The sequence below is a fragment of the Pseudomonas sp. Pseusp3 genome (genome assembly GCF_047304225.1).
Lineage (GTDB): Bacteria > Pseudomonadota > Gammaproteobacteria > Pseudomonadales > Pseudomonadaceae > Aquipseudomonas > Aquipseudomonas fluorescens_CD.
In genome coordinates this window covers 57,672-114,992 of record NZ_JBGLYV010000003.1, presented here as the reverse complement: position 1 = coordinate 114,992, position 57,321 = coordinate 57,672, and the positions used below count along the sequence as shown (strand labels likewise).

Sequence of the window (57,321 nt, the reverse complement as noted above, 5' to 3'; positions counted from 1 at the left end):
ACCGCGACTACGTGGTGATGCTCAGCGACTGGACCGACGAAGACCCGGTCGGCCTGATGAAGACCCTGAAAAAACAGTCCGATTACTACAACTTCAACAAACGCACCGTGGGCGACTTCATCCACGACGTCAGCGAAAAAGGCTGGGGGCCGACCGTCGCCGATCGCAAAATGTGGGCCGGGATGAAGATGAACCCCACTGACCTGGCGGACGTCGGCGGCGCCACTTACACCTACCTGTTGAACGGCCAGGCACCGGACACGAACTGGACCGGAGTGTTCCGCCCGGGGGAAAAGCTGCGGCTGCGCTTCATCAACGGCTCGGCCATGACCTACTTCGACGTGCGCATCCCCGGCCTGAAAATGACCGTGGTCGCCGCCGATGGCCTGCACGTCAAACCGGTGAGCGTCGACGAGTTTCGCATTGCCGTGGCGGAAACCTTCGACGTCATCGTCGAACCGACCGAAGCGGCCTACACCCTGTTCGCCCAGGCGATGGATCGCACCGGCTACGCACGGGGCACCCTGGCGGTGAAGACCGGACAGGTTGCGCCGCTGCCACCACTGGACCCGCGCCCCCTGGTGACCATGGATGACATGGGCATGGGCGGCATGGACCACGGCAGCATGGCGGGCATGGATCACAGCACCATGGCCATGGGCGACATGCCCGGCATGCAGGCCCACCCTGCCTCGGAAAGCGACAACCCGCTGGTGGACATGCAAGCCATGTCCACCTCGCCGAAACTCGACGACCCCGGCATGGGCCTGCACAACAACGGTCGTCGCGTCCTCACCTATTCCGACCTGCGCAGCACCTTCGACGACCCCGACGGCCGCGAGCCCGGCCGCACCCTGGAACTGCACCTGACCGGGCACATGGAAAAATTCGCCTGGTCGTTCAACGGCGTGAAGTTCTCCGATGCACAGCCGCTGCGCCTCAAGTACGGCGAGCGACTGCGGATCGTGCTGGTCAACGACACGATGATGATGCACCCCATCCACCTGCATGGAATGTGGAGCGACCTCGAGGACGAGAACGGCCAGTTCATGGTGCGCAAACACACCATCGACATGCCACCGGGTTCCCGGCGCAGCTATCGGGTCACTGCCGATGCGCTCGGCCGCTGGGCCTATCACTGCCATCTCCTGTACCACATGGAAATGGGCATGTTCCGTGAAGTTCGCGTGGAAGAATGAGGCGCACCCCATGATTCGATTCACCCCGTTTTTTTTCGCCCTCGCGACCTCGACGGCGATGGCCGCCAGCGATGACATGCCAGGCATGGATCACAGCCAGATGGACCACGGCCAGATGCAAGGCATGGATCACAGCCAGATGGACCACGGCCAGATGCAAGGCATGGATCACAGCCAGATGCAAAGCATGGACGAAGGCCAGATGCAGCCCGCCGCGCCCAGTGAAAGTCGCACGCCGATTCCGCGGCTGACCGATGCCGATCGCGCTGCGGTGTATGCCGATCCCGCCGGTCACCACGTACATGACAACACGCTCAATTCGTTTTTCCTCGCCGACAAACTGGAATGGCAGGACGCCGACGATGGCAGCACCCTGGCCTGGGATTTGTCCGGTTGGGTCGGCGGTGACATTGATCGCCTGTGGCTGCGCTCCGAAGGCGAACGCAGCAACGGCGTGACCGAAGACGCGGAAATCCAGGCCCTGTGGGGCCACGCCATTTCCCCCTGGTGGGACGTCGTCAGCGGCGTGCGCCAGGACTTCAAGCCCGGCGCCCCGCAAACCTGGGCCGCGCTCGGCGTGCAAGGCATGGCGCTGTACAACTTCGAAGCCGAAGCCACAGCCTTCATTGGCGAAGGCGGCCAGAGCGCCGTGCGGCTGGAAGGCGACTACGACATCCTGCTGACCAATCGGCTGATCCTGCAGCCGACCGTCGAACTCAACGCCTACGGTAAAAACGATCCGCAACGAGGCATCGGCGCGGGGCTGTCCAACACAGAAGCCGGCCTGCGCCTGCGCTACGAAATCCGCCGGGAAATCGCACCCTACCTCGGCGTCACCTGGAACCGCACCTACGGCAACACCGCCGACTTTGCCAACGACGAAGGCGAGGACCGCAGCGAAGCACGCCTGGTGCTCGGCATTCGGCTGTGGTTCTGAACAGATTCACCTCAAACCAACAACAACCGCTTCAAGCGGTAAAGGACCTTGCATGCGCCTCATCAAACCCACCACCGTCGCCATCGCGCTGATCACTGGCCTGCTCATGAGCAGCCTCGCTCAAGCGCATCCCAAACTGCTCTCCTCCACTCCGGCGGAAGGCGTCGAAGGTGCGTCACCCGACAAGATCGAACTGCACTTTTCCGAAAACCTCGTCACTCAGTTTTCCGGCGCAAAACTGCTGATGACCGAAATGTCCGGCATGGCCCACGCCCCGATGCCGGTCAAGGCCAAAGTCAGCGGCGGCAGTGATCCGAAGACCATGTTCATCATGCCGACAGCACCCTTGACTGCCGGCACTTACAAGGTCGAATGGCGCGCGGTGTCGTCGGACACCCACCCGATCACCGGCAACGTCACGTTCAAAGTGAAATGATCGATGAGCGAATCGGCCAACGTCGTGCTGCGGTTTGTGTTGTATGTGGATTTGATGCTGTTGTTTGGCGTGGCGTTGTTCGGGCTTTTCAGCTTTAAAGGACAGGAACGGCTATCCGGGACGGTGCTGCCGTTTCGCCGATTGTTGACGGGAACAGCCGGGCTCGGCGCGCTGCTGTCCTTCGCTGGCATGGTACTGATGGTCCGCGCCATGAGCGGCGAATCAGACATTGCCGAGTTGCGCCCTCACATCGAGATGATGCTGCTGGAGACAGAAGTCGGTTTGGCCTGGGCCGTGCGGATGATTGCATTAGCGGTCGCGGGATTGGCCTTGATGCTCAACCCGCGCGCCCCCGGCATCAGCCTGGTGATCGCCGCCACTGCCGGCGGCATCGCCCTCGCGAGCCTGGCCTGGAGCGGGCATGGCGCCATGGACGAAGGCGGTCGCCGTTTCTGGCACTTTGCAGCGGACATCCTGCACCTGTTGGCGGCGGGCGCCTGGCTCGGCGCGTTGCTGGCGTTTGCCCTGATGGCTAAAACTCGCGCCCTGCAATCGCCAGCAAACATTCGCTTGCTGGCTCGCGCAGTCAGGCGATTTGAACTTGTTGGTGCCTTGATCGTTGTGATCATCACCGTGACGGGCGTGGTGAACTACCTGTTCATCGTAGGACCGAAACTCGATGAGGTTTTATTCGGCCACTACGGAATTTTGCTGGCGATCAAAGTGCTGCTGTTTGCCGGGATGCTGGTGCTGGCGGCATTGAACCGCTTTCATCTTGGGCCCCTGCTGGAGCGGTCGTTGCGAGAGGGCCAATATCGCGTGGCGGCCCTTGCCCTTCGGCGCAGCGTGGTAGTCGAGATGGCTGCTGCGGTATTGATTGTGGGGTTGGTGGCATGGTTGGGGACATTGAGCCCGGAAGGGGAATGAGCAATCTTCAGGGGGACGTTGATTTTTCACACCGGTGAAAGATTCACTACACTCCCCCGCTTCAACCCCACACCAGCACAAAAGCCCGATAACAATGAAAAACAGCACAAGAGCAATGATGCTCGGCGGCCTGCTCGAACTTTCCCTTGGCGCCCAGGCAGAACCTTCGCATCTGGACAGCGTCATGCAACAGGGACAACTGCGCGTTTGCACCACCGGCGACTACAAGCCCTACACCTTCAAAGCCGAGAACGGCGAGTATTCCGGCATCGACATCGCCATGGCCCGCACCCTGGCCGAAAGCCTGGGCGTCAAGGTCGAGTGGGTGCCCACCACCTGGAAAACCCTGATGCCCGACATGCTCGCCGGCAAGTGCGACATCGCCATGGGCGGCATCTCGGTCACCCTGGAACGGCAGAAAAAAGCCTTCTTCAGCACCGCCCTGGACGTCGACGGCAAAATCCCGCTGGTGCGCTGCGAAGACCAGGCGCTGTACCAGACCGTCGACCAGATCAACCAGCCCTCGGTTCGCCTGGTCGAACCTGCCGGCGGCACCAACGAGGCGTTTGTCCACGCCTTCCTGCCCCAGGCGCAACTGCAGTTGCGCGACAACATCAGCATTTTTCAGGAACTGCTGGATAAAAAGGCCGACGTGATGATCACCGATGCATCGGAGGCGCTGTATCAGCAGAAGCTCAAACCGGGTCTGTGCGCAGTCAACCCGACGCACTACATGCAATACGGCGAAAAAGCCTACCTGCTGCCCCGGGACGACATCACCTGGAAACAGTACGTCGACCAGTGGCTGCACCTGGCCAAGGCTACGGGCAACTACCAGAAGATTCTGCGGCAGTGGCTGGCCGTGCCCGGCGCGAAATAACCGATCGTTGTTTCCCGCACAAAAAAGGGCGCTCCCAGAGGAGCGCCCTTCTTCATTGCGGTTCCCGTATCAGTCGTCGTGCAGCAAACCCGAGCCGTATTCGCCGAAGCTATTGCCGAGCGCACTGCCATGGAAATTCATCTTGCCGGGGTTGCTGCTGGTCGGCCCCGGACCAAAGCCGGCTGGCTGCACGGAGTCGACCGAATAATCGCTACGGGAGCTCACGCCCGAACAGGCGCTCAACAACAAAGCACCGGCGATCAGCGAAACTTTGACGAGGTTTGCGATCATTTTTCTACTCCTGTGGATTGAGGCGCGGGGACATGACATTTGGCGGTCATCCTATGCCTCGTCTGTGCCGGGGATCATGAAATTTTGTGGGGCGACAGCGTTGGTTCAGGAAACGTGTGCACCTGGCGATATTTCACCCCCACTGCCTTGCGGATCGACATTGTCCAATGTTCGATTCACTAACAACTCCCCCACCACAGCCAGTTGCTGAATCGACAACGCCAGACTGAAGACCACTACACCCCCGAACAGATTGAAAACGAGAGGTAAAGGTTCCAGCACCGTGACACCCTTCCCCCCATAGCTTAAAATCCGCGCCTTTAAGCGACCTATCAACATGCCTCGTTCGGTGCCCTGTACACAGTTGTCCGACACCTGGTTGCTGGTAGAGCCTGATGGCCCACTTTACATGAGCGGTAATGCAGTTCATGTGTTCGGTGGCCGGTTCCCTGAGGATTACCAATCGGTTGGCATATGGCATCCCCCCCTCTGCACGTGATGCCAAGTAGCAAACAACAACTCTACAAGCCTGTAAGTCCAGGCAGGACGCGTTAGCAGCATGCGTCATCGCACAATCGAATGATCAGGATGAGGCTCAAGGTGAATAATAAAACCGTCTCAGTAAGCTTGGTGGTACCCGTTTATAAAAGCGCTAGTACGCTCCCGCAATTTTACGAACGCGCGCGCGCGACTCTTGATCAGATTTGCGACGACTGGGAGATTATTCTTGTCGATGACGCGAGCCCGGACCAGACGTGGCTTGCAGCTCTGGCACTTCACGAACAAGACCGCAGAGTCAAAGTCGTTCGCTTCGCGAAGAACAAGGGGCAACAACATGCCACGCTGTGCGGCATCGGCTATGCCTGCAAACGCTTTGTCGTGACAATCGACGATGACCTTCAGTGTTTCCCCGAAGACCTCCCACTGTTTATTGATCAACTTCAAGCCGGCAAGCATGTCGTCATCGGAAAGATCCCGATGGCTGAAAAACAGCACAGCGCCTGGCGCAACATTGCTTCGCGCATCAACCAGAAACTGGTTAGCAAGGTCATGGGCAAACCGACCGGTTTCAGCCTCTCGAGCTACAGGGCCATGAGTCAACAGGTGGCAAAACAGCTCGTCAGGTATCAGGGTTCCCACCCACATATCGCCGCGATGCTTTTTAATTCGGTGCCCGTCAGCATGATGGCGAACGTGAGCATTCGCCACGCGCCGCGCGCCGATGGCGGCCCGAGCACTTACACCCTTGGCAAGATGTTCAAAACGCTTTCGTTCCTTATCGTCAATTATTCCCTGTTGCCACTTCGCTATGTGTCGATCTGGGGCTTTTTGGTCAGCGCGTCGAGCATTTTTTTCGCCATGTATGTTCTGCTGCGCACCCTCCTGACCGATCATGTAGTACCAGGCTGGGCATCGCTGGCGATCTTGCTGTCATTCCTCGCCGGTAACATCCTTCTGGCACTGGGTGTGCAAGGCGAGTACCTCGGAAGACTGGTCGAAAATGCAACCCACCTTAGTCAGTTCCCCATTATTGAAGAGCATGTGGAGTAATGATGACATCCGCTTACCGCGTCGTGGATTACTTCCCTGCTGAACACATTTTAAACGATGGGGTCTTTGCACACCTCGACGAAATCGATGCGCAAACACCTGGCGCACTGGTGTACTGTCAGAACTTGCACTATTTGCAAAAAGCCTTGGCTACACCCAACGTCGCGTGTGCCCTGTGCCCCGAAAGTTTGAAAAATGAAGAATTAGCGACTGAAAAATCAATTGTGTTCTGTGCCGACCCACGCGCTTCTTTTTTTCACCTCTACAACCGTTTGAGTGAAGAAAAAAAGTGCGCAACTGCGCAAGCACCGACCATCGGCAAAAATTGCACGCTGCACCCCAGCGCCGTTATCTCGCCACTGGCCACACTGGGTAACAATGTCGAAATTTCAGCAAATGTGGTGATCGAAGGCCCTGTCGAGATCGGGGACAATGTCTACATCGGTTCAAATGCGGTGGTAGGCGCCGAGGGCTTGATCACGCTACGCAACGACAACGGCACGCTGATGGTGGTCAAACATCAGGGCGGTGTACGCATTGAATCGGGTTGCCAGATACTTGCTGGCGCAGTAATCGCCAGGTCCTTGTTCCAGCAACCGACAACCATCAGCGAAAATTGCCAGATCGGCATCATGACCAATGTTGGTCATGGCGCCGTGATTGGCAAGAACTCGGTGATTTCCGGCAATACTGTTATTGCAGGACGCACACGCCTGGGGGCCGGTGCATGGGTTGGTGCCTCTTGCTCCATCGCACAGGGCCTTGTGATTGGCGACGCGGTACAAATAAAAATGGGCTCGGTCGTCATCGGCGACATCGCGCCAAACAGCGTCGTCTCCGGAAACTTCGCAATCAATCACAGGACCAACATGACAGCCCACCTCAGGAAACAAAAGTGATGCACTCCATCGAGCTATCACTGGGATTCAAAGGCGAACGAACCTACATACAAGGGGCCGACATGCTCAATGCCGCGATGCAGGCAATCACTCGCCACGCACCGCACGCACGCATCGAAAAGCTGGACTTCAGAATCAGTACAATGACCAGACATCTACTCACCTGTCACTGGTGGCCGAGATCAACCCCTCGATCATTGCCGGGTGAGGCTGTCGCTACCTTCACCTTTCAACTCGATGGTATTGATCATGAAGGCAAATTGATTCAAGGCGAAGGTTGCGCCGATACACGACGTGCTTACGACGAGTCACTGGTTGAAAAACAATGTGTTTTCACACCCGCCCATCGGTCAGTGAGCCTGACGACCATGCCAGATGACTTCTCTCCGATCGAAGTACTGGTATCCATGAACAAGGCACTGCATCTCAAGGAGTTGAGCATACCCAGTGGCAGCCAGTGGGTTTTCTGTCGCTGGGAAAGCCCGAAGTGGCCGCCGTGCTTTGGCTTGAGCGGGGTAGAGCTGACACTTGAGCAGACGCTGGGCACCCGATTGACCCGTAGTCGCATCCAGCTCAATGCAGATCATATCGGCATGCTCTATTTCAGTGCCCTCAAAGTCGAGTAGCCTACCGCCAGCATACGAACCTTGCAGTAAGGCGAGGTACCAATTCAGCGAGGCTTATGGCTCGACGGCCAACACTACACACCTCTCTCGACAGATGCTAATGTCCTGCATCTTTTTGAAGCAGGCAACAGAGCAGGCCCCCTTTGTTGCATGGAGTGTGGCAACATGACCACCGTTCAGCTCAGTGGCCTGCAGACAACCTCGTCAACTGCCAGCAATGCCACTAAGCTCCTCCCGCAGTACAAACGTACCGGCCGGGGTAACTTCAACACCTACACGATGAAACACTAACCATGCCCCAGACAAAAGAACAACTTATCAACATTATTTCCCAGGCTGATGTTGTAGCAGATGCCTCAACGCTGCGCGACAACATCAACCTGAGCGACCAGGGCATTGACTCTCTCGGCATGTTCAACATCATTCTGTCTATCCAGGATCACTACGCCATCGAGATCCCTGACGAGGATATTGAAGACCTTAAATCCATCAATGACCTGGCCGACTACATAAAATCAAAACTGCAATAACCGACATCCCTTGTCATGTAAGGGAGGGAGGCAGACAGTATGTTCACTCTCCCTCATGCTGTTCTCGACCGTGACAGGGCTCGCCAACCTATTATCGACACAACGTTAGCGTCACCCTCCTACGTTGAGCACCCAGCATGCCTTTAATGCTTTTGAAGTTGTTGATCGTAATTTTTATCTATGCATTTCTCATACACACATTTGACCTTAAGCTAACGGCATTAATCAGCGACATTACAGCATGGCACTACCTTGCGCTGGCTGCTGTTATCCCAATCACTTTGAGTTCTTTTTTTTCTGCCAACCGCTGGCAAGTGTTCCTGCGGCTCAATTCGATTGACGAAGCGTTAACAAACCTCTGGAAAATAAATCTGGTCTCTCAATTTCAAGGTTTGATTTTACCCTCAACACAGGGAGCGGATGCCTTTCGTATGCTTCACATCGAACGACGCCACCCGAAAAAGCGGGGTACCGCAGGCAGTACGGTAATTATTGAGCGCATGATTGGACTATTGGTGTTATGTACCTTTACCCTTTTTGCCCTGCCCTTCTTACCTGCATCAGACAACTACACGCTGCTCATCATGACCGTCGGAGTCGTCAGCAGCATAGCAGTAGTGACCCAGATTATATTGACCAGCAAAAAAATTCATGCACTTTATAGCCGCCGCACCGTCAAAAACCCGTTACTTACTCTATTGCTGGTGTATATTCAAAAGCTTCATGCCAGCACGATAAACTTCCCCTACCGGCAGGCGCTCACGTCATCCCTGCTTTTTATCTGCTGTTATCAAATATCTCTGATATCGGTAGTTTATCTGGTATTTCGTGCCTATGGCTATGACATCCCCTTCATTCAGCACTTTGCTCTCTATCCAGTCATCGCCATCCTGACCATGGTTCCAATAACAGTGGGCGGGCTTGGGGTACGCGAAGGTTTTTTTGTTTATTTTTATGGCCTACTGGACGTACCAGCCAATATAGCCGTGGGCGCCTCCCTGGCAAACTACATTCTAATGGCGCTGATCCCTGCCACTTGCGGTGGCTTTATTTATTTGTGGGATACTATTCGGGAAAATCGCCAGAAGGACAAAAACTAAAACAGAGAGCCACATTGATGCCCCCAGATCGCACCCCGTTCCCCAAGTCCGCCTTTGAGGCGCTTGCCCTGGCAGAGGCACGCAGCTTTGTGCTGGAAGGGATTCACCAGGAGTATCCCGAAACGATACTCTCCGGCACCGAGTCTTTCGATAAAGGCCTGATGCACGTACGTCGACACGTGCCCAGCGCAAGCTTAGAAAAGCTGGAGGCGCGTGCCATGAACGATGCCGAGCGATTTGATGGAATTGGCGCTTTTGATGTCATCGAACATATCGATGAAGATGAACAGGTGCTGGCGAATCTTTCCCGCGCACCGCATAAGGATGGCCAGCTATTGCAGACCGCCCCCCAGCATCGCTGGCTGTGGCTGGCACGACAGCGCCCCGGTCAAAAAAATGCGGAAGTAAACAGCGAGCTCGATATTTCTGACCGGACCAATCGACTCCTTGAGTTCGTTATGAAGATAGAGTTTGGCCTTTTGAAGGCAGGTATCACCTTTCCCCTCGGCGGCTCACTCTTGCTGTTAGCCAAAAAACGATAATCTGGAGACCTACAGTGAGCGACTTTAAAATTCCCTTCAATCGCCCTTACATGACGGGAAAGGAACTTTACTATATTGCAGAAGCGAAGTTCCTTAATAAGCTTGCTGGTGACGGCCCCTTCACTCGACGCTGCCATCAGTGGCTTGAACAGCACACCAACAGCGAAAAGGCATTGTTGACGCACTCTTGCACTGCTGCTCTGGAGATGTCAGCCCTATTGCTGAATATTGAACCTGGGGATGAGATCATCATGCCCTCCTACACCTTCGTCTCCACTGCTAACGCTTTTGTATTGCGCGGTGGAATACCGGTGTTTGTCGATATCAGAAACGACACACTGAATCTGGACGAGCGCTTGATCGAGGCTGCGATTACACCTCGCACCAAGGCAATCGTTCCGGTTCACTACGCTGGCGTCGCATGCGAAATGGACACGATTATGGAGATCGCCCGCCGGCACGGTCTCCACGTGGTTGAGGACGCTGCGCAGGGGGTCATGGCCTCCTATAAAGGAAGAGCCTTGGGCAGTATTGGTGATCTGGGCGCATATAGCTTCCACGAAACCAAGAACGTGATATCCGGCGAAGGGGGCGCGCTATTGGTTAACGACCCGGCACTGTCATTACGCGCCGAGGTTATTCGAGAGAAAGGTACGGACCGAAGCCGATTCTTCAGAGGTGAAGTGGACAAGTACACCTGGCAGGAAGTCGGTTCTTCCTACCTGCCAGGTGAATTGACCGCCGCTTTTCTTTGGGCGCAGCTGGAAGAGGCACAGTCAATTACACAAAATCGCCTGGATAGCTGGAACCACTATCACCAAGTGCTCGAAGGGCTTGAATTGACAGGTGCAGTACGCCGCCCGATCATTCCGGCAGATTGCACACACAATGCACACATGTACTATGTCTTGCTTGCTCCCGGCATCGATCGCCAACGCACGCTAGAGAAGCTTAAACACGACAATATCCACCCGGTGTTCCATTACGTTCCGCTGCATTCCTCACCGGCAGGACTGCGCTATGGCCGAAAACATGGCGCGATGACAAATACAGACACCCTGTCGGAGCGCTTGATTCGCTTGCCACTGTGGGTGGGGCTGACAAAGGAGCAACAGGCAGGTATCGTCGACTCGCTACAGCGCGCCATTTCCTGAAGGGAACACGCAGCGTGCAATTGCTGATCTGCACACTGCGTAGCTGCACCCATGACATTGGATGCACGGTACATCGTTACCAGTAGCTAAATGCACTAACCGCTCAGCACACCAATGACCTGACCGCTACTTCTGGCGAGTACTAAAAATGAGGGATTACCGGGCGAACTGGCGCAACGAAGTGATTTTATAAAACGCCTCTTCCATCGCCGGATCGCCCAATGCAAACCAGTTTTGCAGCAGATGAAGCACCACCCGATCCATTTCAGCCAGAAAACGCTCATGCCGGGTTTGCTCACACTTGCAGGCATATTCGAAGTCGGAAAATCTCATCTCGCTCATGCGGGGCTCGCTTCAGGCAGTCAGAGCGCATTTCAGCACATCCAAGGACTTACTCGGGGTTTCCAGAGAGCTTTCAGGTTCGATGGATGCAATGTAGGTCCAACGCCGGGATTGGGCTATCATTGGCGCCGATTAATAAACCTTTACTGACGAAGATGGAATAATCGATTTTTAAATCGACCGGGTGTTGAAGAATGAGAGATGTTTTAACAAATAAAATTCCAATAATTGTTCTGGCATTGTTCTTTGCTGTATTACTCAGCGGGGTATTTCTTCCGGTTTACTCCGATGAAGTCATGACAAAATTCAGGGTTGCGCGGCTCTTTCTGGAGGGCGGGAATGCAGTTACTCTTTATCCACAATGCACAACAACTGTAGGGCGGACAGTTTCATGGATATTCTATCCGGCCGGCATATTACTGTCGGCGATCTATGCCCACCTGGGTCCTTTTGGCTTGAGAGTGAGCGGTATTACTTTATCGCTGATCTGGTTTGCCTTGCTCGCTTATTGGTGCTTGACGCAGGCGCGTGATGCTGGAGGGGCTCTTCAGCGTTTCGCTGGATTGGTCGCGGTGGCTTCACTGGGTGTCCTACCCTATCTGTGGGTCTTGTCGCGTCCTGAACAATTTCTGATGCTGCCGATCCTGGTGTTTTGTTTGTTGGCACTCTTCTTCAAGGAGCGGAAGTCTGCGCGCGCGCAGGTGGCGATGACTGCCGGACTTGCATTGTTGCTGACGTTATTTTTCTATGCGCACCCCAAGAGCATGTTCTATGCGCCATTCGCGCTAGCGGCCGTGTGGTTGGCGACGGCAAACTACCACAAAGCGATTCGCTATGGTTTGTGGCTGTTCGTCGTGGTTCTGTGCGTTCAGAACTTTCACTATTTCAATGCGCTGGCGGGCTGTCAGGATGCGCCGTACATTCAAAAAATGCTGGCGGCCAACACATTGTTACCGGGTATGTTGTTCTCTGCACCAGTTGAGTTTGTCAGCGCCGCATACAACAATTTAATAAGCTTTCCTGACCGGCTGCTGATACATCTGACCTTTAATGCCACTTTTCAATCAGGCTGGTTGCCTCCTATCGTTGACAGCTTTGAATTGTTGCCGTACCTCAATCTTGCCATTTATTATTCCCTGTACGCGTTTATTATCGGAATCCACGTTGTAAGCATCCTGGTATTTCTGTTGCAAGTGGTTCGCCGCCAAGTAACTGCGCCTGTCGTGCTGGCGCTATTGTTGGTCGGCGCGGATTTAATCAATGCGTTTTTTTACAACATCCAGAATTTTTATGCAGGCATTCAATTCATGCCTGTGTCGATCATCATCACCGCCCTTTTGATGCATTCCCGGCGCGCAGTGAAGCCGAGTAACCCCCTCACGTTAACAGCCTATTCACTGTTGTTGCTGCTATCCATGGCGTCGATGGTGACACTGTTAACCCTCGTGACCCCTGGCATTACACGCAACTCCTCCTTCGCTCAATCGAGTTTGCCAGGGCAGCCGCTTTCGATTCCGGTGCTGGGGACTCAGCTTCATTTGGATTCAATCAGTAAGCTGGGGACGTCATGTGGCATCCCTGCAGAGTCGGCAGAAAATGTCGTAGTGGACCACATGACATATTTTGCCTTTTTGCGCGACAAGAAACCTATCCACGTGCTCTACGTGTCTGAGATTGGCTACGGTGGCGACTTGAGTAACGGCAGGCTGCTGCCATTTCTCAAAGGACTGAATAGCCCAGGCCTGGTCACGCGCTGCGAATGGGTGCCGTATGATTTCCGGCAGGCGCAGCAGAAGGACGATATGGGCTACTGCTGTGTCAATTTCAGTAAAATCTGACTGGCGTTACCGGCTTTATTGCTCTCGGCACCCCGGAAACGGGAGGCCGAGGGGTTTCGACGCATCAGGTAATCGCGCGCCCAAGCATGCCGGCGCATATGGACGCTCCCTGCCGGTCAACGCCTCAATTGCGGCTGATCTCGTCGGCCCGGTGCCATGCCTTGATCCGCGACTCATCTCCTCGACTTCTTTTTCCAGCACCTGAAAGTGCTCGATCAATCGCTCTATAAGCTGCCGGAACGAGACCGGTAGCTCATAAGCCGCACCTTCGATTACGACTCGGGGGTCGCGTAGCAATGCGGGTGATTCCTTGCGGCACAATCGATCCAAACTCGGCAAGCAGCCAACTGAGTTTCGCGCCGCCCGAGCCAGACTTGGGCCGTGGTCTTGCGATCGTAAGCCTGGCTTTCCTGATAAACTGTCACACCCTTTGCCTGATGCGGATCTGTGCGGTGTACGCTGCAGAGCCATTCTTGCGCTTGCGAACGGTGATTGATCCCTTGGATTTTGCTGCACGAGTGGTTTGCGTTGCTACATTGCAGCAAGGCTCTCTCAACACTAAGCAAAAACCGTAGTAAGTCGTAGCAAATGAGAAGTAGCTAAATGCCGATGAAACCCACAGAAAACCTAGCCTATCCAACAAATTCGGTATCCAGGAGGTTTTCTGTTGCGCCCATGATGGATTGGACCGACCGCCACTGCCGCTATTTCCTGCGTCTGCTGTCGAAGAACGCCCTGCTCTATACCGAAATGGTCACCACCGGTGCCCTGCTCAATGGCGATCACGAGCGTTTTCTGCGGCACAACGAGGCCGAGCACCCGCTGGCGTTGCAGCTTGGCGGTAGCGTGCCGCTGGACCTGGCCGCGTGTGCGCGCATGGCGCAGGAGCATGGTTACGACGAGGTGAACCTGAATGTCGGCTGCCCGAGCGATCGGGTGCAGAACAATATGATCGGCGCGTGCCTGATGGGACATCCGCAGTTGGTGGCCGATTGTGTGAAGGCGATGCGTGATGCGGTGTCGATTCCGGTGACGGTCAAGCACCGTATCGGGATCAACGGGCGGGACAGCTACGAGGAGCTGTGTGATTTCGTCGGCACGGTGCGGGATGCCGGGTGCACCAGTTTTACCGTGCACGCGCGGATTGCGATCCTGGAGGGGTTGTCACCCAAGGAAAACCGCGACATTCCACCCCTGCGTTATGACGTGGCGGCGCGATTGAAGGCAGACTTTCCGGAGCTGGAGATCATTCTCAACGGCGGGATCAAGACGCTGGAAGCCTGCCACGAACATTTGCAGACCTTCGATGGCGTGATGCTGGGCCGCGAGGCGTATCACAACCCTTATGTGATGGCCGAGGTGGATCAACAGCTGTTTGGCAGCACGGCGCCGGTGATCAGCCGCGCCGAGGCGTTGGCGCAGTTGCGGCCTTATATTGCAGCGCATATCGATGCCGGTGGTTCGATGCACCACATCACCCGACATGTGTTGGGGCTGGGCACCGGGTTCCCGGGGGCGCGCAAGTTCCGGCAGTTGTTGTCGGTGGATATCCACAAGGCCAAAGAGCCTTTGGCCTTGCTGGATCAAGCGGCGGGGCTGCTTGAGGGGCGTTAACGGTTAACCGCGCCCTGCGGACCAGGCTGCATGTCCTGCAAGCCTGGTGCAAATGTCAGAGCGCTGCAGCCCCGCTCCAGTCAACCCAGCCGAATACCCACGTTGCCAGAATCAGCAAACCGAATCCGATCCGGTACCAGGCGAATACGGCGTAACTGTGGCTGGCGATGAACTTGAGCAAACCGCGTACAGCGATCATGGCGAAAAAGAACGCCGCGACGAAACCCAGCGCAAACACTGGCAGATCGCCAGCCTGAAACAGGTCCCGATACTTATAGCCTGAATACACTGCGGCACCGACCATGGTCGGCATCGCCAGAAAGAACGAAAACTCCGTGGCAGCCTTACGTGACAGACCAAACAGCAACCCACCGATAATCGTCGATCCAGAACGCGAAGTGCCCGGAATCATCGCCAGGCATTGTGCGAAACCGACCTTGAGGGCGTCAGTCCAGCGCATATCGTCAACATGGTCGACATACACCACATGTTCCCGCTGCTCGGCCCACAACATGATGATGCCACCCACCACTAATGCCACAGCTACAGTGATCGGATTAAACAGATACTCATGGATCTTATCGGCAAACAACACCCCCAGGACCACTGCCGGGAGAAAACCGATTAATAGATTCAAGGTGAAACGCTGTGCATTGCGCTGGGTCGGCAAGCCGGTAACGATCTCGAGAATCTTGCGGCGGAACTCCCAGACAACCGCGAGGATCGCGCCCAATTGAATGATGATGTTAAAGGCCATGGCTCGCTCACCGCCGAAGCCGAGCAAGTCCGCGACAATAATCTGGTGCCCTGTACTGGATATAGGCAAAAACTCCGTCAGACCTTCGACCACCCCTAAAATCAACACCGTTATGGTTGTCCAAAGATCCATCAATCCCCCCTCATCGACAAATACCAATGCGGCGCCTTCGCTCTAATTCAACGCCAACACGAAAGTAAAGCGCATTAGGCCGACTAATAAAACTCTATGTTATGAAACGTCCATGACCGACACCACCAACAGGAGCGTTATATAACAGTTAATATTGGATGGTACCGAGTCAAGCAAGAGCAATACCCCGCACTTAAGACAACAAATCCTTGCAGCCTCATGGCACCCAATCAAAAAAACTCAAGTAACGGGAACTTTAGCGACATGCACGGTCGTATTGGTGCGAAAATGCGGGGGCCGGGACAAAAGATGGCACATCGCTATACCATGTCAAATCACGAGATTGCCATCGATGATTAGGCATCTCGAACCACAGGCGGGCAACCGATCACGCCAGAATCACCGGCAATGTTAAAAAAACGAGACGACCGTCTGAAAAAACAGTGAAATGTTACCAATTGTCAGTCACAAACGAGAATTGGTGCTTTAACATTCAAATGCCAGCACCCATCCGAGTCAAAGCATGATGCTTACAGGGAAAATAACGACTACAGGCCACAGTGACGTGAAGGAGGAGACAGGTATTCTCACCATTGGACGAACCCATACGCTAGCTGAGGGCTTCAGGGAATTAGTCGAAAGTCACGTAGGCAAGGATATTGCCGTTGATACAATGTGCTTTAGCAACCCACTCAAAAGAAACAAGAGTCCTGATTCGTACCGGGCAATTTTTATCGTTATCGACAGCCCACAAGCGTTTGTTGAAAGCCTCACCCTGGTAGAAAATATTCGCGCCGAAAATCTGGCGTCAATAATTTCCATAGCCATCACCGGCAGAGGCACCTACAACAAGATGAAATATTATCTTGCCGGGGCCGACTACTGTATTAATTGCGACACTTCTGCAGACGAAAATACTGACGCGCTGTCCGAATTTTTTAACAGTCCAGAATGGCAAAAAAAGCATAATCTGCTTTTGGACCCCACTCGCATGTGCCTTATTGGCGACTATAAAAAACTGGATGTATCGTTTGCAGAAATGAAAATCCTTGAGGCTTTCTCTCAGACAAAAAACCAGATATTGAGCCATGATGAAATCGCCAGAATCATGGGGCTGAATATAAATTTTTATGACCCAAGAGCCTTGGAAAAGTCGATCAGTCGCCTTCGAGGCAAAATAAAAGGCATGTATGGCACCAACGCCATTCAAAGCATCCGCGGGCATGGATATCGTTTAATCAGGGGTCTGATCTCGACAACCTGATTTTTAATGTAGAAGGGAGTTTCTGTATTATGAGCGCAACAGGGAGCGTGCCAATCTATGATCACGCAGAGCATTACCTGTCTCGACAATTGATCCTCACTCGGGATGACTGCCCGTTTGGCAGCGAGATCAGAATACATTTTGACGACTCTGTTTCCGCGACTTGCGCGCCTGAGCCGTATCAGATGAGTGGGATCTACAGTGAAGTACTGATGCAAACCAGGCTGATTGCCTTTTCGCTGAAAGACCGCAACACGGCTAACGGAAATAAATACCTGAGCCGTAGATTTGTTTGCGTAGGACAGTCGGATCTCGCCAACTCCGCACTCACGGAAGAGTTGATACAGACCGGCGCCGCTCTGCGCGAATTCGGCCAGACGCTGGTTATCGCACTCAATGAACTCCCCCTCTCGGCAATCAGTTTTGCTGAAAAAAAGAAAATCCTTCACAACATATATCTGTTGAAAGATCACGGCATAGAAATCGCGTTCGACGACTACAAAATCGACGATGAAAGTATCGAAATCTTTACAACCCTGAATTTATTCGACTATATAAAGATCCCGATTTCCTCTCTAGACTTGAGCCTCAAGCTCAGTGGCAATCCAGAGTTATTCAATCGCCTGCACGAACGCATGACCATGCTCACTCACAACACAAAAGTCTCCTTTATAGCGGACAGAGTCGAGCATGCTGCCAGCCATATACTGGCTCGCGCGTTGCCCTTTGATTACTTCCAGGGGAGTCATTACTCCCCTGCCGACAACCTTTGAACCAACACCCAGACGTGCACCTAAGGAGAGAGCCATGGATAGCAGCACAAACCTCCCCAGAAAATACTTTGTTGTGGTTACCCACAACCCCGCACTACAACTAGAGCTTGAGGCATTACTGTCCAGCAAGCGATACAACAGCTACGGCACGTCACAGGCAAAGATGTTTTTTGAAGGTGTTGCTCCACCCACTTCCGCCCCCAAGCTTATGGAACTCATTTCCCCGCAAGTGGCCAGAATGGTTCCTCCGGTTATCAAGCATGATACTCAGCGCGTACTTTCGACGTTCAAGTCCGAATGGCAAGCCGCTCAATCCGTAACGAAATTTACTCACTTCACATCAACCGCAGTCAACTCCAGAGATGACACCAGGGAATGCGTCTCCCAACCGGCCAAACCGCACGTTCCGGTGGCGGAAACCTGGCGATTGAGCGATGTCAGCGGCGCGTTGATCAAAGATGACGTGGAAATTGTCTTGACCGGCCTTGAGGCCACGCTGCTTAAAAAGATGCTGCACCATGATGATCGCGTGGTCAGCAAGGAGGACCTTATCCGTAGCATCGGCAGAGAACCTGAGCAATATCGGGGTCTGGAAATGTGCCTGAGCCGATTACAGGAAAAGTTTAAAAACGCCAGCAACGGCGAACGCCTTTTTCGTGCAGTCAGGAATCGCGGGTACTGCCTGATACAAAAAATCGTACGCGTAAAAATCTAGCCTGAACAATTAAAATGGTTCGCTCCGGCAGTGCAATACAACAACAATAAAGCACGCCATTTTATCCCCTCCATGCCCCCTCAGCACCCTCCTGTAAATCCGCGTTATAAAAGCTGAATCCAGACTATTTCTAACGCCCTTCTCGCCCAGACATATCAACCAGATACAGAAACCACTCGTTAAAAGTCGTCAGACAGTGCTCGCCCCAATAAATTAATCTACCCACTGATGACTGCGCCGCTATTTTGGCGCTTCGATCGTCAATGCACCGCCATCTAATATGAACAATAACTCTTACTGCATTGATTTTGGCTCTTGTCTGTCGAAACACGAATGGACGTATTTTGGGGATACCGTATGGTTAACAATCTTCGTATCAATCGAAATACCACCCTCAAAGGACTGACCTTCTGGGGACAGTGGGCACTGGGTCAGGGCTTTGTAGTCGCCCTGTTACTTCTATTGGTTTATTACCAGAATGGAACGGTAGAGTTCTATTATCGAGTATGCGCAACGCTTACTGTGCTTGCATCGGTTCCGGCCTATACATGGTGCGGCGTCTATGCAAAGAAGGACAATTACCTGGAGGGGTTGATAAGACTACTGATGGGTTGGTCAATGACACTGGCAGCGTTAGCTATTGTCGCCTTTCTCTGCAAGGCCAATGAACTGTTTTCTCGTCAAATCATTCTGATATGGGCGGTCTGCAGCTACATCGGACAGGCGCTGTTGTACGTCCCGCTGCATGGTTTTTCAAAGTACTACCAACGGGCGCGTCAAATTGAGCGTAGAACGCTGATTGTGGGTACTGGCGAGCTCGCGCTGGGACTGGCCAACAAGCTTCGTGCCCTCGAGCACTTCCCATTGGTCGGCCTGGTAAGCTCCGACACCACGCCTTCGCCGGAGACAGGCGCATTACCTGTCGTAGGCCCGCAAGACGAACTGCTCGAACTGATCAAGACGCATAACATCCGACGCCTGTACATCACGCTCCCCCTGAGCGAAGCGGCACAAATCGAAGAAATGTATGTCGATTTGCTGGATGCCCACGTCGATGTTGTCTGGGTCCCGGACTTGAACAGCCTGACGCTGCTCAATCACTCGGTCAGTGATGTGGATGGCATGCCGGCAATCCACTTGATTGAATGCCCGCTGACCAGCCAACCCACTGCCGCGCTGAGCAAAAGCCTGCTCGATAAAAGCGTGGCGCTGATGGCCATTATCGCTTTAAGCCCGTTACTGTTGATCATTGGCCTGGCCGTCAAATTCACCTCCCATGGTCCGGTATTTTTCAAACAGGACCGCCACGGATGGAACGGGAAGGTCATCAAAGTCTGGAAGTTTCGCTCCATGCGCGTGCATGACGATCACGAGGTGAAGCAAGCCAGTCGTAACGACTCGCGGATTACCCCGATCGGGCGCTTTATCCGTCGCACTTCCATCGATGAGTTGCCGCAGCTGTTCAATGTCTTGCAAGGTCATATGGCGCTGGTCGGACCACGTCCTCATGCCGTTGCGCACAACAACTACTACTCCGGCAAGATTCTCGCCTACATGGCTCGCCACCGAATCAAACCGGGGATCACCGGGCTGGCTCAAATCAACGGCTGCCGCGGCGAGACCGACACCATCGACAAGATGCAGAAGCGCGTCGAGATCGACCTCAAGTACATCAACAACTGGTCGTTGTGGCTGGATGTGAAAATCCTGGTGAAGACGCCGTTCACCTTGCTGTCAAAAGACATTTATTGAGGGTGCGCCTGCAGGTTAACCAGGGGGCGCAAACCATTTAGCCAGTGCGTTTGCGCCGTCACTTGAGGCAGGGCCTTCTCCAGCCATACCTGCAACTGCACCAACACCGGCAGGTTGTTCTGCTGCCGGCTCTCTTGGCGATGTTCATCGCCAACTTCTTTTAAGTCTCCGCTCGATACCGTACAGCTTTTTGACCAGATTCAGGGCGGTACCGGCACGCCCGGGCTTACCTTCAGGCAGGCGCAACAGCAGCAGTTGTCCGCTAAAAAAGTGGGTCCGGGGTAATCGCGTGGCGACAAACACTGCATTCGCCAACGGGAGCGTCAGCCATGCCGCAAAGCTGCGGCCCTGGCTGAGACCGCTGCTTTCCTGGCGCTGTGAATAAAACTCAATGCCTGCTGGGGAGGGAGGAGTGAAGACGGGGGCAACTGACCTTGTTGCCAGAACGCTATCTGCTTGTTGATTAGCTGGCCGGGAGCAATGCTCCGAGCCAATGCTTACTGATACCAACCAAGGGCATGCTGATTTTCTGCTCACGTTGCAGCAATGTCATCAGGAGCAACACTCGCTGCTCGCCCTCCATCGCCAGGAAGATCGCTTCCACATCGACAAAAGGCCCCTCGTTAATACGCACCCGCTCTCCACAAGCAAACCGGGCCTCCACAGGGGCTCCGCTATCGTGCTCATGAAGTTGTGCGATCAAGTCATCACCTACGGGTAGCGGTTTGCCTCCAAAACTGACAATTCGTAATACACCGCGGGTAGAACGCAAAGGCGCCCAGCTCTCACCTGCGCCGAGCTGGATAAACAGATAACCCGGAAACAGCGATTCGCGAACAACCCTCCTGCGCCCCTGCAAATCACGCTCGCGCCGATGCGTAGGGCGAAAACAGGTATACCCCTGGTTTACCAGATTGATCTCTGCACGCTCGTCCTGGCTCGCCTTGCATTGCACCAGATACCATGCGCTAGAGGTGAGACCCTCAGGCAAGGTCATTTGAACAGCCGAAGCACTATGGATGGACACAATCAGCCCCTTCTGCACCTATGTGGTCAAGTCGCTCCGTGGTTTTCTCATCGATCTTGCGACGGGTTTCTCCCAGGGATGGAAATGCACCTGAAAAACGGAGTTGGCCGATCATAGAAACTTCACCCTTCAAAAACTTGCGAAACTTATTAGCAAAACACGAACGCCAGAGAATCCTTCGCCCAAGGCAAAATCCCAAACATCTTCAGCATCAAACTACCTATCAAGACGTTTAACACACTCCAATACGGGACAACACAAAAAATACAAAAACGTTATAAATCGTCAGACCAAAACCGATAATGTTATTTAACTGTTATTTAATATCTGACTTTATATATGGAATTTTTTCTGCCATATGCATTCAATATTTGCGTGGCATTTAATGGTTGATGTTGTCGTGGATTGCCAGTTATGATTTTTAGCATAGAAACTGTCAAGCACGCCCCAAGTCAGGATCCCAGCAGGCCAGAGTCTTCGCAGTCAAAAGCTTCATCCAGCACGGTAACTCCTCACGGAAAGAGGCACACACCCAATAGCTGCAAGCCGTCACAAAAGTGCCATTGAAGAAAAGCATAGTTTCAGTCTTTCCAATTGCACGATCACCGCAAGTGTGAAATTTCCAGGGAGGTTGCCTTGTTTAACAAGATTCTAATCGTTTGCATTGGCAACATTTGCCGAAGCCCCACTGCCGAACATTTGTTGCGAGCAGCACTGGGGCAGTCCGATATCGAAGTTAGCTCCGCCGGTCTTGGCGCACTACAAGATCACCCGATCGAACCCACCGCCCGGATCGTACTGGAAGAGCATGGCCATCTGCCAAAAGAGCACAAGGCCAATCAACTGACCCATGCAGCCATCAGCGAATCGGATCTGATCCTGGTGATGGAGCAGTCGCACATAGACCGTGTTCTCAAGATCGCGCCTGAAGCGCGAGGCAAGGTCCTCTTGCTGGGCAAATGGCAGGACAACCGCGAAATCAGCGACCCCTACCGTCAAGGCAAACCTGCCTTTGTACATGCATACGCGTTGATTGAAGAAGCAGCAACCGCCTGGGCAAAGCGTCTCGCACGCTAAACCATTCCCCCGAATACTTGTTAAAAAAGAACTCACTTATGCAGCAAACTCCAGCATTAACCTCACATGACGATGATGAAATCGACTTTATGGGCCTACTCGGGACACTGGTCGATCATAAATGGTTGATTGCCGGGATCACTGTTGCCTCCATGGCCGTTGGCACGGCGTATGCGGTGTTGGCCAATCCTGTTTACCAGGCAACTGCCTTGATACAGGTGGAGGCAAAGAAAAATGACTTACTAGGCTTCTCCGATATCAACAGCATGTTGGGTAAAGAGTCACCTTCAGCCACAGAAATTGAATTAATCAAGTCACGCGCCATCATCGGCAAGGTTGTCGACAATCTATCGCTCGATATTACCGTCGAGCCTAACCGCTTTCCGTTGATCGGCGACTTTATCGCTCGCCGGTTCAAGCCAGACACCGTTGATACGGTCGCGACGCCATGGTTTGGCATGAGCAGCTATGCCTGGGGTGGCGAAACCCTGAAAATATTTCAGCTCGAGCTCCCACAAGAACTCCTGAGCAAGACGCTTACATTGGTCACCGGTGACAACGGTCGCTTCACGTTGCTGGATGAAGACGACAATGTCCTGGTCCAAAGCCAGGTAGGCCAAGCCTATGACCAGGACGGCATTAAACTACAGGTCGAGGTGTTGCAGGCGAATCCTGGTACAACGTTCAGCATTGTGCGTGACCCACGCCTGACCAGTATTCTGAAGTACCAAAAGGTGCTTGATGTATCAGAGCGTGGTAAAGAATCCGGCATGATCGGGCTTGCTCTTGAGAGCGAAGAGCCGGCTGAAGCCATTCAAATCCTCAATGAAATTGCCCAGTTCTATGTACGGCAGAATGTCGAGCGGACATCGGCCGAAGCCGCTCAAAGCCTGGAGTTTCTGAAAGATCAGCTGCCTCAGGTCCGTCAAGACCTGGAAAAAGCCGAAAACGCCCTGAACAAGTATCAAATTCGTAGCAAATCCATCGATATCAGCCTGGAAGCCAAAGCCATTCTCGATCAGATCGTGGCACTGGATACCAGCATCTCCGAACTGAAATTGCAGCAAGCGGAAATGGATCGCAAGTTTACCCGTCAGCATCCCGCCTATCGGGCCTTGCTCAGCCAATTGGGCGAGCTGACAGCCAAACAGAGTGGCCTGGCCAAAAAAGTCGAAGGCCTGCCTTCAACACAGCAAGAACTGCTTAGCCTCACCCGCGATGTAAAAGTCAGCACCGAAATCTATACCCAGCTCCTGAATAAATCCCAGGAACTGGATGTAATGCGTGCCGGCACCGTGGGCAACGTGCGCTTGATTGACACCGCTGATGTGGATCTGAAAAAGCCCGTTAAACCCAGGAAGCCCCTGATCGTACTCATTGCCACCCTGTTCGGTGCTTTTCTGGCTACTGCGTTAGTGCTTTTTCGCAAAGCCCTTAATCGTGGCGTGGAAAATCCGGATCAAATCGAGCAGCTGGGGTTGCCGGTGTACGCATCCATTCCTTTCAGCACACTGCAAAAAACTGAAGAAAACAAAACCCTTCGAAGTGGTCGAGGCCGCGCCAACAAGGCCGCCCCCATACTGGCCAGCAGTCACCCGACCGACCTGGCCATAGAAGGATTACGCAGCCTGCGCACCAGCCTGCACTTTGCCATGCTCGAAGCCAGCAATAATCGCCTGATGGTCTCCGGCCCGAGCCCCAAGGTAGGTAAAACATTCGTTTCCGCCAACCTCGCCGCAGTCATCGCCCAGACCGGTCAGCGTGTATTGCTGATCGACGTGGATATGCGCAAAGGCTATTTGCATAAAGTGTTCGGAACTCCCGCTGAAAACGGCCTTTCTGATTTACTGGTCAAGCGCTGCGACCTGGCAACCGCAATCAATAAAACCGAATTCGAGCACCTTGACATTATCGGCCGCGGACAAATACCACCCAACCCTTCAGAACTGCTAATGCACGCGAACTTCAGTGCCTTTCTGGACCAGGTCAGCGCCCAGTACGACCTGGTGATTCTGGATACCCCACCGCTGCTGGCGGTGACGGATGCGGCGATTGTTGGTCGCCAGTCGGGCACCAGCTTGATTGTGACGCGCTTTGCGCTGAACCCGGTTCGTGAAATTGAATTGACCATGCGTCGTTTTGCGCAAAATGGCATTGATTTGAAAGGCGCCATTTTCAATGGCGTTGAAAAACGTGCCTCGGCCAAATATGGCTATGCCGATTATGGTTACTACAACTACGAATATAAATCAGAGAACGTTTAGTTAAATAACCGTTATCTAACCCCGCTACCGTCAAGCAGAAGTGCATGGCGGTAGCCGTATCAACTCCACCTTGCTACCTGCAGCTGAAAAAAAGATGCAGACACATTAATAAATAGTGACGCTCTCAGGGACTGGCAGTTAATCCTGGGGCGGTAGCGTGGAAAAAATCAAATTCGTGCAGCCCCCGTCGATGGTTATCCGTTAATTCGGCGTATTTCTCTGGACCAAGAAAACTTGGCCACAGTTATTTATACAACATTGATCTGAAACGACATTTGTTATGTCAGTCCAAACATCTCTCCCCCTTCAGTTACGAACATATCAATGGATCGCCCTATGAAGACTTTATGCATATTTGGAACCCGTCCTGAGGCCATTAAAATGGCTCCACTTGCGTTGGCACTGGCGGCAGACGAACGCTTTGAAGCAAAAGTCTGCGTTACTGGCCAACACCGTGAAATGCTCGATCAAGTGTTGGGCTTGTTTGCCATTGAGCCGGACTTCGACCTGAACATCATGAAACCCGGTCAGGACCTGACCGATGTGACCAGCGCGATCCTGCAGGGCCTGAAAAAAGTCCTGGCAGAATTCAAACCCGATATCGTGTTGGTTCACGGTGATACCGCCACCACCTTTGCTGCCAGCCTCGCGGCCTACTACCAGCAGATTCCGGTTGCGCACGTGGAGGCCGGTTTGCGCACGGGTAACCTCTACTCTCCGTGGCCGGAAGAAGGCAATCGTAAACTCACGGGGGCGTTGGCCAACCTGCACTTCGCGCCAACCGAAACGTCACAAGCCAATCTGCTGCGCGAGGGCGTCAATCCAGACACGATCGTCGTCACTGGCAACACCGTGATTGACGCCCTGCTGGATGTCGTCAAGCGTCTCGATCAGGACCAGGCACTGTTTGCCCAAGCCTCAGCACCGGCGGCATTTCTGAAACCCGCACGAAAATTGATCCTCGTTACAGGCCATCGCCGGGAAAGTTTCGGTGACGGCTTCGAGCGCATCTGCCAGGCGTTGATGGAGGTTGCCCAGCAACATCCAGAGGTCGATATCGTCTATCCCGTGCACCTCAATCCCAATGTGCGCGAGCCCGTCAATCGCCTGCTGACTGGCATTGACAACATTCACCTGATCGAACCCCTGGACTACCTGCCTTTCGTCCACATGATGAGCCGTGCACATATCATCCTGACCGACTCCGGAGGCATTCAGGAAGAAGCGCCGTCACTGGGCAAACCCGTGCTGGTGATGCGCGATACCACAGAACGGCCAGAGGCTGTTGCCGCAGGCACGGTGAAACTGGTCGGCACTGAAACCGCCGATATAGCCCGCGAGCTGAACCGGTTGCTGACCGATACGGCCGCCTACCAAACAATGAGTCGCGCCCATAACCCTTACGGCGACGGTAATGCCTGCCAGCGCATCATCGAGGCGCTGCTCGCTCGTTAACCCCTTCCCTTACTTAACAGCCGTTGCTTTGCGCGGCTGTTATCTCGCTTGAAAAACGTATCTACACAACACCATTCAAGGACGTCCCATGCCTTTCAAAACCATCTCCGTCGTTGGTCTCGGGTATATCGGCTTGCCCACTGCGGCTGTCTTCGCTTCACGCAAAAAACAAGTGATCGGCGTCGACGTCAATCAAAATGCGGTCGATATCATCAACCGCGGTCAGATTCATATCGTTGAGCCAGACCTGGACATGGTGGTGCATGCCGCCGTGACTGAAGGCTACCTGCGTGCCTCCACCCGGCCGGAACCCGCCGATGCCTTTCTGATTGCCGTGCCCACACCGTTCAAGGGTGATCATGAACCGGACCTGAGCTACATCGAATCGGCCAGTAAAAGCATTGCCCCGGTATTGAAGAAAGGCGATTTGGTCATTCTGGAATCGACCTCCCCGGTCGGCGCTACCGAACAGATGGCTGCCTGGCTCGCCGAAGCTCGTCCAGACCTGAGCTTTCCGCAAACCCACGGTGAAAGCTCCGACATCCGCATTGCTCACTGCCCGGAACGCGTACTGCCTGGCCATGTGCTGCACGAGCTGGTGCAGAATGACCGTGTTATTGGCGGCATGACACCGAAATGCTCCGCATTGGCCATCAGCCTTTACAAGATCTTCGTCCAGGGCGAATGCATCGTCACCAACGCCCGCACTGCGGAAATGTGCAAACTCACCGAGAACAGCTTTCGCGACGTGAACATCGCTTTCGCCAACGAACTCTCGATGATTTGCGACAAACTGGATATCAGCGTCTGGGAACTGATTCGTCTGGCCAACCGTCATCCAAGGGTCAATATCCTGCAACCCGGCCCAGGCGTCGGCGGCCACTGCATTGCTGTAGATCCCTGGTTTATCGTCAGCAAAACACCGGAACAGGCGCACCTGATCCGTAGCGCCCGGGAAGTGAATGACAGCAAACCACAATGGGTAATCGACAAGGTCAAACAGGCCGTTACTCAATTCCTACAGGCGAACCCTGAAAAGACTGCCCGCGAAGTGACAATTGCCTGCTTCGGTTTAGCGTTCAAACCGGATATTGACGACCTGCGTGAAAGTCCGGCCCTCGCTATTACTCAGCAAATCTCGGAAATTCATACTGGTCGGGTACTGGCAGTAGAGCCAAATATCAGTGAACTTCCGAGCAAGCTGGCAGGTAAGCTCAATTTTGCAGACATTGAGACAGCTCTGTCGGAGACAGATGTGTTGGTATTGCTTGTGGATCACAAAGAATTCAAGGAAATACCTATCGCCAAGATCGAGAAACTCGCATTTGTGGACACTCGCGGAATCTATTGATGGCGAACCAGTGAGCGACTAAGGTTGCCCTGGCCTCAGAAAAGCACACCGGGCTCAATCGCCATACTATGTCTGTCACCAGACTGTGTGACGGCGGTCGAGCTCGGATGAGCTTAAACGACGACTCGGCAGCTCTCGTCGTACTGGATATCAAGGTTGCCATACTCGAATTGGTGCGTTTTTTCCGTATTCACACCCAGTTCTGGCGAAAAAAACGTATTGAAAGTGCAACTGCCATTACTTCAAAAAATTCGAGTCTGGGTGCTTGAAAATATCGCCCGATCTCACCCGTAAAGCCGTCGTGTGAGCGCAAAGAAATGAACGGGCTATTCGATGACAATAGTTTACTTCATAAATACTTACAGCAAGGGCGTAAAAATTTTATGGGAGGCAGCAACTTTGGTTATGGAAAAATTAAGTCCCTTAACAAACACTCAGGGAGGTATCGAGCAACATTGAAAAACATAGCATCAAAAGCCTTAGGGCATTCATCCTTCCTGTTAATGTGCGCGGGTTCCGGAGCGCTGTTCCTTTCAAACATCTTGACCAAAAAATACCTCTCCCCCCAAGACTATTTATTCCTATCCTATTTTATTACCATCACCACCATATTAAGCTCATTTGCACTGGGCGGAATGGAACAACTAATAATTCGTTACTGCAAACATACGAACAACACGATAGAAATAGACAAAACGTCATTAATTTCGATAATTGCCGCAATGACAATTTCGCTCATTGCATCACCATTAATAACAACAACTCTCTTACCCTCTAGCTTAGCCGCGCCATGGATTCTACTTTTAACGCTCAGCTTTTCCCTCTCACTGATCAACTACAACGTAGCCAGAGTGAGAAGTGAATTTGTAGAGGCTCAAATTTCCTCAGGAACGTGGAAATTTGCTGCATTCTTTGGTGTTTTAGTATGCTGCTTCAAATTTAGCGACAACTTACAGACTACTTTGCTATTCGGCATGGTGCTAGCAGGCGCCCTGAATATATATTTAATCAAGAAAAACATTAGCTCTTTGGTAGTAGTTAATACCGGAAGCTCAACGATAAGTACCGGGCTAGCGTTTTCTTTTTCTTTAGCAATAATGACGGTACTGGGCACATTCGATCGAGTACTTGCCGAAAAGCTCTCTGGCCAAGACTTATTCGCAGAGTACGTCTATTTTTCTATGGTTTTAATTTTCCCATTCAACATGATTGCTTCCTATGTAGGCTTTAGAGAAGCGATATTTTTCAAGAACAATTTTTCTGCCGATCTTATCAAAAGAAAAGCATGGAACTTATTCCTGAAAATAACAATAATTTTTATCATTTTTGGCGGAGCCGTTTACACTCTATCGCCCCTAATCAACCTAAAGGTGACATGGATAAACATGACACTAAGCTATGTACTGGTGTGCACCAAGTGCATTTACTCGATATTCTCCTCCGTGATGGGAAGTCGCGCATCGGCAAAGGAAATCTGGACCTCAAATCTTTATTCAGCAGCCGCTATAATTGCAATTACCGCAATATTTATTGCACTAGACAACAACATAACAATAAATAGCCTGCTAGCATTATTTATAATCCTGTGGTCATCCAGAACAATTATCTTTATAAACACGGTGCTTTCTAAACAACATGCTTAAATATGAAATTATTTTGTGGGTAATGAAGTTAACCTCTATTATCCCCGGTGGCATTGGATGCCGAATTAGAAACGCAGTATTACCTTATAAGCAAGGTATGAATGTCAAAATCTGGGACGGCATTCATATTGACACCCCGTCAAAATTAAAAATTGGAAATGACGTCTCAATTAATAGAAACTGCCTTATCAACGCTGGTGGAGGGGTTTCCATAGGAAGCAGAACGTTAATAGGTCCAAATGTAACTATATATTCTCAAAATCATGTATATAAAGACAAATCTATAGATGTTCGACACCAGGGTTATGAACGAAAACCTGTAGCAATTGGGAATGATGTCTGGATCGCGTGCAATGCGATATTACTACCTGGAGTAACCATTGGAGATGGGTGCGTTGTAGCCGCTGGTAGTGTCGTAACCCACAGCATGCCTCCTTATGCCATTGTAGCTGGGGTTCCTGCAAAAGTGATAGGACATAGGTCATGAGGGTTCTAGTTTACGTATTTTTGCCATTACTCTTTTTCACCTCAACCCTGTTTAATGACAACTATTATTTTCATTACTGCTCATTAATAGCAACATTGCTGACCTGCATGTACTGCGCAAAAGACATAAACTCGAAAATAATGTTATATTTCATTTTCGGGTATTATGGAATATCACTACTTAATATCTCAAACTATCGTGGATTAATAACAGACACCGGAATGTATGCGTTCAACCTTTATCTTGGCGCATTCGTCATTACGAACTTGTTGTTCAGTGCCAAAATTTCTAGCGCCCTTCCTAGCTTCACACGAGTTCGAGCAACGAAAACTGGTACATTCCAGCTTTTCATGCTAACACATGTTGCAATTTCCTACGCCACCTTAGCCCTGGTAATGGTTACGACTGGGAATATTTTCTTAAACCAAGATCTGCGATTCAATATACCAGCATGGATGGGCTATATCATTCGAAGTCCGCTCCCAATTATTCCTATTTTATACTTCCTGCCTTATAGTCAACGTCGAAAATTTGGCATCGTCGCGATGATATCTCTACCAAGCATATTGATAGGGGCAAGAGGGACAGTAGTATCGTTTGTGGCATCATATGCACTACTCCTAACAATTAACCTAATTAACAATCGCCGAAATCGCGAAACAATTAAGAAATCGGTGTTTCGAAGCAAAAAATTTCTTAAGATTTTCGGCGGCTCATTTTTAGCTTTCTTTGTCACCATTGCATCCGGTTTTTATATCAGACGCTATAATAGCCAGGTCTGGTCTTCAGCGGGCGACATGGCAAGAGAGTACTTCCAGAGCGAATCAATTTTTGTTTTTATTATCTTACCATTTTACCTTGCCTTTAAAGAAACTACCGGATTAGCAAACCAAATTATCAATAACAACTTAGCTCTAACAAGCAATATCTTCTTTTCGGATTTTTATACACTGTTACCGGGAAGTCATGATGCAGCAGGCAAAATTTTTGGTGACGAGGTAGGACGCATCGGCGGCGGCGGACTAACGCCAGGGATCGTTGGTGGTCTTTTTCTGGACTACAAATATTACGGCGTACTAGGGATGATCATCCTCGCAGCCGCCCTATCAAGGAGCTATGCTGCGACAATCAAACATCCGAAGTACGCGGCAGTGTACGCAATATTGATATTTCAGTTCATTCATCTTTTTCACCGAGGCTTCCCCAAACCTGAATATGTGACGTTCACTATTATCGCTTTGTTTTACACTGCTTTCTTCTTGAGAAAAAACCATGCTTAAGATTTTACACCTACTTCATCAGTCTGCCCCTAATATTAGCGGATCTTCTACCCGGACCAACTTGATTCTGAAATGGACATCTGGGCGCGAATTTGAAAACATAGCGATTACATCACCATTTCAAGAACCATTCTCTAAGGCCGCGGCTACAAAGGCTGAATACTTCCCAAGCATTGGGGTTAAAGTATATCGAAGCTATATATTCAATAACTTAAGTGTAGGCGCTGGAAGCAGCCTCCTCGTAAAAATAAAAAAAACGCTTACGCTGCCTTATTTTTTTATCCGAACGGCGTGCATTATTAAAAAAGAAAACCCGGACATTCTTCATGCGCATGCAACCTTTCTATGCGCTATTCCAGCAATTATTTTAGGATGGGTTTTCAAGAAGCCAGTTGTTTACGAACTTAGAAGTCTTTGGTTCGAAAATGAAAATTTTAAAGCTAGCAGGTTTACTAGAATATTTGCAGCAGCACTCGAAAGATACTGCCTAAACAGTTGCCAGCGAATTGTAACAATCTCTGATGGTTTAGCGGAATATGTCACGACACTCCCTGGCGATAAAAATCGCTCCGTGGCAACCATTAAAAACGGTATAGATGATGATTCTATAGTACTCAGCGAACTTGTTTGCCAAGATGACGTAGAGCAGCGGTTTGGCTATATAGGATCAGTTATAGAGCTTGAAGGATTGCATTATGTACTCCAAGCATTAAAAATCCTAAACGAAAAAGGCATATCGATTGACTTCCATATATATGGTGATGGGAGCGCTCGGAAGTCGCTTGAAGACTTAAGTGCCTCGCTCGGGGTTAAAGTACATTTTCATGGAAAATTCCACCCTGACGAGGCGAAAAACATCTACAGCAAGTTAGATACCATCATAAACTACCGAAAATCTGGAGAGATAAGCGACAAGGTCACTCCGTTAAAGCCTCTAGAGGCGCTGCTGCATAGAAAAAATCTGATATGTTCCGACGTGGGCGGGTATAAAGAAATTCTTGACGGTGATCACGCTGTATACGTTCAGCCCGACAGCCCAGCATTACTTGCACAAGCAATGTTGGAGGTATACTTAGACAAGCATAAACACCAAGCTTTAGTGAATAAGGGTTTTGCATTCGTTACCGAAAAACGTCTTTGGTCGAAAAACGGTGAGAAGTACCATGAGCTATATCGCGGCATGCTATAGGCAATTCGGTATTTTTTTTGACATGCACCTCGGAAAACTCCAACTTATCAAATTTCTTTCCATGCTTATCCTAAGCATCCCTATTATTTGTCGTGCAGATTCTCTTGAAAACCAAAGCACTGCTGAAATTCATATATGGCCACATGAAACTCAGGGAAGCCCGACACTCTCATCCCTTCAACAGGCGATTGACTATTCTTACATCAGCTTTTCACCAAACATCACAACCATTAAATTTTTAATCCATGAAGGCACTTACAACGAGCAAGCCGCAATTCTTCACCCAAAGCACGGAGTTCACTACGAATTCACCTCTGCATCAAGTGGGGAGTACCTTCCGAGCTTCGACGGACATCAACAGCAGCTTACTTGGTTGAGGATCATCTCCACAAATGGATTTGGTTCAAGTGTTACCATCAACGGATTAAAAATAAAAAACTATGTTACTGCAATATCGATTGAAGGAGATAGAGAAGATCAAAGTAAATTTAATGCCGAGAATAAAATTTCAAATATGCAATTTGAAAATATTGGGCAAACGTCTCTAAACTCCCCTCCTAGCACAGCTGTGATCAGGTTGGTAAATTCCCAAAAAAACGAGATCATCGACAATTCTTTCACAAATATAAAAAACATCAAAGACTGCAACTTACTGCACTCTATTTATTTAGCACACCACTCAAGCGACAACTCAATAAAACACAACAGCTTTACCAGTTTTTGCGGATCAGCCATCCGAGTTCGTGACAACTCAAACAGAAACACAGCTCAACTTAACAGCTTCACCGACATACAAAATGAACAACTAATGGATCAATGGTTCTGCGACAAAAACCTGAGACAGGACTGTACAAAAAAACAACAAGAACAATATTCCCACTCAAATATTTTTGATATGAATGAGTTTTCCCCATAGATCGCCTAAGTACTCCTCGATACTTTCCTCACAATCGAACTCCATAAACTTCGTTCGACGATGCGAGCTGCCCCCCGCTCGTGACCAGACTCATAGCCGGTGACTGGATGACGTTGAATGAATCAGACGGCTGGCTTGATCATCAATTGGCAGGCCGTTTTTTACTTCACCGCTAGCAAACCAACTTTGATTGATATTGCTCTGAAGGCCGTTACTTTGCGTATACATTCCTAACCAACAGAAATTTGTGCACAACGCCAGCTTGGCGCCCCCTTGCCTGATAATAACTTCTCGAAGACATAATTGTTATTCAAACGCCGTGGGTTGCCTGTCAATCGGTATAGGTCTTGAGAGGTCTTGGACTTATGGCGCCTGCCGTCACCACCAGTTTATCGACGGTTTTCCAAACAGAATCAGACAAGGCTTAGTTTAATACCCGGACACCGACTGGCTAACTATTTGCTACACACACCGGACCCAGGCTTGGGCGTATTACTAGCTGGCTTTTTTACACCCCATCCCCCTGTCGAGATTAACTATGCAAAGAATCGAAATTTTGGACTGCCCCATGGATGTCGCCTCCATGGACAACACTGTCGAGACAATTCGTAGCGCGATTACTGCCGGCCAATTCACCCAGCACGTGGTAGTGAATGTCGCCAAGCTTGTAAACATGCGCGACGACCCTCAGTTGAGCGAATCCGTTCGTTCTTGCGACATCATCAATATCGACGGCATGGGTGTGGTGTTGGGAGCCCGCTTTCTCGGCCACTCAGTACCTGAACGCGTCGCGGGCGTCGACCTGTTTCATGAATTGCTGGCGATGAGCGCGGCCAACCACTTTTCGGTGTTTTTGTTGGGTGCCAAGGACGACGTCGTTTCCACCGCTGCCAGCAAGGTGAAGGCGCTTTACCCTGGGCTGAAAGTCGCCGGATATCACCATGGCTATTTCTGGGATGACGAAGCCGCACTGGTCGAGAAGGTTCGAGCCTCAGGTGCGCAGCTGCTGTTCGTCGCCATCACCTCGCCGATGAAAGAAAATTTTATCAACCGTTGGCGCGATCAGTTGGGGGTCACCTTTGTCATGGGGGTGGGCGGAACGTTCGATGTGGTCGCGGGGAAGGTAAAGCGCGCGCCGCAATGGATGCAGAAGTACGGGCTGGAATGGCTGTACCGCGTTATCCAGGAACCCGGCAGGATGTGGAAGCGCTACTTGACCACCAACAGCAAGTTCGCCTGGTTGCTCATCAAAGAAAAGCTCAAGCGGTCTTGAATATCATCGCCTTACTCATGACGTGGCCGAGCAATGTTAGAAATGATGGCTGCGCGTTATAAAACGTCAGACCTGTCAGGCGTCCTACAAAGGTATTCTTAGGGCAATAGTTGCAGGATTAATCTCACTGAGGAATGACCCAAAGGTCCACTCTCATCGAGTTCGAATCAATACTATCCTTAACGTTAATGGACGCTCAGAGTTTTTGGCCTCGCACGCTCGCTTCTTAGTTTTACCGCCAATACCGACGATGCATCAAAAAGGAATCCACTATGACCAAACTACTTGCTTCCGCTCTAATGCTTTCTTTAAGTGCCTCCGTTTTGGCCGCTGAGCCTCCTGCAGCCTCTTCTGCTCCAGGCACACCTGTAAAACCCGCAGCAAACGCTCCTTTGAGCCTGTCCACTCCCCTCGTGGGCAGCCTGACCACTGGGACTGCTCTCGGCATCGGCGCGGCGGTTGTAGCCGGTGCTGCTGCTCTGTCATCCAGTGGTGGCAGCAGCAACAACAATGGCGGCGGAACTACCGGCACTACCGGCACCACCGGTACACGCTAAGCGCACCGCAAGGTCGATAGCCTTCTACCACCCGGAGCAATCCGGGTGGTTCCGTTCTGACGTGTTCCCTCCACAAGTGTCCTCAATCATGATTCGTAGTTTGTCGCTCGCTGTGCTTGCAGGTATAGCCCTGCAAGGCTGTATGTTCTCACCCGGTCAACACCTGGATACCAGCCAGGTCGGCCGTGATGGCTCACCGGAAAGCAGTCGGATCGAGTTGATTCCGATAACGCCCAAATTGATTGCCCAGAACGCGGCGACAAAAGTGCAAGCCTCGGTGCCCGCTGAGTTGTTGGCGTACAGGCCGGGGGCTTACCGGATTGGTGCCAATGATGTGTTGTACATCACTGTGTGGGACCATCCCGAGTTGACTGCGCCATCGGGTGCGCAACAGCAAATTGATGCGAACGGTCGCCTGGTACGCCCGGACGGCACCATGTTTTACCCCTATATCGGCAATATTCACGCTGCGGGTAAAACCATCGAGGAGCTTCGCGGTTTTATTGCCGAGCGCCTGACGCAATTCGTCGACAGCCCTCAGGTTGATTTGAGTGTCTTGCGGTTTGCCAGTCAAAAAGTCGTTATTTCCGGTGCGATTTTGAAAGCCGGTCAACAGCCCATTACCACTTCGCCGCTCAGCGTCGTCGAAGCCATGGGTATCGCGACGGTCGACCCATTGAATGCCGACCTTGCCGGCCTGACGCTGACCCGGGACGGACGTGAGTATCCGCTGGACCTGGACTCGCTGAACAGCAAAGGCTCGCAGTTGCATAGCGTCTATTTGAAAGACGGCGATCAGTTGTACTTGCCCTACAACGACCGCAAGAAGATCTACGTCATGGGTGAGGTCAACCAGCCTCGGGCGCTCACATACAAAATCAATCGGATGAATCTGGCGGATGCGGTCGGCACGGTCGGTGGTCTGAACCAGACCACGTCCAATGGCAACGCGCTGTATGTGATTCGAGGCGCCGAAAACCTTGAAACCGAGCCGGCAAAAGTCTTTCAACTGGACGCCGAATCGCCGACCGCGTTTGCTCTCGCCAGCCGCTTCGATCTGCAACCCCAGGACATTGTCTACGTCGGCCCTGCAGGCGTGACCCGCTGGAACCGCCTGATCAGCCAATTGCTGCCATCGGCCGCTATCCTGGGTACCGGAGCCGCGGCCACAAACAATCTCAGTGAAGCCAGCAGTCGATAAGGTTTGAGCCGCTTTGAAAACTTTGCGTAACAGCTCATGCCTGGCGGTGGGTTTACTGCTGTGTGGCTGCAATCCGTTGATGCAGGCGTCCCTGGACACCTTTAAAACCACCGCATTGGGCGTCCAGCCGCTGGCAGTGACTGCTGCGCAAGTGGAGGCCGTGCCCTATGCGCAGATCAAGGTCACCACGGACTCCAGCGAAGGTGTGTTGGCGAAGCTTCGCCAGCAGGACGACCTGGAGTTCTGGGTCGCCTCCGGCAAGCAGGTGTTGTTGATGCGCGATGGTCTGGTCGTGCGCACTGTCGGCCTGGGCATCAATCTCGATGGCACGCGCTTCGACGGTGAGTCGCCGTTCAAGCTTGGCTTGCAGCGATTGCCCGACGGGTACAGCAGTACTCGCTGGATCGATGTCTATCAGGGTCCGCGGGTCGGGCTGGCTGTCAACAGTCGCTTCAGCCGACAAGACATCGAAAACGTCACCATCCTCGACAAGGACTATGCGCTGCTGCGCATAGACGAACGCGTCGACATACCCGAGCTGGGATTCAAGGCCACCAACCGTTTTTGGGTCAGGCCAGACGATGGCTTGATCCTGCAGAGCGAACAACATCTCACGCCGGAACTGTTCTTGAAGATTGTGCAATTGCGCCCTGATCGGGAGACGGCTCGGTGAGATATTCGAAAACGCTGTCGGCTTGCCTGTTGCTGGCAAGTTCTGCGATGACTCAGGCCGCTGTCACCGTCACGGGTGATGTACTGAACGCCGGATCCTTCGCGTTCGTGCCAGGTGCACGCTTGCTCGATGCCGTCAGCCAGGGGCGCCCGAACGCCGAAAGTTACTGGCTGGCCGCCGCCTGGCTGCATCAGCCACTGTTGGAGCAGCAAACCCGCCTTAAAGCCGGCGTGCTGTTCGATCTGAAATTGCTGCAACGTGGCGCCTTGCTGGAAGAAAAAAGCAGCCTTGCGGCCCTGGCTGCGCGCTTGTTTGCAGAGGTCAGCCGACTGCCCGTCACCGGCCGAAAAGTCGCGGTGCTCGACCCTGTGGCGCTGGAGGTCGCGTTCGCTCGCAATTACCCGCTCAGTGACGGCGACCAGCTGATTTACCCCCAACGCCCGACTACGGTCACTGTCCTGGGCGCAGTTGAAAAGCCCTGCACGCTGCCTTATCGCGCCCTCCAGCCAGCCCATGAATATCTCGAAAGCTGCCTGCCGGTGATCGACGCAGATGCCGATTATCTGTGGTTGATTCAGCCCGATGGCCAGGTCCAGCGAGTCGGTATCGCTGCCTGGAACCGCGAAGACAGAGTGATTGCCGCCGCCGGCAGCACAATTCTGGTGCCCGTGCGAAACGATGATCCGGATCTGCCCACACCCGATTTGAACGAGCAGCTTGCCCAGTTTCTCGCCACCCAACCGCTGCCCGAGGTGGCCCCTTGAAGTTACGTTTTGCCGCCGTAGTGTTGTTGCCCTACAGCCTGGCTCATGGAGAGCCGCGTTTTACCCAGAATGATTTCGGTGGTGTGGGTTTGTTGCAAACCCCTACCGCACGGATGGCACCCGCCGGTGAGTTCAGCTTGAACGCCAACCGGACAGACCCTTATTCGCGCTATAGCATTTCACTACAGCCCCTTGATTGGCTGGAAGGCACTTTCCGTTATACCTCCATCGGCAACCACAAATACGGGGCCGAGGCATTAAGCGGCGATCAGACCTATAAAGACAAGGCGGTCGATGTCAAAGCCCGCCTCTGGCAAGAAAGCCATTGGCTGCCCGAAGTCGCGCTCGGTTTTCGTGACGTCGGGGGTACCGGCCTGTTTTCCAGCGAATACTTTGTTGCGAACAAACGTTACTACGACCTGGATTTCAGCCTGGGCGTTGCCTGGGGCTACATCGGTAACCGCGGGGATTTCGAGAACCCGCTGGGGTACCTCGATGAGCGCTTTGATACACGCCCGGTAAATACGGGCGCGGACGCGGGCAACGTCAATACCAACTCGTATTTTCGAGGCTCGCCCGCGTTGTTTGGCGGCGTGGCCTATCAGACACCCTGGTCACCACTGAGCCTGAAACTCGAGTTCGACGGTAACGACTACAAGCACGAGCCGCTGGACAGTAGCCAGAAACAGGACTCGCCCATCAACATCGGGGCGGTCTTCAAGCTGAGTGACTCTGTCGATTTGACCGCCGGTTGGGAGCGCGGCAATACCGCGTTGTTCGGCATCACTTTTCATACCAATTTCGCCAGCCGCAAGGCACCGGCCAAGCGCTACGACCCTGCTATCGAAGCGCTTCCTGCGCACGCGCCGACTATGCCGCTCGATCAGGTCGACTGGGCCGGGGTTTCCAAACGACTGGAAGACAACGCAGGTTACAAGGTAGAACGCATTGCTCAGCGCGATTCCGAGCTGATTGTGTATGGCGAGCAGTCGCGCTACTTCTACTCAGCCAAAGGCGTTGGCCGGGCCAGCCGGATTCTGGACAACAGCGCGAATGACGAAATCGACTGGTTCACGCTGGTGAACAAGCGTTACGACATGCCCGTGGAAGAAACCAGTGTGCCGCGCGAAACCTTCCGGGAAGTGGTGAACAACCGGCAAGACCTTGCGGACCTGCACCGCACCACCGAAGTGAACCGGGCCACGCCGCACATTGAAAACACGCTGTACACCCAGGGCCTTGAGCGTTTTACCTATGGTATCGGCTTGGGTTACAAGCAAAACATTGGCGGCCCTGACGGCTTGCTGTACCAGTTGACCGCTGATGTGGACGCAGAATACCGCTTTACCCGCAGCACGTGGACAAGCGCGGTCATAAGCACCAATCTCCTGAACAACTTCGACAAGTTCAAGTACGACGCGCCGAGCAAACTGCCCCGAGTACGGACCGATTTGCGCAAGTACGTCATCACCTCTGATGTAACGATGCCGACATTTCAGCTCAACCATGCCAAGCAACTGGATCAGGACTTGTATGGCATGGTGTATGGCGGCTATCTGGAGTCAATGTTCGCCGGGGTCGGTGGTGAATTGCTGTACCGCCCCATGGGCGAGCGCTGGGCCTTGGGTGCTGACTTGAACTATGTACGCCAGCGTGAGTTTGACCAGGGGTTTGGCCTGCGCGGGTACAAGACCGTGACCGGTCACATCACTACCTATACGGAATTGCCGTTCGATTTGCAGGCGGCGGTCAGTGTCGGACGTTACCTGGCGCGCGATTGGGGTGCCACGTTTGATGTGTCACATGAATTCAGTAACGGCGTGAAGTTCGGTGGCTGGGTCACCCGCACCACGGCCTCGTCTGAAGAGTTCGGCGAGGGCAGCTTCGACAAAGGTATCTATATCTCGGTCCCCTTCGACGAGCTGATGAGCGTGTCCACGATGCGTCGCGCCAATTTGGTCTGGGCTCCGCTGACTCGCGATGGTGGCGCGCGTCTTAACCGCCAGTATTCGCTGCACACCATGACCGATGGCCGCGACAAAGACGCGTTCTATAAAAACTTTGAGAAAATTACCGAATGAGTTCGTTGTTCCTGGGTGTCACACAACTTCCCCAATGGATACGAACGCTGTTTTTCATCGGTGTTGGCGTGGTCTTGCTGACAGCCGGATTGCGAGCGCAACCGATTCCCGAAGCCTTTGCCCAGGAAGACAAACTGCATCACTTGGTTGGTTTTTTCGCGTTGTCGTTTAGTTGCCGGCTGGCCTTCCCTCGGGTCAAGGCGCGCTGGATTGCCTTGGGCTGTCTGCTGACGGGGATCCTGATCGAATATGCACAAGGACTGATGCCGCTGCGCACGGCATCACCTTACGACGCCTTGGCGAATACTGTCGGTGTGCTGATCGGCTTGATGGCGTGGCGCTGGATGCGCCATTGGTCGTGCAAGCAGTCAGAAGTTCTCGATGTAATGCATCGCATTACAGAGCGAAACCGTTAGGCGGCCAGTCAAACAGTCCACTCAGTTCCCGGACACTCAAGACTATGGCTTCGTCCGTGAGCATAGCGAGAACACGCCTGCAAACATCAAAGCACTGAATCGACGCGACCAATTTCTGTTGGTGAGAATTTGTACAAGAAAGGCCTGTAAACGGAATTTTTTCAGCTCTTGGGTGCCGCGCTTCTGAGCGGCCATCAATCTTTTGCAAGGCAGACCACTATGAACGCTTCCAGATCACCGATCGACTCTGTCTATAAATCGCTGGACCCTTTTGCACCCGGCAATATGGTTTTGGGGCAGAAGTCCACCGAGGGCAACAGTGGATTGATGGCCTGGTTGCGGACCTACGAAAATGCTCCCTCCACTATCACCCCGGAGCCAAAGTTGTTGGTGGAGCGCATCGGGCTCTTTCCTTCCTCGGGTGATATTCGGCGCATGGTCGGCAATCCCGTTGCGGTACTCGAACACTTGCGAACCCTGTATGCCGGTGAAGCACTGGATGTCGATGACAGTGACGGCCTAAGCCTGACGTTCGCTCAATGGCGCTTCAAGATCTGCCCATCGGAGAGCGAGATTCTGTTGAAGGTTGAGAGTCGAGGCGATGTTGCACTGATGCAGAAAAAGACTGCAGAGCTGCTGGATCGGATCGAAGACAAAAATAGTAGTGAGTGCTGGTAACGCCACTTCGCCAGAACTCACAATCGAAGCAAAATCTACAACCTTGATAATTCGCCGGGAGTGCGCCAGTGAGGCTGCATGAATGCCTTTTCTGCCCCCGAAAGAGTTACTGCGAAAGAGTTCAAGAGCTTCTCAGCTGTATATTTTGGAATGCTCGTACTCAGCATGATAATCGCGAGCCCCAGCATGAGGGCCGTCCGGGGAATATTGCGGACCTCCTTTCTCTCCAGCCTGAAAAGAAAAACGCACGCCGCGGCTGACCCCACCACCGCCCCGGCAATGGCTTCCGGCAGGGGATGAATCGTCTGCCCGACATACTGGACGCTGAACCACCAGGTCGACAGCAGCCCCGCCCCCAGTGCCAGCCAGCGAAGACGATGATCCAGTTGGCGCAACAGCAAACTCAACACAACGGTCGACACCAGGCAGGCGTTCATTGCGTGGCCGCTGATGACTGCGATATCCAGGCTTTCCAGGCCGATTCCCCAGCCCTTGAACAGTACTTTACTGAGACCTACGACGAAATAGGCTATGAACAGTACGCCTAGCCATAAGAGGGCGAGTTTTCTCGATGCGGTGCACCATAACCAACCAGCGACGACCATGGCCGCTGGAAGCATGACGGTGATTCCGGCGTATTGAGTGATGTACAGTTTTAAGTCCAATCTACTTCCTCACGCCTCATGCAATTTTCCAGTGCAATGGACACTGGGCGCGTGTTCAGAAGACACAACGCTCATCGATCCGAAAAGCACTTCAGACGATTCTCTACGACAACCACCGAATAACTCGCGATGTGCATTGCCAGCCCGTCCTCTATCAGGGCTTCCAGCAAGGCAGCCTGTGCCGCGAAGCGCAGGTCGCGATTGAGTTTTCGAGACGCGTGCATCTGATCGATCAGGACATGCGTGACTTGATAAGGGGTGTTGACTCTCAGACGCCCCAACCAGACGGGGATTTTTTTTGCGCTTTTGGATTGTCCGATACTCAGCACGCAGGTCGCCTTGTCCGAAGCGGTGCCTTTCGAAACCTCCATGATTTCTTCAAACACGCCGGTCAGTTTTTTTAGTGCGTAGCCAAGCATCAAATCATCAAATGCATCCAAAAACATATTCCTCTTCACGTTGTGAAGTTATTTCTACAAACACATATTCGCGATTATTACATTACACTTTATTTTATATATGTACTGGACGTATTCTAACGATCAAGACCTCTGTCAGATAACATTACACTTGTTAGCGCGAAGACTAACTTGACCAAGGTATTAATTGACTTTTTATAACAATTATTGAGCCCGCATTCGAACTATATAGACTTCAACGATATCGATAATTACGCGCAAGGTGATGCGTGAGTTATCAGAGGATTCAGGGGCCAGGTGATCCGGTTGCAAGGCGTTAACCGTCCGGTCAGTTGAACCTGTGAGCCCGCTTGGCATCTTATTCATCGATACCATGCCCCGCCTTTCAAACAGCCGTTTTCAGGTTGTTGCCGCAGGGGCCGCCGATACACGTACACGCCCTTGAGTGGCTGTCAGCGCTCGGGTAATGTCATCAGACCCATAGGACAGAGCACGCCCATGACTTCCAAGCTGGAACAACTCAAACAAATGACAACCGTGGTTGCCGACACCGGCGACTTCGAAGCTATCGCTCGCGTTAAACCCGTGGACGCCACCACCAACCCTTCACTGCTGCTCAAGGCCGCGGCCATTCCCGCGTATGCCGAGTTGCTGAACGCCAGCGTCAATGACTGCAAGGGCGATGTCGGCCTGGCCAGCGACCGCTTTGGCGTGGCCGTGGGGCAAGAAATCCTGAAAGTGATCCCGGGCCGTATTTCCACCGAAGTGGATGCGCGTCTGTCGTTCGACTCTGACGCCATGTTGAAGCGCGCGCATCGCCTGATCGAGCTGTACGACAAGGCTGGCATTGGCCGTGGCCGCGTACTGATCAAGATCGCATCCACCTGGGAAGGCATCCGCGCTGCCGAAATCCTGGAAAAGGAAGGCATCCAGACCAACCTGACCCTGCTGTTCTCCTTCGCTCAGGCCGCCGCTTGTGCCGACGCCGGAGTGTTCCTGATTTCGCCGTTCGTGGGCCGTATCTATGACTGGTACAAGAAAGCCAACGGCAACGACTACACCGGCGCGGATGATCCGGGCGTGCAGTCGGTGACGCGCATCTACAACTACTACAAGGCCAATGACTACAAGACCGTGGTCATGGGGGCGAGCTTCCGCAATCTGGGCCAGATCGAACAACTGGCCGGCTGCGACCGCCTGACCATCAGCCCGGACCTGATCGACAAGCTGGCGGCGGATACCGGCAAGCTGGAGCGCAAGCTGGTGCCGGGCAATGCCGGTGAAGCGCGCCTGAGCCTCAACGAATCGCAGTTCCGCTGGCTGTCCAACGAAGATGCGATGGCGACCGAAAAACTGGCTGAAGGCATTCGTCAGTTCGCGCGGGATCAGGAGAAGCTCGAGGCGTTGTTGCAGGCCAAGCTGTAACAGCTGACAGGCCAACGCAAAAAGGGCGAACCCTCACAGGTTCGCCCTTTTTTTGTATGTGCCTGGTGACTGTCAGGACGCCATCGCGAGCAAGCTCGCTCCTACAGGGGATCAGTGCCGCTCGAGGGCATTCACCAGGTCATGGAAGGCTTCGCGATTGGTGTCGTTCAGGCCCATGAGGATTTTGTGCGCTTCGAGCACTTTGATCCGCACCACTTCTTCGGACTGATCCTGGTCTGGCAGGTCGTCCAGGCATTCCGGGCACGGTACAGGCTTGTCAACGATGTTGAACACCTGCTCGAAGCCCATGGACTGCAGTAGACGCGTGATGTCTTCGTGGGTGGTGACGACGGTCGGCAGCAGGCCGACTTTCTGCCGCGACAGGATCGACAGCTTGGCCAGCAGGCCAAGCGTGGTGCTGTCGATGCTGCGGGTTTCGGTCAGATCGATCACGATCGCGTTGAAATTCAACGCGTTGAAGATCCGCTCGATAGTCGCATCCAACGCCGAACACAGGGTCAGGCGAACTTCACCGACGAACTTCAGGACGAAGGTGCCATCCTGCTCGGCGAACTGGATTCTACCAGTACTCATCAAAGATTCCTGCTCAACACCAACAGGGCGATATCATCCGGCATCTCCCCTAGCGTGGCCAATCCAAAAACCTGCCGCAACCCATCCAGGGTGCCGCCCGCAGCCTTGACCCGTTGGGGCAACGCCGCTTCTTTTTCTTTGAGTGTGGGTTCTGGCAAAAGATCCAGAATGCCATCGGACATTAGCGTCAGGCTGAACGTCGGTGGCAGTTCCAGCACGTGGTCTTCGTAGGTGGCCTCGTTGAAAAGGCCCACCGGCAGACCACGCCCATCCAGATAACGAACACTGTCTGGCGTGTACAACACTGGCAACGGCAGATGACCGCCGATGCTATAGGTCAACAAACCTGTCTCCTCGTCGATGACTCCACCGACCATTGTGACGTGTTTACCCAGCTTACAACTGATCAGGCCCCGGTTGATATGACCAAGAACCTCTGAAGGCTTGAATTCCGGCAAGGTGCCGCTGCGCTTGGATTCGAACAGCAGGCGTGTGGTCATGAACTTCAACAGCACCGTGACGAAGGCTGAAGAGGCGCCATGACCGGAAACGTCCGCCAGGTAAAAGGCTACCCGGCGCTCGTCGACCCGAAAGTAGTCGACGAAATCACCCGACAGGTACAGCGACGGGATGATCTGGTGAGCGAACTTGAACTCGTCGATGGCCCATGGGCTGACCGGCAGCATGTTCATCTGCACCTGGCGACCGGCGTTCTGGTCCTCCTGGAGCAGGTTCAGGCTGGCGGCGAGCTCGCGGTTGGCCTTCTCCAGCTTCTCGCGGTAGCGCTGGTTCTCCAGCAACAGGCGCGCACGATCCAGGGCCCGGCGCACAGAGTGCTCGAGCACGGCCAGGTCTTCGAGAGGCTTGATCAGGTAGTCCGCTGCGCCCAGGCGCAGGGCTTCGACCGCGTCGTTCATCACGCCCGCACCCGAAACCACAATCACCGGCGTTTGCGGCGACAGCTCGGTGACCTGGCGGATGAGTTCGAGTCCGCCCATCTGCGGCATGCGCAGATCGCAGATGACCAAATCGGGCTTGTCTTGCTCGAATACCTGAAGACCCTGCTGACCATTGCTGGCCTGCAAGACGCTGAATCCACTGTCTTCCAAATAGGCGGCGAGGCTCGCGCGCACTACTTCGTCATCATCGATTATCAGCAGCGTGGCACTGGTTTTTGGCATGTGGGCAAACGGCGCCAGAATTAGGTTGGCGTAGCAGGCGGGGACTACAGCCCGGCACTGACTACTGGATTCGCTTTCTAGCCTCTCTGTCGCACCGCTTTCGGGCATTTGCCCTACACACATGTTCACCAGAGGTGCCCTTCTAAGGCGCAGACGGTACTCCCATCCGCGGGGCGTTTCAAGCTCACGCCGATGGTCGCTTGACGTCTTTATTTGTCAAATCACCGAGAGTTATAAGAACAGACAAATCCGTAACCCAATGGAAGGATCGAACCCATGAGTCAAACCGCTCGGGACCACAGCGAAAAGCCCGATTTCATCCGCATGGGGACCGATTCCGGTCAAGCCGCGCTTCGCGAATAAAAAAAGGCGACCTTGAGGGTCGCCTTTTCAATTTACCGGTCGACGTTAAAAATCGTCTTCGACCTGACCGTCTTTCACCTTGAATTCACGGTTCTGCAAGTACGCGTTACGAATGAAGGTGTACTTGTCGCCGGTGATCAGCTTCTCGCTCGACAGCAGGTTGGCACGGGTATCGATGATGTCCAGGGCGAAGAACGAGTTACGCACAGGCACGTCGTTGACGTAACGATAAGCACCGGTATAGCTGTCGACGTACTTGGACGGCGCATCACGCAAGGTGCTTGGCCCCAGCAGTGGCAGCATCACGTAAGGGCCGCTGCCGACACCCCAGTAACCCAGCGTCTGACCGAAGTCTTCATCATTGCGCTGCAGGCCCATCTTGGTGCCGACATCAATGACGCCCAGCAAGCCGAAGGTGGTGTTGAAGATGATTCGTGCGGTATCAACGCCTGCGGCGCGAGGTTTGGCCTGCAGGATATCGTTGGCCAGGTTGCGCACATCGCCGATGTTGCGGAAGAAGTTGTGAACGCCGTCTTCGACAAACTGCGGCGTCACGTACTGGTAGCCCTGGGCCAGGGGTTTCAGCGCGTAGGTGTCGATCACATCGTTGAACTTGTAGATCGGGCGGTTGACGCTTTCCCAAGGATCCTCTTCCGTGGCTGCCTGGGCAACGAACGGAACCAGCATCGCACTGGCGCATACACAAATCCTGGCTAGATGATTGCTCCAGCGCATAGAAAAAAACTCCTTGGTCTGTACCGGCTCGGGCGCTTGGCCCAGGCAATAAGTTGGTAAGTATATGACGTAAACGCCGTTTAAGGCACTTTGCACAAAAGCCACACCGACGGAATCGTGCCAAATGTGAGCGATTCACACCCATGTCACTCAACTGTCACCGTCGCCCACTAGCCTTCAGGCTATTTCAGGGACGTCCTCATGCCACTCGCCGAAGCCTTGCTCCAAACTGCCCCCAGCCTTACCGCCGTACTGTTCGGCCTCAGTGGCTGCCTGGTGGATTTCGGCGCACACACGCGCCGGCACGGCAGCCATTCGGCCGAACACGCCGAGGCCACGCCCGGTGCACTGGATAGCCTGCGCAGCTTGCAGCGCCAGAAAATCCCCTGCGCCTGGCTCGATGAACTGCCCCCTGCCCTCAGCCAATCCCTGGCCGCTGCGCTGCCGGAGTGGATCAAACCATCGCAACATCCAGAAACATACATTCCTTGGCCCGCCCCGAATGCCTGCTGGCAGGCCTTGATGGCCCTGAACGTCGACCGACTCGACGGCTGTGTACTGGTGAGCGGTGAGCCCCGCTTGCTGCAAGCGGGGCTCAATGCCGGGTTGTGGACCATCGGCCTGGCGTCCTGCGGCTCGCTGTGCGGGTTGACGCCTCAGGAATGGCACGCGTTGACCCAGCAGGACCGCGACATCAAACGCGCCAAGGCGACGATGCAGCTGTTCGGCCTGGGCGTGCATTCGGTAATCGATCACCTCGGTGAACTCGACACCTGCCTGGCCGATATCAGCTTGCGTCGGCTCAAGGGCGAAAAGCCCTGACCGAGATCATGCAGGTTGCGCGCGAGTGGATTAATCTAAAGGGAAGCCATAGATCTTTGGCGTGCCGCTGCGGTCTATGCCAGTGCCTATCGAGAAAAGGAAGAACGCCATGCCTGCCCGCGAACTGCAAGAACAGCTCAATGCCCTGCGCGAGCAATTGGAACAGAATCCTCCGTTGTCTGAAGAAGAACGCGCCGAACTGTACGAGCTCATGCAGCAGATTGAACTGAAGCTTGAGCTTGAAACCAAAACCCAGGACTCCAGCCTCGCCGACGGCGTCAACCTGGCCGTTGAGCGCTTTGAAGTCGATCACCCCGCCATCGCTGGCACCTTGCGCAACATCGTGAACGCCTTGGTCAGCATGGGTGTCTGACACCCCTTCCCTGAATGAAAAAAGCCCTGCTGGCGATAGCAGGGCTTTTTCATTTCCACGATTGGCAACCCACAAATCCCCTGTGGGAGCGGGCTTGCTCGCGAAGGCGTAGTGTCAGCCAATGAAGTCTCGACTGACACACCGCCTTCGCGAGCAAGCCCACTCCCACATTGGCAATTTACTGGCGGACCAGGCGATGGTTCGGCAGCTGCACTTCTTCAGTGCTGCGGTACGGGTTGATATCCAGCCCGCCACGACGCACATAACGCGCATACACCGTCAGTTTCTCGGGTTTGAGCAACCGTTGCAGGTCAAGGAAGATCCGCTCCACACATTGCTCATGGAAATCCGAATGCTGACGGAAGCTGACGATGTACTCGAGCAGGCTCGCGTGATCCAGCGCCGCACCACGGTACTCCACCGCCACGCTGCCCCAGTCCGGCTGGCTGGTGACCGGGCAGTTGGACTTGAGCAGATGGCTGTGCACGCACTCCTCGACAATGCGCGAATCATCGCAACGCAGCAGTTCCGGGCGTGGATGCTCGTAGTTGCTGACGCTGATATCCAGCTCATCGATGCACACGCCCGGCAACGCCACGACGCCTTCGCTCTCGACATCCTTGAGACTGCGGATGCGCACACCCACCGGCTTGCCGGCAGCCACCGACAAATCCCTGGCCAGCGTCGCCTCAAGGCTCGCGGTATCGGCAAACGGCGTCTGGTTCAGGGAGTTGAGGTACAGCTTGAACGACTTCGATTCGATGATGTTCGGCGAATCCGCCGGAATGCTGAATTCGCCGATCGCCACCACGGGCTTACCCGACGGCAGCAGCCAGGACAGCTCGAAGCAGTTCCAGAAGTCCACGCCTTTATACGGCAGGGTTTGCGCCGTCAGGCCCAGTTCGGCCCACTTCGCGGTGCGCGGGATCGGGAACAGCAAGGACGGCGTGTAAGTGGCGATGTATTCGCTGGACTTGCCCAGCGGCGAGTGTTCGGCTGCGGGATGCATGGCGGAAACCTGACTGAAGAATCAGCGGATTCTATCAGCCTTTGCTCCCGCCTTTGAGTGCTTACTGACTGACAGTCAGTTTACCGACCATGCCGGCCTGATAATGGCCGGGGATGTTGCAGGCAAACTCGAGGTTGGTGGCCTTGCTGAAAGTCCAGGTCAGCTCGGCGGTCTGGCCCGGCTCCACCAGCACGCTGTTCGGATCGTCATGCTTCATGCCGTGATCCATTTTGCCGTGATCCATGCCGGCCATGTCGCCATGGCCCATTGCCTTCATGGCGGTCGGCGTCAGCATGCCGCTCTGTTGCATCTGCAACATTTCCTGCTGGTGCCTGGCATGCATCGCCGCATCCCCGAGATTGAACTCATGCAACAACTGGCCTTTATTGACCAGTACGAAGCGCACGGTTTCCCCGGCCTTGATGTCGATGGCCTGCGGCGTGAAGGACATGTCACCCATGACCACCTCGACACTGCGGGTCGCCTTGGCCGCCGGGGCCGGTTGGCCGAAGTCGTAGGTATGCCCGGCGTCCGCCCACACCGGTGAACTCAGCGCCAGCAAACACACGATTTGCGCCACGGATTTGCGTAAAAACATCGTCGTACTCCAACAAGATAAGGCTCAGCATGCAGAAAACTCTAAACTGCTGCCACTGCCCGCAACCTGACAGCCAGATTACAACTTTGTCAGGTTGACCTGTGTGAACGCTGCCCACGGTATAAAGCGTTCGTACCATTTGCCACGAGTCGCCCATGAAACTGCTGATCGTCGAAGACCAACCGAAAACCGGCCATTACCTGCGCCAAGGCCTGGCCGAGGCCGGGTTCAACACTGAACTGGTGGCCGACGGCAGCACCGGTCAGCAATTGGCCCTCAGCGGCGAATATGCCCTGCTGATTCTCGATGTGATGCTGCCCGGTCGTGATGGCTGGCAGATTCTTCAAGCGGTGCGCAGCGCTGGCCTGGACACGCCGGTACTTTTTCTGACTGCGCGTGACGCCGTGGAAGACAGGGTTCACGGCCTTGAACTGGGCGCCGACGATTATCTGGTCAAGCCGTTTGCCTTCTCCGAGTTGCTGGCGCGAGTGCGCAGCCTGTTGCGCCGCGGTAGCGCCACGCCGCAGGAAACCAGCCTGCAACTGGCCGATTTGCGCCTGGACCTGATCCGTCGCCGGGTCGAACGCAACGGCCAGCGTATCGACCTGACCGCCAAGGAATTCGCCCTGCTGGAAATGCTCCTGCGCCGCCAGGGCGAAGTCCTGCCCAAGTCGCTGATTGCGTCCCAGGTCTGGGACATGAATTTCGATAGCGACACCAATGTCATCGAGGTGGCGATCCGTCGTCTGCGCCTGAAGATCGACGATGAATTCCCCAACAAGCTGATCCACACCGTGCGCGGCATGGGTTATGTCCTTGAAGAGCGCCCCGCCTGATGCGCCGTCTGTCGTTGAGCAGCCGGTTGGCGTTGCTGTTTGCCGCATGCACCGCCGTGGTGTCGTTGTTCGCCGGGGTGCTGTTCAGCCGCGCCAGTGAGGGGCATTTCATTGAACTCGACCAGCAGTTGCTGGACGGCAAGTTGATTGGCTTGCGTCGGGCCCTGCACGACTTTCAGTCGAGTGACGGCGAAGTGAAGCTGGTGGAGCAACTGAGCCGCCAGGCTGATCTGTCCCTGCGAATCACTGGCAGCGACGGCCGACGCTGGTATGACAGCTCGACAAACCTTCCGCAGGCATTGCCGAGCCAGTCCGGATTGTCGACGGTGAGCCACGAAGGCACGGATTATCGCGTCCTGAATGCGCCGCTTTTCCCGGACAAACCCGAATCACCGCAACTGACCCTGCTGCTGGACATCACCCACCACCAGCACTTCCTGCAACGCATGCAACATTTGATCTGGCTGACCGTCGGCCTGTCAGCCCTCGCCACTGCGCTGCTGGGCGCCTGGGCGGCACGCAGTGGCCTGCGCCCGTTGCGGCGGATCAGTGCGGTCGCCAGCGGTGTTTGCGCGCAATCGCTGAACTCGCGGTTGCCGGAAGACAACATGCCGCCGGAACTGGCGGAAATGGCCCACAACTTCAACGCCATGCTCGGACGCCTCGACGACTCGTTTCAGCGCCTGTCGGCGTTCTCCGCCGACATTGCCCATGAACTGCGCACGCCACTGTCGAACCTGCTGACCCACACCCAGGTCACCCTCACCCGCCCTCGCCCCATCGAGGACTACCGCGAAGCCCTGCACAGCAACCTCGAGGAACTGCAGTGGATGGCGCAACTGGTCAACGACATGCTCTATCTGGCCAAGGCTGACCATGGACTGTTGATCCCCAAACGCGAATCGCTGGAACTGGCAGAAGAGGCAGACCTGCTGCTGGAGTTTTTTGCGCCGCTGGCGGAAGACGCCCAGGTCAGGCTTAGCCGCGAAGGCCTCGGACGCATGGAAGGTGACCGCAGCATGTTACGACGGGCACTGTCCAACCTGCTGGACAACGCGCTGCGCTTCACCCCGGCCCAGGGCACGGTACAGGTCACGATTGACGAGCAAGCCGATTGCCTGAGCCTGCGGGTGGAGAACTCGGGAGACGGCATTGATCCGCAGTTATTGCCGCGCTTGTTCGACCGCTTTTACCGGGCTGACCCGGCACGCCGCGAAGGCAGCAGTGAACATGCGGGATTGGGGTTGGCGATCACCCGGTCGATCATCCGCGCCCATGGTGGGCAGATTCGTTGTGAATCGGAGCGTGGATGGACGCGGTTTGTGATCGAGTTGCCAAGGGGGAATTGAGGCCGGCAGGGCCGGCTTGCGTCACCTGTAGGAGCTGGCTTGCCAGCGAAAGCGGTTTCCGCAAGTGTCATAGAGGCTAGCAGGCCCGGCCTCTTCGCTGGCAAGCCAGCTCCTACGAAGAGCTGGCGGTGTAACGGCTTACGAATACCGCAGAGCGGTAGCCGGCTCGATCTTCGCCGCCCGCCATGCCGGGTAAACCGTGGCCAGGAAGCTCATGACGAAGCCCGCCGTGCAGATCAGCGCCACGTCGGCGCCTTGCAGCTCGGACGGCAGGTTGCTGACGAAATACACATCGGAACTGAAGATGTGCTGCCCGCTGACCCGTTCGACCCAGCCGACCATCTCGCTGACATTCAACGCGGCAATCACGCCCAGCACACCGCCAATCAAGGTGCCGACGATGCCGATCACGGTGCCCTGCACCATGAAGATCGCCATGATCTCCCGCGGCGTGGCACCGATGGTACGCAGGATCGCGATGTCCGCGCCCTTATCGTTCACCACCATGATCAGGGTCGCGATGATGTTGAACGCCGCCACCGCGACGATCATCAGCAACAGCAGGCCGATCATGGTTTTTTCCATTTTCATTGCACTGAACAGGCTGCCCTGGGTGTGGGTCCAGTCGTCAGCCTTGTAGGCGGCGCCCAACCCCGTGGCGATGTCGCTCGACACTTGTGGCGCGGCATACAGGTCCTTCACCGCCAGGCGCACGCTCTGCACCTGATTCGGCTCCCAGTGCTGCATCTGCGCGGCATCGGCCATGTGGATCAGCGCCATCGTGCCATCCAGTTCGGCGCCGACCTTGAACACGCCGACCACATTCAGGCGTTGCATGCGTGGGGTAATGCCGCCCGGCGCATTGCTGACTTCCGGCACGATCAGGGTGATCTTGTCGCCAACGTTCAAGCGGAAGCGGCGCGCCGTGATCTCGCCGATCACCACGCCGAACTCACCCGGCTTCAGGGCTTCGAGACTGCCCTGGACGATATGCTTGGCAACAATCGACACCTGGCCTTCCAGCGCCGGGTCGACACCGCTGACCTGGATTGGCTGCATCGTGCCCTTGTAAGAGAGCATGCCTTCCATCTCGGTGAACGGCACCGCCGCCGTCACCTCCGGGTTTTTCATCGCCGCCGCTGCCACCGGCTTCCAGTCATCAATCGGGTTGACGCCGACGATGGTCGCGTGAGGCACCATGCCGAGGATGCGCGAGCTCATTTCGCGCTGAAAGCCGTTCATCACCGACAACACCACGATCATCGCCAGTACGCCGAGGGCGAGGCCGATCATCGACGTCATCGAGATGAAGGAAACAAAGCGATTGCGGCGCTTGGCGCGGGTATACCGCGCGCCGATAAAGATCGATAACGGTCTGAACATTCGCTGGGGCACCGTATAAGAATAAAAGACCCGACGCCTTTTCGGGCACCGGGTTTCAGCCAATCAGATGGGCGTGAGGCAACCTTCCTGCAGGTGCAGGACGCGATCCATCTGGCGGGCCAGGTTCATGTCGTGGGTCACCACCAGGAACGCCGTGCGCATCGAGGTGCTGAGCTCCAGCATCAAGTCCTGGATGCCCTGGGCGGTGTGGGCGTCGAGGTTGCCGGTCGGCTCGTCGAGCATAACCAGGCCCGGTTTGTTCACCAGGGCGCGGGCGATGGCCACACGCTGACGCTCACCACCGGACAGTTCGGCCGGCTTGTGCTCCAGGCGATGGCCCAGCCCTACCCGCTCCAGCAACGCCGTGGCCCGTTGACGCGCTTCAGGGATCGCCGTCTTGCCGATCAGCAGCGGCATGCAGACGTTTTCCAGGGCGGTGAATTCCGGCAGCAAGTGGTGGAACTGGTACACGAAACCGAGGGCGCGATTGCGCAACAGGCCGCGTTTCTTCTCGCTCAGCGCCGACAGTTCTTCACCGTCGAGCCAGACGCTGCCCTTGGTCGGTGTATCGAGGCCGCCCAGCAGATTGAGCAAGGTACTTTTGCCCGAGCCCGACTTGCCGACAATCGCCACACGTTCGCCCGGATGCATTTCCAGTTGCAGCCCGGCCAGAACCTCTACCGACTCCGGACCTTCCTCGTAGGATTTGCCCAGGTTGCGGCAGCTCAAGATTGCTTTATCACTCATGCCCGACTCACTCATAACGTAGCGCCTCCGCCGGCTGGGTGCGCGCGGCACGCCAGGCTGGATACAGGGTGGCGAGGAAACTCAGGACCAACGCCGCGGAGCAGACCATCACGACGTCCTGGCTCTGCACCTGCGACGGCAGGTAATCGATGAAGTACACGTCGGCGTTGAGGAATTTGTGGCCGATCAGGCCTTCGAGGGCCGAGATCGCGGCACTGACATTCAGCGCGGCGAAGATGCCGACCACGGCGCCAATGGCCGTGCCGACCACGCCAATCACGGTGCCCTGCACCATGAACGTGCGCATGATCGTGCCCGGCGTGGCGCCCAGCGTGCGCAGGATCGCGATGTCGCCCTTCTTGTCGTTCACCACCATCACCAGAGTGGAAATGATGTTGAACGCCGCGACGGCAACGATCAGCAGCAGCAACAGGCCGATCATGGCTTTTTCCATGCGGATCGCCTGGTACAGGTTGCCGTGGGTACGGGTCCAGTCGCGGGCATAGAAACGGTCTTCGCCAAGATCGCGGGCGATGCTCCACGCGGTGCGCGGTGCCTGGAACAGGTCGTCGAACTTCAGGCGCAGGCCCTGGACCTGATCCGGTTTCCAACGATGCAGCCGGGCCAGATCCTGCAGGTTGGTGACGCCGAGATAGCCATCGAGCTCACCGGCGCCGACATGGAAAATGCCGACCACGGTAAAGCGCTTCATGCGCGGGAACATCCCGGCCGGGGTCACGGTGACCTCCGGGGCGACGAAGGTCAGCTTGTCGCCGACGGCGGCACCGAGCTTGGCCGCGGCCTTGTCGCCGATGACGATGCCGAACTCGCCCGGCACCAGATCGTCGAGTTTTCCCTGCGTCATGAAGTGATCAATGATCGACACCTGGCGCTCTTGCACCGGGTCGATGGCATTGAGCAGGACTTTCGAGACCTTGCCGTTATTGGTCAGCAAACCCTGCATTTGCGTAAACGGCGCCACGGCCGTCACCTGCGGGTTCTGCCTGACCTTGGCCGCCAGGCTTTGCCAGTCGCTGATCGGCTCGCCGGACTCGATAGTCGCGTGGGGCACCATGCCCAGCACGCGGGTGCGCATCTCATGATCGAAGCCGTTCATCACCGACAGCACCACGATCATCACGACTACGCCAAGGGCGAGCCCGATCATCGAAGTCAGGGAAATGAATGACACAAAATGATTGCGACGCTTTGCACGGGTGTAACGCGTGCCGATAAATACGAAGAGAGGTCTGAACATGTCGGGGCTTGTTCGGAGGGAAAAGGAACGTCCTTGTGGCGGGGGTCGATAACCAGCTTTACACTCAGACCACCGCCGCTACCATGGGTTCGCCATGTCGACATTAGATGAAGAAGATCGCCGCGAATACTACCGTATCGAGGATACGATCGCACTGGAAATTCGGCCCCTGTCCGCTACTGAAGCCGCAGGCCAGGAAGTGTTGCAGGATGCTTCCCCACTCTTCAACTTGCTCAGCGAACTGCACCTGAGCGAATTCGAGTCGCAACACCTGTTGCGCCAGATCAGCGAACGCGACCGGACCATCGCGGCGTTCCTCAAATCCCAGAACAGACGCATCGATTTGCTGAGCCAGGTGATCGCCATCACCGCGCTCGGGCAAATCGGCGAACCGCAGCCGGTGATCATCTCCGAAGGCGGTGTCGACTTTCAGCATCCATCGCCCATTGCCACCGGCGCACGCCTGTCGGTCAAGCTGGTGTTGATGCCGCAAGCCCTGGGTCTGCTGCTGCGTGCTCGCGTCACCCATTGCGACCGCAAGGGCGATGGTTATGACGTCGGCACCGAGTTCGAGCACCTGACCGACGCCCAGCGCCAACTGTTGGCCCGCCACATCTTGCAAAAGCAGGCCCAGGAACGACGCCTGGCCCGCGAACAACTCGAATCAGGCAATTAATTTAAGGAAGAACCGTGACTCTCATCTACGGCCATCGCGGCGCCAAGGGCGAAGCACCGGAAAACACCCTGACCAGCTTTCAGGAATGTCTCAAGCACGGCGTGCGTCGCTGCGAACTGGACCTGCACCTGTCCATGGACGGCGAGCTGATGGTCATCCACGACCCGACCCTCAAACGCACCACTGACCGTCGCGGCAAGGTCGTCGAACACACGGCGGCCGAGCTTGTGACCTATGACGCACGCAAGGGTGGCCCGGGCTGGATCAAGCCCTGCCCGATTCCGACCCTGGAAGAACTGTTCGAGAAATGCGACTTCGATCACTGGCAGCTGGAAGTCAAAAGCGCATCACGGATGCGTGCCGCGACCACCGTGCTGGCGATTCGCGAGATGGTCCAGCGTCATGGCCTGATGGACAAGGTGACCATCACCTCGAGCTCCCGTGAAGTGCTCAAGGCCGCGCTGGAGTTGGTGCCGGATGTGTCCCGGGGGCTGGTGGCCGAATATGCCTGGCTCGACCCGCTGAAGGTCGCGGCCAGTTATGGCTGTGAAATTCTGGCGTTGAACTGGACCCTGTGCACGCCGGAACGCCTGCAAAGGGCGCAGCGTCAGGGGCTGCATGTGTCGGTGTGGACCGTCAACGAGCCTGCGCTGATGCGCAGACTCGCCGACTTCGGCGTTGACAGCCTGATTACAGACTTTCCCGGTTTGGCCACCGCCACGCTCGAGAATTGCTGAAATCGGTCTCCCCGGCCGGCTCAGGCCACCGGCCGGAGCCGCTCAAAAAAGCCGGTTGAGGCCGTCGTAGGCCGCTACCCGATAGGCTTCAGCCATGGTCGGGTAGTTGAACGTGGTGTTGACGAAGTACTTGAGCGTGTTCAGCTCGCCCGGCTGGTTCATGATCGCCTGACCGATGTGCACGATCTCCGACGCCTGATAACCGAAGCAGTGAACGCCCAGCACTTCCAGGGTTTCACGGTGGAACAGGATCTTCAGCATGCCTTGCGGCTCGCCGGCGATCTGCGCCCGCGCCATGCTCTTGAAGAACGCCTTGCCGACTTCGTAAGGCACCTTCGCCTGGGTCAACTCCTGCTCGTTCTTGCCGATCGAGCTGATCTCCGGAATGGTGTAGATGCCGGTCGGCACGTCGTTCACAAAGCGCCAGCTACCGTTGTCCACGATGCTGCCGGCAGCCGAACGCCCCTGGTCGTGGGCGGCACTGGCCAGGCTTGGCCAGCCGATCACGTCACCGGCGCCGTAGATGTTCGGCACACAAGTGCGGTACGCCTCGTCGACTTCGATCTGGCCACGGCTGTTGACCTTCACGCCGATGTTTTCCAGACCCAACTGGTCGGTGTTGCCGGTACGACCGTTGCACCAGAGCAAGGCGTCGGCCTTGATCTTCTTGCCGGACTTGAGGTGCAGGATCACGCCATTGTCCACGCCTTCGACGCGGTCATAGTCTTCGTTATGGCGAACCGTGATGTTGTTGTTGCTGAAGTGATAACTCAGGGCCTGGGAAATTTCCGAATCCAGGAAGCTCAGCAACTGACCACGGTTATCCACCAGCTCGACCAGCACACCCAGGCCGCTGAAGATCGAGGCGTATTCGCAGCCGATCACGCCAGCGCCGTAAACGATGAGTTTGCGCGGGGTGTGGCCGAGGCTGAGGATGGTGTCGCTATCGTAGATACGCGGGTGGTGGAAATCGATGTCCGCCGGGCGATAAGGGCGCGAACCGGTAGCGATGATGATGTGCTTGGCCACCAGTTTTTCGACCACACCGTTGGCGCAGACCACTTCGATGGTTTGCTCGTCAGCGAAGCTGCCGGTGCCGAAGAACACGTCGACGCGGTTACGGGCGTAGTAGCCGGTGCGCGAAGCGACTTGCTTGGAGATGACTTTCTCGGCGCTTTTCAGCACGTCCGGGAACGAGAACCAGCGCGGCTCACCAATGGCCCGGAACATCGGGTTGGTGTTGAACTGCATGATCTGCCGCACCGAGTGACGCAGTGCCTTGGACGGGATGGTGCCCAAGTGAGTGCAGTTGCCGCCGACCTGGCGACGACTATCGACCATCGCCACCTTGCGCCCTGCCTTGGCGGCGTTCATTGCCGCGCCTTCCCCCGCCGGGCCGGAACCCAACACCACCACGTCGTAGTTGTAGACAGCCATGCGTACTCCTCAGAACAGGCCGCGGCACCCTCGGCACCTGCGGCTAAATCACGCCAACCTGTGGCATGAAGGAACAATTTGGGGCCTGTGCAGAACCCGGACACAGTCTATAGAAGCGTCAAC

General features: G+C 54.6%; 56 protein-coding genes and 2 pseudogenes (1 of these 58 cut by a window edge). 42 read left to right on the top strand and 16 right to left on the bottom strand.

Translation table 11 applies throughout. From position 1 onward, the window contains the following. The 5 genes from ACCD00_RS02160 to ACCD00_RS02140 all read left to right on the top strand — a co-directional run. A protein-coding gene (locus tag ACCD00_RS02160; protein ID WP_413421521.1) for a copper resistance system multicopper oxidase crosses the window boundary here: on the top strand, window positions 1-1,199 show its 3' portion. Its footprint begins 508 nt before the window's first position; the window shows 1,199 of its 1,707 coding nt (coding positions 509-1,707); the start codon falls outside the window, past its left edge; it ends in the stop codon at window positions 1,197-1,199. A gap of 10 nt (window positions 1,200-1,209) precedes the next feature. Further along, window positions 1,210-2,136, top strand: coding sequence for a copper resistance protein B (locus ACCD00_RS02155; protein WP_413421520.1), 927 nt, complete (start codon window positions 1,210-1,212; stop codon window positions 2,134-2,136). Window positions 2,137-2,188: 52 nt separating this feature from the next. Beyond that, on the top strand, window positions 2,189-2,572 hold the full coding sequence (gene copC / locus ACCD00_RS02150) for a copper homeostasis periplasmic binding protein CopC (RefSeq protein ID WP_413421519.1): 384 nt from the start codon (window positions 2,189-2,191) through the stop codon (window positions 2,570-2,572). Window positions 2,573-2,575: 3 nt separating this feature from the next. After that, the gene (gene copD / locus ACCD00_RS02145) at window positions 2,576-3,499 is read left to right on the top strand and encodes a copper homeostasis membrane protein CopD (RefSeq protein WP_413421517.1); all 924 of its coding nucleotides are present in this window, start codon (window positions 2,576-2,578) and stop codon (window positions 3,497-3,499) included. Window positions 3,500-3,617: 118 nt separating this feature from the next. Further along, complete coding sequence (locus tag ACCD00_RS02140) at window positions 3,618-4,379, top strand: transporter substrate-binding domain-containing protein (protein WP_413421560.1); 762 nt, start codon at window positions 3,618-3,620, stop codon at window positions 4,377-4,379. Between the two features lie 69 nt (window positions 4,380-4,448). Here the strand turns inward: ACCD00_RS02140 and ACCD00_RS02135 are convergent, their stop codons facing one another. Beyond that, complete coding sequence (locus tag ACCD00_RS02135; protein WP_413421516.1) at window positions 4,449-4,670, bottom strand: hypothetical protein; 222 nt, start codon at window positions 4,668-4,670, stop codon at window positions 4,449-4,451. Between the two features lie 600 nt (window positions 4,671-5,270). Between ACCD00_RS02135 and ACCD00_RS02130 the strand changes: the two genes are divergently transcribed. The 7 genes from ACCD00_RS02130 to rffA all read left to right on the top strand — a co-directional run bounded on the left by ACCD00_RS02130 (window position 5,271) and on the right by rffA (window position 11,072). Next, the gene (locus tag ACCD00_RS02130; protein ID WP_413421514.1) at window positions 5,271-6,221 is read left to right on the top strand and encodes a glycosyltransferase family 2 protein; all 951 of its coding nucleotides are present in this window, start codon (window positions 5,271-5,273) and stop codon (window positions 6,219-6,221) included. A gap of 2 nt (window positions 6,222-6,223) precedes the next feature. Next, entirely contained in the window at window positions 6,224-7,120 is an 897-nt protein-coding gene (locus ACCD00_RS02125; protein WP_413421512.1) for a DapH/DapD/GlmU-related protein, read from the top strand. Further along, window positions 7,120-7,746, top strand: coding sequence for a hypothetical protein (locus ACCD00_RS02120; protein ID WP_413421510.1), 627 nt, complete (start codon window positions 7,120-7,122; stop codon window positions 7,744-7,746). Before ACCD00_RS02125 ends, ACCD00_RS02120 begins: the two co-directional genes overlap by 1 nt. Window positions 7,747-8,039: 293 nt before the next feature. After that, window positions 8,040-8,276, top strand: a complete 237-nt coding sequence (locus ACCD00_RS02115) for an acyl carrier protein (protein ID WP_057715611.1) — start codon at window positions 8,040-8,042, stop codon at window positions 8,274-8,276. Window positions 8,277-8,413: 137 nt separating this feature from the next. Beyond that, the gene (locus ACCD00_RS02110; protein ID WP_413421509.1) at window positions 8,414-9,376 is read left to right on the top strand and encodes a lysylphosphatidylglycerol synthase transmembrane domain-containing protein; all 963 of its coding nucleotides are present in this window, start codon (window positions 8,414-8,416) and stop codon (window positions 9,374-9,376) included. Window positions 9,377-9,393: 17 nt separating this feature from the next. Further along, complete coding sequence (locus ACCD00_RS02105; protein WP_413421508.1) at window positions 9,394-9,918, top strand: hypothetical protein; 525 nt, start codon at window positions 9,394-9,396, stop codon at window positions 9,916-9,918. 14 nt (window positions 9,919-9,932) lie between these two features. Further along, entirely contained in the window at window positions 9,933-11,072 is a 1,140-nt protein-coding gene (rffA, locus tag ACCD00_RS02100; protein WP_413421506.1) for a dTDP-4-amino-4,6-dideoxygalactose transaminase, read from the top strand. 159 nt (window positions 11,073-11,231) lie between these two features. Here the strand turns inward: rffA and ACCD00_RS02095 are convergent. Beyond that, window positions 11,232-11,414, bottom strand: a pseudogene (locus tag ACCD00_RS02095) (IS5/IS1182 family transposase); the annotation flags it as partial. Window positions 11,415-11,608: 194 nt separating this feature from the next. On the opposite strand from ACCD00_RS02095, the gene ACCD00_RS02090 reads away from it, so the two are divergent. Continuing rightward, window positions 11,609-13,252, top strand: coding sequence for a hypothetical protein (locus ACCD00_RS02090; RefSeq protein ID WP_413421504.1), 1,644 nt, complete (start codon window positions 11,609-11,611; stop codon window positions 13,250-13,252). A gap of 341 nt (window positions 13,253-13,593) precedes the next feature. Here the strand turns inward: ACCD00_RS02090 and ACCD00_RS02085 are convergent. Next, a pseudogene (locus tag ACCD00_RS02085) lies at window positions 13,594-13,808 on the bottom strand (hypothetical protein); the annotation flags it as partial. 53 nt (window positions 13,809-13,861) lie between these two features. Here ACCD00_RS02085 and dusA point away from each other — a divergent pair. Further along, a complete protein-coding gene (gene dusA / locus ACCD00_RS02080) occupies window positions 13,862-14,866 on the top strand; it encodes a tRNA dihydrouridine(20/20a) synthase DusA (RefSeq protein ID WP_413421558.1) in 1,005 nt (334 codons plus the stop codon). 55 nt (window positions 14,867-14,921) lie between these two features. Here dusA and ACCD00_RS02075 read toward each other — a convergent pair whose 3' ends face one another. Next, window positions 14,922-15,755, bottom strand: coding sequence for an undecaprenyl-diphosphate phosphatase (locus tag ACCD00_RS02075; protein WP_413421556.1), 834 nt, complete (start codon window positions 15,753-15,755; stop codon window positions 14,922-14,924). Window positions 15,756-16,278: 523 nt separating this feature from the next. Between ACCD00_RS02075 and ACCD00_RS02070 the strand changes: the two genes are divergently transcribed. The 4 genes from ACCD00_RS02070 (at window position 16,279) to ACCD00_RS02055 (ending at window position 20,259) form a co-directional block, all read left to right on the top strand. Next, window positions 16,279-17,019 (top strand): winged helix-turn-helix domain-containing protein, encoded by a 741-nt coding sequence (locus ACCD00_RS02070; protein WP_413421502.1) that lies wholly within the window; start codon window positions 16,279-16,281, stop codon window positions 17,017-17,019. 185 nt (window positions 17,020-17,204) lie between these two features. After that, window positions 17,205-17,792 carry an EAL domain-containing protein gene (locus tag ACCD00_RS02065; protein ID WP_413421500.1) on the top strand — a complete coding sequence of 196 codons (588 nt, stop codon included), beginning with the start codon at window positions 17,205-17,207 and terminating at the stop codon, window positions 17,790-17,792. Window positions 17,793-17,826: 34 nt separating this feature from the next. Next, window positions 17,827-18,507, top strand: a complete 681-nt coding sequence (locus tag ACCD00_RS02060) for a helix-turn-helix domain-containing protein (protein WP_413421498.1) — start codon at window positions 17,827-17,829, stop codon at window positions 18,505-18,507. A 357-nt stretch (window positions 18,508-18,864) separates the two neighbouring features. After that, on the top strand, window positions 18,865-20,259 hold the full coding sequence (locus ACCD00_RS02055) for an undecaprenyl-phosphate glucose phosphotransferase (protein WP_413421496.1): 1,395 nt from the start codon (window positions 18,865-18,867) through the stop codon (window positions 20,257-20,259). Window positions 20,260-20,722: 463 nt separating this feature from the next. Here the strand turns inward: ACCD00_RS02055 and rfaH are convergent, their stop codons facing one another. Beyond that, on the bottom strand, window positions 20,723-21,256 hold the full coding sequence (rfaH, locus tag ACCD00_RS02050; RefSeq protein WP_413421494.1) for a transcription/translation regulatory transformer protein RfaH: 534 nt from the start codon (window positions 21,254-21,256) through the stop codon (window positions 20,723-20,725). A 666-nt stretch (window positions 21,257-21,922) separates the two neighbouring features. On the opposite strand from rfaH, the gene ACCD00_RS02045 reads away from it, so the two are divergent. The 17 genes from ACCD00_RS02045 to ACCD00_RS01965 all read left to right on the top strand — a co-directional run bounded on the left by ACCD00_RS02045 (window position 21,923) and on the right by ACCD00_RS01965 (window position 40,591). Further along, entirely contained in the window at window positions 21,923-22,363 is a 441-nt protein-coding gene (locus tag ACCD00_RS02045; RefSeq protein ID WP_413421492.1) for a low molecular weight protein-tyrosine-phosphatase, read from the top strand. A 38-nt stretch (window positions 22,364-22,401) separates the two neighbouring features. Further along, window positions 22,402-24,627, top strand: a complete 2,226-nt coding sequence (locus ACCD00_RS02040) for a polysaccharide biosynthesis tyrosine autokinase (RefSeq protein ID WP_413421490.1) — start codon at window positions 22,402-22,404, stop codon at window positions 24,625-24,627. 336 nt (window positions 24,628-24,963) lie between these two features. Then, the gene (gene wecB, locus ACCD00_RS02035) at window positions 24,964-26,082 is read left to right on the top strand and encodes a non-hydrolyzing UDP-N-acetylglucosamine 2-epimerase (protein WP_413421488.1); all 1,119 of its coding nucleotides are present in this window, start codon (window positions 24,964-24,966) and stop codon (window positions 26,080-26,082) included. A gap of 88 nt (window positions 26,083-26,170) precedes the next feature. After that, window positions 26,171-27,433 (top strand): UDP-N-acetyl-D-mannosamine dehydrogenase, encoded by a 1,263-nt coding sequence (wecC, locus tag ACCD00_RS02030; RefSeq protein WP_413421486.1) that lies wholly within the window; start codon window positions 26,171-26,173, stop codon window positions 27,431-27,433. Between the two features lie 317 nt (window positions 27,434-27,750). Continuing rightward, window positions 27,751-29,076 (top strand): hypothetical protein, encoded by a 1,326-nt coding sequence (locus ACCD00_RS02025; RefSeq protein ID WP_413421484.1) that lies wholly within the window; start codon window positions 27,751-27,753, stop codon window positions 29,074-29,076. Beyond that, window positions 29,069-29,563, top strand: a complete 495-nt coding sequence (locus ACCD00_RS02020; protein ID WP_413421482.1) for a DapH/DapD/GlmU-related protein — start codon at window positions 29,069-29,071, stop codon at window positions 29,561-29,563. Before ACCD00_RS02025 ends, ACCD00_RS02020 begins: the two co-directional genes overlap by 8 nt. Window positions 29,564-29,784: 221 nt before the next feature. Next, a complete protein-coding gene (locus ACCD00_RS02015) occupies window positions 29,785-30,843 on the top strand; it encodes a hypothetical protein (RefSeq protein WP_413421481.1) in 1,059 nt (352 codons plus the stop codon). After that, entirely contained in the window at window positions 30,836-32,032 is a 1,197-nt protein-coding gene (locus tag ACCD00_RS02010; RefSeq protein ID WP_413421479.1) for a glycosyltransferase family 4 protein, read from the top strand. The genes ACCD00_RS02015 and ACCD00_RS02010 overlap by 8 nt, the downstream gene beginning before the upstream one ends. Further along, a complete protein-coding gene (locus ACCD00_RS02005; protein ID WP_413421477.1) occupies window positions 32,007-32,948 on the top strand; it encodes a hypothetical protein in 942 nt (313 codons plus the stop codon). Before ACCD00_RS02010 ends, ACCD00_RS02005 begins: the two co-directional genes overlap by 26 nt. Before the next feature lie 583 nt (window positions 32,949-33,531). After that, window positions 33,532-34,221, top strand: coding sequence for a WecB/TagA/CpsF family glycosyltransferase (locus tag ACCD00_RS02000; protein WP_413421475.1), 690 nt, complete (start codon window positions 33,532-33,534; stop codon window positions 34,219-34,221). A 392-nt stretch (window positions 34,222-34,613) separates the two neighbouring features. Continuing rightward, the gene (locus ACCD00_RS01995; RefSeq protein WP_413421473.1) at window positions 34,614-34,778 is read left to right on the top strand and encodes a hypothetical protein; all 165 of its coding nucleotides are present in this window, start codon (window positions 34,614-34,616) and stop codon (window positions 34,776-34,778) included. Between the two features lie 88 nt (window positions 34,779-34,866). Then, window positions 34,867-35,979 (top strand): polysaccharide biosynthesis/export family protein, encoded by a 1,113-nt coding sequence (locus ACCD00_RS01990; RefSeq protein WP_413421471.1) that lies wholly within the window; start codon window positions 34,867-34,869, stop codon window positions 35,977-35,979. Between the two features lie 13 nt (window positions 35,980-35,992). Continuing rightward, window positions 35,993-36,652 carry a YjbF family lipoprotein gene (locus ACCD00_RS01985; RefSeq protein ID WP_413421469.1) on the top strand — a complete coding sequence of 220 codons (660 nt, stop codon included), beginning with the start codon at window positions 35,993-35,995 and terminating at the stop codon, window positions 36,650-36,652. Continuing rightward, the gene (locus ACCD00_RS01980; protein WP_413421467.1) at window positions 36,649-37,416 is read left to right on the top strand and encodes a capsule biosynthesis GfcC family protein; all 768 of its coding nucleotides are present in this window, start codon (window positions 36,649-36,651) and stop codon (window positions 37,414-37,416) included. The genes ACCD00_RS01985 and ACCD00_RS01980 overlap by 4 nt, the downstream gene beginning before the upstream one ends. Next, window positions 37,413-39,497 (top strand): YjbH domain-containing protein, encoded by a 2,085-nt coding sequence (locus ACCD00_RS01975; RefSeq protein ID WP_413421465.1) that lies wholly within the window; start codon window positions 37,413-37,415, stop codon window positions 39,495-39,497. Before ACCD00_RS01980 ends, ACCD00_RS01975 begins: the two co-directional genes overlap by 4 nt. Continuing rightward, window positions 39,494-39,913 (top strand): VanZ family protein, encoded by a 420-nt coding sequence (locus tag ACCD00_RS01970; RefSeq protein WP_413421463.1) that lies wholly within the window; start codon window positions 39,494-39,496, stop codon window positions 39,911-39,913. The genes ACCD00_RS01975 and ACCD00_RS01970 overlap by 4 nt, the downstream gene beginning before the upstream one ends. 219 nt (window positions 39,914-40,132) lie before the next feature. Beyond that, complete coding sequence (locus tag ACCD00_RS01965) at window positions 40,133-40,591, top strand: mannose-1-phosphate guanylyltransferase (RefSeq protein WP_413421461.1); 459 nt, start codon at window positions 40,133-40,135, stop codon at window positions 40,589-40,591. Window positions 40,592-40,626: 35 nt separating this feature from the next. Here the strand turns inward: ACCD00_RS01965 and ACCD00_RS01960 are convergent, their stop codons facing one another. After that, window positions 40,627-41,256 carry a hypothetical protein gene (locus ACCD00_RS01960; protein WP_413421459.1) on the bottom strand — a complete coding sequence of 210 codons (630 nt, stop codon included), beginning with the start codon at window positions 41,254-41,256 and terminating at the stop codon, window positions 40,627-40,629. A 71-nt stretch (window positions 41,257-41,327) separates the two neighbouring features. Beyond that, on the bottom strand, window positions 41,328-41,702 hold the full coding sequence (locus tag ACCD00_RS01955) for a hypothetical protein (protein ID WP_413421457.1): 375 nt from the start codon (window positions 41,700-41,702) through the stop codon (window positions 41,328-41,330). 471 nt (window positions 41,703-42,173) lie between these two features. On the opposite strand from ACCD00_RS01955, the gene tal reads away from it, so the two are divergent. Beyond that, complete coding sequence (gene tal, locus ACCD00_RS01950; RefSeq protein ID WP_413421455.1) at window positions 42,174-43,100, top strand: transaldolase; 927 nt, start codon at window positions 42,174-42,176, stop codon at window positions 43,098-43,100. Between the two features lie 111 nt (window positions 43,101-43,211). Here the strand turns inward: tal and rssC are convergent, their stop codons facing one another. The 3 genes from rssC to ACCD00_RS01935 form a co-directional block, all read right to left on the bottom strand. Further along, entirely contained in the window at window positions 43,212-43,694 is a 483-nt protein-coding gene (rssC, locus tag ACCD00_RS01945) for an anti-sigma factor antagonist RssC (RefSeq protein WP_085716736.1), read from the bottom strand. Then, window positions 43,694-44,875 carry a two-component system response regulator RssB gene (gene rssB, locus ACCD00_RS01940; RefSeq protein ID WP_043302549.1) on the bottom strand — a complete coding sequence of 394 codons (1,182 nt, stop codon included), beginning with the start codon at window positions 44,873-44,875 and terminating at the stop codon, window positions 43,694-43,696. The genes rssC and rssB overlap by 1 nt, the downstream gene beginning before the upstream one ends. 408 nt (window positions 44,876-45,283) lie before the next feature. After that, window positions 45,284-45,973: a VacJ family lipoprotein gene (locus tag ACCD00_RS01935; RefSeq protein ID WP_085716738.1), complete on the bottom strand. Its 690-nt coding sequence runs from the start codon at window positions 45,971-45,973 to the stop codon at window positions 45,284-45,286. Window positions 45,974-46,174: 201 nt separating this feature from the next. Here ACCD00_RS01935 and ACCD00_RS01930 point away from each other — a divergent pair, with 201 nt between their 5' ends. Together ACCD00_RS01930 and ACCD00_RS01925 are read left to right on the top strand one after the other, a co-directional pair. Continuing rightward, window positions 46,175-46,795, top strand: coding sequence for an HAD family phosphatase (locus ACCD00_RS01930; protein ID WP_413421451.1), 621 nt, complete (start codon window positions 46,175-46,177; stop codon window positions 46,793-46,795). A 109-nt stretch (window positions 46,796-46,904) separates the two neighbouring features. After that, complete coding sequence (locus ACCD00_RS01925; protein WP_413421449.1) at window positions 46,905-47,168, top strand: DUF4404 family protein; 264 nt, start codon at window positions 46,905-46,907, stop codon at window positions 47,166-47,168. A gap of 178 nt (window positions 47,169-47,346) precedes the next feature. Here ACCD00_RS01925 and queF read toward each other — a convergent pair whose 3' ends face one another. Both queF and ACCD00_RS01915 read right to left on the bottom strand, forming a co-directional pair. Next, a complete protein-coding gene (queF, locus tag ACCD00_RS01920; protein ID WP_413421447.1) occupies window positions 47,347-48,177 on the bottom strand; it encodes an NADPH-dependent 7-cyano-7-deazaguanine reductase QueF in 831 nt (276 codons plus the stop codon). Window positions 48,178-48,238: 61 nt separating this feature from the next. Beyond that, window positions 48,239-48,775, bottom strand: coding sequence for a plastocyanin/azurin family copper-binding protein (locus tag ACCD00_RS01915; protein WP_413421445.1), 537 nt, complete (start codon window positions 48,773-48,775; stop codon window positions 48,239-48,241). A gap of 155 nt (window positions 48,776-48,930) precedes the next feature. Here ACCD00_RS01915 and ACCD00_RS01910 point away from each other — a divergent pair, with 155 nt between their 5' ends. After that, window positions 48,931-49,611, top strand: a complete 681-nt coding sequence (locus tag ACCD00_RS01910; RefSeq protein WP_413421443.1) for a heavy metal response regulator transcription factor — start codon at window positions 48,931-48,933, stop codon at window positions 49,609-49,611. After that, window positions 49,611-50,960 carry a heavy metal sensor histidine kinase gene (locus tag ACCD00_RS01905; protein ID WP_413421441.1) on the top strand — a complete coding sequence of 450 codons (1,350 nt, stop codon included), beginning with the start codon at window positions 49,611-49,613 and terminating at the stop codon, window positions 50,958-50,960. Before ACCD00_RS01910 ends, ACCD00_RS01905 begins: the two co-directional genes overlap by 1 nt. Window positions 50,961-51,098: 138 nt before the next feature. Here ACCD00_RS01905 and ACCD00_RS01900 read toward each other — a convergent pair whose 3' ends face one another. The 3 genes from ACCD00_RS01900 to ACCD00_RS01890 form a co-directional block, all read right to left on the bottom strand. Further along, complete coding sequence (locus ACCD00_RS01900; RefSeq protein ID WP_413421439.1) at window positions 51,099-52,343, bottom strand: lipoprotein-releasing ABC transporter permease subunit; 1,245 nt, start codon at window positions 52,341-52,343, stop codon at window positions 51,099-51,101. A 63-nt stretch (window positions 52,344-52,406) separates the two neighbouring features. After that, window positions 52,407-53,090 (bottom strand): lipoprotein-releasing ABC transporter ATP-binding protein LolD, encoded by a 684-nt coding sequence (lolD, locus tag ACCD00_RS01895; RefSeq protein ID WP_178076692.1) that lies wholly within the window; start codon window positions 53,088-53,090, stop codon window positions 52,407-52,409. Between the two features lie 7 nt (window positions 53,091-53,097). After that, window positions 53,098-54,348: a lipoprotein-releasing ABC transporter permease subunit gene (locus ACCD00_RS01890; protein ID WP_413421437.1), complete on the bottom strand. Its 1,251-nt coding sequence runs from the start codon at window positions 54,346-54,348 to the stop codon at window positions 53,098-53,100. 94 nt (window positions 54,349-54,442) lie between these two features. On the opposite strand from ACCD00_RS01890, the gene ACCD00_RS01885 reads away from it, so the two are divergent. Then, on the top strand, window positions 54,443-55,024 hold the full coding sequence (locus ACCD00_RS01885) for a PilZ domain-containing protein (RefSeq protein ID WP_413421435.1): 582 nt from the start codon (window positions 54,443-54,445) through the stop codon (window positions 55,022-55,024). Between the two features lie 14 nt (window positions 55,025-55,038). Beyond that, window positions 55,039-55,761 carry a glycerophosphodiester phosphodiesterase gene (locus ACCD00_RS01880; protein ID WP_007984279.1) on the top strand — a complete coding sequence of 241 codons (723 nt, stop codon included), beginning with the start codon at window positions 55,039-55,041 and terminating at the stop codon, window positions 55,759-55,761. Window positions 55,762-55,803: 42 nt separating this feature from the next. Here the strand turns inward: ACCD00_RS01880 and sthA are convergent, their stop codons facing one another. Continuing rightward, window positions 55,804-57,198, bottom strand: a complete 1,395-nt coding sequence (sthA, locus tag ACCD00_RS01875; protein ID WP_007984277.1) for a Si-specific NAD(P)(+) transhydrogenase — start codon at window positions 57,196-57,198, stop codon at window positions 55,804-55,806. Window positions 57,199-57,321: the final 123 nt, after the last annotated feature.

Excerpts from the sequence above, each read along its gene's own strand:
- ACCD00_RS02155 (WP_413421520.1), top strand. The coding sequence starts at position 1,210 with ATGATTCGATTCACCCCGTTTTTTTTCGCCCTCGCGACCTCGACGGCG.
- copC (WP_413421519.1), top strand. The coding sequence starts at position 2,189 with ATGCGCCTCATCAAACCCACCACCGTCGCCATCGCGCTGATCACTGGC.
- copD (WP_413421517.1), top strand. The coding sequence starts at position 2,576 with ATGAGCGAATCGGCCAACGTCGTGCTGCGGTTTGTGTTGTATGTGGAT.
- ACCD00_RS02140 (WP_413421560.1), top strand. The coding sequence starts at position 3,618 with ATGCTCGGCGGCCTGCTCGAACTTTCCCTTGGCGCCCAGGCAGAACCT.
- ACCD00_RS02135 (WP_413421516.1), bottom strand. The coding sequence starts at position 4,670 with ATGATCGCAAACCTCGTCAAAGTTTCGCTGATCGCCGGTGCTTTGTTG.
- ACCD00_RS02125 (WP_413421512.1), top strand. The coding sequence starts at position 6,224 with ATGACATCCGCTTACCGCGTCGTGGATTACTTCCCTGCTGAACACATT.
- ACCD00_RS02120 (WP_413421510.1), top strand. The coding sequence starts at position 7,120 with ATGCACTCCATCGAGCTATCACTGGGATTCAAAGGCGAACGAACCTAC.
- ACCD00_RS02115 (WP_057715611.1), top strand. The coding sequence starts at position 8,040 with ATGCCCCAGACAAAAGAACAACTTATCAACATTATTTCCCAGGCTGAT.
- ACCD00_RS02110 (WP_413421509.1), top strand. The coding sequence starts at position 8,414 with ATGCCTTTAATGCTTTTGAAGTTGTTGATCGTAATTTTTATCTATGCA.
- ACCD00_RS02105 (WP_413421508.1), top strand. The coding sequence starts at position 9,394 with ATGCCCCCAGATCGCACCCCGTTCCCCAAGTCCGCCTTTGAGGCGCTT.
- ACCD00_RS02090 (WP_413421504.1), top strand. The coding sequence starts at position 11,609 with ATGAGAGATGTTTTAACAAATAAAATTCCAATAATTGTTCTGGCATTG.
- dusA (WP_413421558.1), top strand. The coding sequence starts at position 13,862 with ATGAAACCCACAGAAAACCTAGCCTATCCAACAAATTCGGTATCCAGG.
- ACCD00_RS02075 (WP_413421556.1), bottom strand. The coding sequence starts at position 15,755 with ATGGATCTTTGGACAACCATAACGGTGTTGATTTTAGGGGTGGTCGAA.
- ACCD00_RS02070 (WP_413421502.1), top strand. The coding sequence starts at position 16,279 with ATGATGCTTACAGGGAAAATAACGACTACAGGCCACAGTGACGTGAAG.
- ACCD00_RS02065 (WP_413421500.1), top strand. The coding sequence starts at position 17,205 with ATGAGTGGGATCTACAGTGAAGTACTGATGCAAACCAGGCTGATTGCC.
- ACCD00_RS02060 (WP_413421498.1), top strand. The coding sequence starts at position 17,827 with ATGGATAGCAGCACAAACCTCCCCAGAAAATACTTTGTTGTGGTTACC.
- ACCD00_RS02055 (WP_413421496.1), top strand. The coding sequence starts at position 18,865 with ATGGTTAACAATCTTCGTATCAATCGAAATACCACCCTCAAAGGACTG.
- rfaH (WP_413421494.1), bottom strand. The coding sequence starts at position 21,256 with ATGACCTTGCCTGAGGGTCTCACCTCTAGCGCATGGTATCTGGTGCAA.
- ACCD00_RS02040 (WP_413421490.1), top strand. The coding sequence starts at position 22,402 with ATGCAGCAAACTCCAGCATTAACCTCACATGACGATGATGAAATCGAC.
- wecB (WP_413421488.1), top strand. The coding sequence starts at position 24,964 with ATGAAGACTTTATGCATATTTGGAACCCGTCCTGAGGCCATTAAAATG.
- wecC (WP_413421486.1), top strand. The coding sequence starts at position 26,171 with ATGCCTTTCAAAACCATCTCCGTCGTTGGTCTCGGGTATATCGGCTTG.
- ACCD00_RS02025 (WP_413421484.1), top strand. The coding sequence starts at position 27,751 with ATGAACGGGCTATTCGATGACAATAGTTTACTTCATAAATACTTACAG.
- ACCD00_RS02020 (WP_413421482.1), top strand. The coding sequence starts at position 29,069 with ATGCTTAAATATGAAATTATTTTGTGGGTAATGAAGTTAACCTCTATT.
- ACCD00_RS02015 (WP_413421481.1), top strand. The coding sequence starts at position 29,785 with ATGTATGCGTTCAACCTTTATCTTGGCGCATTCGTCATTACGAACTTG.
- ACCD00_RS02010 (WP_413421479.1), top strand. The coding sequence starts at position 30,836 with ATGCTTAAGATTTTACACCTACTTCATCAGTCTGCCCCTAATATTAGC.
- ACCD00_RS02005 (WP_413421477.1), top strand. The coding sequence starts at position 32,007 with ATGAGCTATATCGCGGCATGCTATAGGCAATTCGGTATTTTTTTTGAC.
- ACCD00_RS02000 (WP_413421475.1), top strand. The coding sequence starts at position 33,532 with ATGGACAACACTGTCGAGACAATTCGTAGCGCGATTACTGCCGGCCAA.
- ACCD00_RS01990 (WP_413421471.1), top strand. The coding sequence starts at position 34,867 with ATGATTCGTAGTTTGTCGCTCGCTGTGCTTGCAGGTATAGCCCTGCAA.
- ACCD00_RS01970 (WP_413421463.1), top strand. The coding sequence starts at position 39,494 with ATGAGTTCGTTGTTCCTGGGTGTCACACAACTTCCCCAATGGATACGA.
- ACCD00_RS01965 (WP_413421461.1), top strand. The coding sequence starts at position 40,133 with ATGAACGCTTCCAGATCACCGATCGACTCTGTCTATAAATCGCTGGAC.
- ACCD00_RS01955 (WP_413421457.1), bottom strand. The coding sequence starts at position 41,702 with ATGTTTTTGGATGCATTTGATGATTTGATGCTTGGCTACGCACTAAAA.
- tal (WP_413421455.1), top strand. The coding sequence starts at position 42,174 with ATGACTTCCAAGCTGGAACAACTCAAACAAATGACAACCGTGGTTGCC.
- rssC (WP_085716736.1), bottom strand. The coding sequence starts at position 43,694 with ATGAGTACTGGTAGAATCCAGTTCGCCGAGCAGGATGGCACCTTCGTC.
- rssB (WP_043302549.1), bottom strand. The coding sequence starts at position 44,875 with ATGCCAAAAACCAGTGCCACGCTGCTGATAATCGATGATGACGAAGTA.
- ACCD00_RS01935 (WP_085716738.1), bottom strand. The coding sequence starts at position 45,973 with ATGCGCTGGAGCAATCATCTAGCCAGGATTTGTGTATGCGCCAGTGCG.
- ACCD00_RS01930 (WP_413421451.1), top strand. The coding sequence starts at position 46,175 with ATGCCACTCGCCGAAGCCTTGCTCCAAACTGCCCCCAGCCTTACCGCC.
- ACCD00_RS01925 (WP_413421449.1), top strand. The coding sequence starts at position 46,905 with ATGCCTGCCCGCGAACTGCAAGAACAGCTCAATGCCCTGCGCGAGCAA.
- queF (WP_413421447.1), bottom strand. The coding sequence starts at position 48,177 with ATGCATCCCGCAGCCGAACACTCGCCGCTGGGCAAGTCCAGCGAATAC.
- ACCD00_RS01915 (WP_413421445.1), bottom strand. The coding sequence starts at position 48,775 with ATGTTTTTACGCAAATCCGTGGCGCAAATCGTGTGTTTGCTGGCGCTG.
- ACCD00_RS01910 (WP_413421443.1), top strand. The coding sequence starts at position 48,931 with ATGAAACTGCTGATCGTCGAAGACCAACCGAAAACCGGCCATTACCTG.
- ACCD00_RS01905 (WP_413421441.1), top strand. The coding sequence starts at position 49,611 with ATGCGCCGTCTGTCGTTGAGCAGCCGGTTGGCGTTGCTGTTTGCCGCA.
- ACCD00_RS01900 (WP_413421439.1), bottom strand. The coding sequence starts at position 52,343 with ATGTTCAGACCGTTATCGATCTTTATCGGCGCGCGGTATACCCGCGCC.
- lolD (WP_178076692.1), bottom strand. The coding sequence starts at position 53,090 with ATGAGTGATAAAGCAATCTTGAGCTGCCGCAACCTGGGCAAATCCTAC.
- ACCD00_RS01890 (WP_413421437.1), bottom strand. The coding sequence starts at position 54,348 with ATGTTCAGACCTCTCTTCGTATTTATCGGCACGCGTTACACCCGTGCA.
- ACCD00_RS01885 (WP_413421435.1), top strand. The coding sequence starts at position 54,443 with ATGTCGACATTAGATGAAGAAGATCGCCGCGAATACTACCGTATCGAG.
- sthA (WP_007984277.1), bottom strand. The coding sequence starts at position 57,198 with ATGGCTGTCTACAACTACGACGTGGTGGTGTTGGGTTCCGGCCCGGCG.